Here is a 56,210-nt window from a genome sequence, read left to right as displayed (position 1 = left end):
ACTCTGAGGTTCCGTTGCTGGTCAGGGCCTCGTCGGCGAGGCTTTCGTGGTGTCTGATCACTTCAGCGATGATGAAGTTCAGGAACTTCTCGGCGAACGCGGGATCGAGCTTGGCGTTCTCGGCGAGGCGGCGCAGCCGGTCGATCTGCCGGGCCTCCCGGCCGGGGTCGGCGGGCGGCAGCTGGTGCAGCGCCTTGAGGCGGCCGACCTGCTGGGTGGCCTTGAAGCGCTCGGCGAGCATGTGGACGACGGCCGCGTCGATGTTGTCGATGCTGTCGCGCAGCCGTTCCAGTTCCTGACGGACCTCGGGGTCCACGGCACCGGTGCCGGTGTTGCTGGTGGTCATGGGGGTCAACCCTATGTGCTGGACCGGCCCGGCCCTACGGGGCGTCCGGGGAGTGGATCATCGGTGGGTCGCCGGGGTCCGGGACGCGGTCGCTCCAGCCGCCGGGGACGGCGCGGCCCTGCTGGGCGCGGAACCGTACGGGGGCGAGGCCGACGCGGCGGGTGAACAGCCGGGAGAAGTAGGCGGGGTCGTCGTAGCCGACGCGGCGGGCGACGGCCGCGACGGGCAGTTCGGTGGTGGCGAGGAGTTCCTTGGCGCGGCCGAGGCGGATGCCGAGCAGGTAGTCCTTGGGGCTGCATCCGGCGGCGCGGCGGACGGCGCCGCGCAGCTCGGCCGTGGTCATGCCGTGCCGGGCGGCGTGGTCGGCGACGCTCATCGGCGCGCAGGCGTCACGGGCCAGGGCCGCGAGGACCTGGTCGCCGTCGGGGGCGAGGTCGGCGCGGGCGCGGCGCAGGGCGACGAGGAGTTCGTGGACGGCGGCGCCGGTCTCCACCTCCAGCAGGGGGTTGCCGCGGCGGGCGGCGCGGGCGATGCGGGTGATGACGGCGCGGGGGCCGGAGGCGTCGGAGAGGGGGACGACGGGCCGGTCGGGTTCGATGTAGCCGAGTTCGCGGTAGGCCGTGGTGGCGGGTCCGGCGAAGTCGACGAAGCCCTCGTCCCAGCCGGTGTCCGGGTCGGGCGCGTAGTGGTGGGGCACGCCGGGGGTGAGCCACAGCAGGGCGGGCGCGGTGACGGTGGTACGGCGGCCGTCGGCGCCCCGGTACCAGCCGCCGCCCGAGCTGATCACCACGGCCACGTGGTGGTCGAGCGTGCGTGGGCCGACGGTGGGCAGCGCGCCGTGCTGCAGGCCGACGCCCAGACAGACCAGGCCGAGGCGGTGGTGGGCGGGGGCGGGGCTGAAGAACCGCATCCAGGTCCGGTACATCGGCGCTCCTCCCGGTGCCGGCGGGTCCCCGCGGATTCGGTGCCGGCGGGCTCCCGCGGATTCGGTGTCCGCGGACGCTCACGGACCGTGCCCGCGATTTCTCACGGACTCTCACGGGCCGTGCCCGCGGGCTCTCGGGGGCCGGGCCCGCGGACTTTTGTCCAAGCAGCGCCGATCTTCGTCCATGGCGCTGATCACCGGAAGGGATGAGGGTGGGCGGCATGAGCGAGTTCACGGTGGGGGAAGCGGACTTCCTGCTGGACGGGCGGCCGGTACGGCTGTTGTCCGGGGCGCTGCACTACTTCCGGGTGCACGAGGGCCATTGGCGGCACCGGCTGGCGATGCTGCGGGCGATGGGCCTGAACTGCGTGGAGACCTACGTGCCGTGGAACCTGCACCGGCCGGTGCCGGGCGCCCACCGGGACGTGCGGGCGCTCGGCCGGTTCCTGGACGCGGTGGGGGAGGCGGGCCTGTGGGCGATCGTGCGGCCGGGCCCCTACATCTGCGCCGAGTGGGAGAACGGCGGTCTGCCGCCCTGGGTGACGGGTGAGCCGGGCACGCGCGCGCGTACGCGGGACGAGCGTTATCTGTCCCATGTACGGCGCTGGTTCCGTCATCTGGCGCGGGAGATCGTGCCCCGGCAGATCGATCGGGACGGCCCGGTGATCCTGGTGCAGGTCGAGAACGAGTACGGCAGCTACGGCAGCGACACCGGCTATCTGGAGCGGCTGGCCGGTCTGCTGCGCGCCCAGGGCGTCACGGCCGCGCTGTTCACCTCGGACGGCCCCGAGGACCACATGCTGACCGGCGGCTCGCTGCCCGGCGTGCTCGCCACGGTGAACTTCGGCTCCCACGCGCGCGAGGCGTTCGCCACGCTGCGCCGGCACCGCCCCACGGGCCCGCTGATGTGCATGGAGTTCTGGTGCGGCTGGTTCGGCCACTGGGGCGGCGAGCACGCCGTGCGGGACCCCGGGGAGGCCGCGGGCGTGCTGCGGGAGATCCTGGAGTGCGGGGCGTCGGTGAACCTCTACATGGCGCACGGCGGCACGAGTTTCGACGGCTGGGCGGGCGCCAATCGGGGCGGCGCTCTGCACGAGGGTCCGCTGGAGCCGGACGTGACGTCGTACGACTACGACGCGCCCGTGGACGAGTACGGCCGCCCGACGGAGAAGTTCTGGCGCTTCCGCGAGGTGCTGGCGGAGTACCACGCCGGTCCCCTGCCCCAACCGCCGCAGCGGCCCGCGCCGCTGGGCCGGCCGGCGGAGGTGACCCTCGACGGCTGGTCCTCCCTCGGGGACGTCCTTCGGACGCTGGGCGGCGAGGAGACGGTGGCACCGGTGCCGCCCACCTTCGAGGAACTGAGCGTCACCCGGGGCCTGGTGCGCTACGAGGTGGACGTGCCTGGGCCCCGGCAGCCGTATCCGCTGACTGTGCGCGGGCTGCGGGACCTGGCGGTGGTGTACGTCGACGGCGAGCGGGCCGGGGTGCTCACCGAGGAGGAGCCCCGGCTGAAGGAGCCCGTCGCGGGTCCCGCGTGCGTGGAGCTGTGGGTGGAGTCCCTCGGAAGGGTGAACTACGGGCCGCGCTTCGGCGAGGCCAAGGGGATCACCGGCGGCATCCTGCACGAGCGGCAGTATCTGCACGGGGTACGCGCGCGTGGGCTGGACCTGGACGCCTTCGCCGGCGGTGTGGCGGCGGTGCCGTACGGCGCGCCGCCCGGGGAGGGCGTCGCGGGGCTGTACCGGGGCGGTGTCACGGTCCGCGGGGCCGGGGACGCGCGGCTGGAGCTGCCCGGCTGGACCCGTGGCTTCGTCTGGGTCAACGGGTTCGGCCTGGGCCGCTACTGGTCGGTGGGCCCGCAGCGGTCCCTGTACGTGCCCGGGCCGGTGCTGCGGGAGGGGGAGAACGAGGTGTGGGTGCTGGAGCTGCAGGGGGTGGATCCGGACCGGCCGGCGCCCCGGCTGCTGCCCGTGTGACCGGCGGCCCGCCGCGCCTACAGTGGAGGCCGGGCGGAGTTCCGGCGTCTTTGGGGGTGCCGAGGTGGCGAACGGCGGACCGGTCGAGCACGGGTACCCGCACCTGGAGACGGTGCGGGCCGCCGTCACCGCGTTGTACCGGCGTCTGTCCCGGGACACCATCGAGACGTTCTCGGCCAGCGTCGCCCCCGCCGACGTGGCCTTCTGCGACACCGATGACCTGCATCTGGGTGCGCAGCGCGTGGCCCGGGAGATCGTGCGGCACTTCCGGCTGCCGGACGCGCGGCTGATCGTCGGCTTCCGGGAGATGACCCACGCGGCGAACGTCGAACTGACGGCGGGCCCGGAGTACTTCGTGGAACTGAACGACCGTTTCCGCACCCATCGCGGGGACATCGGCGCAGCGCTCGCCCACGAGGTGGCGCACGTCTATCTGCACCGCCTGGGCCTGTCGTTCCCGACGACGGCGGAGAACGAGATCCTGACGGACACCACGACGGCCTACCTGGGCGCGGGCTGGCTGCTGCTGGACGCCTACCGGGAGGACGCGGTCTCCTCGCAGAAGCTCGGCTATCTCACCCCGGAGGAGTTCGGTTACGTCCTGGCCAAGCGGGCCCTGCTGCTGGGGGAGGACCCTTCCGTGTGGTTCACCAGCCCGCAGGCGTACACCGCCTACGTCAAGGGGCTGGCCCGGGCCCGCCAGGACGGGCAGCAGCCGCCGCTGACCGGGGCGGGCTGGGCGGGCCGCCGCCGCTACGCGCACGACCGCCGGCACGCCGCCACCGCCCCGTCGGCGGTCCCCTACGCGTTCACCCCGGATCCCGCCGGCCGGCTGCGGGTCTCGTTTCCCTGCCCGACCTGCCACCAGCGGATCAGGGTGCCGGTGCGGGGGCGGGTCAGGGCGCGGTGCGGGTTGTGCCGGACCGTACTGGAGTGCGACACGTAGTCCGCCGGACACGGGCGGGGCCGCACGGTCACCACCGGGGCCGCACGTCCACCCCCGGGGCCGTACGGTCACCTCGGGCCCGCTCGTGCGGATCATGTCGGCTCGCGGGCCCTGGCACCGCTCCCCCGCTGCCGGCTTCGCCCGAGGGGGACGTGCCCGCACCGCCGTGTCGTCGCCGGTCGTGGTGGCGCCGCGGTGGCGTCATGTGCCGTGGACCCGCCCCGGCGGCTCGGCCGCGGCGAGCAGTTCGCGGGTCGCCTCGCCCGCCTCGGCGGGTGTCCAGCGGGCGCCCTTGTCGGTGGTGGGGCCGGGGCGCCAGCCCTCCATGACGGTGATCCGGCCGCCGTCGGCCTCGAACACCCGGCCGGTCACCTCCGCGCTCCCGGCCGAGCCGAGCCAGACCACGAGCGGGGAGACGTTCTCCGGTGCCATGGCGTCGAAACCGGCGGCCGGGGCCGCCATGGCCGTGGCGAAGGCGCGCTCCGTCATGCGGGTCCGGGCGGCCGGTGCCACCGCGTTGACCTGGACGCCGTAGCGGGCCAGTTCGGCGGCCGCGACGAGCGTGAGGCCGACGATCCCGGCCTTGGCGGCGCTGTAGTTGCCCTGTCCGACCGAGCCCAGCAGGCCGGCTCCGCTGCTGGTGTTCACGACCCGGGCCACCGGGACGCGTCCCGCCTTGGCCTCGGCGCGCCAGTGCGCGGCGGCGTGCCGCATCGGCAGGAAGTGGCCCTTGAGATGGACCCGGATCACCGCGTCCCAGTCGTCCTCGCCGAGGTTGACCAGCATGCGGTCGCGCAGGAAACCGGCGTTGTTCACCAGGGTGTCGAGGCGGCCGTACGTGTCGAGGGCGGTCCGTATCAGGGAGGCGGCGCCGTCGGCCGTGGCGATGTCCCCGCCGTGCGCCACCGCCTCGCCGCCCGCGGCGCGGATCTCCGCCACGACGGCGTCCGCGGGGCTCGCTCCGGCCGGCGCCCCGTCCAGTGCGACGCCGAGATCGTTGACGACCAGCCGGGCGCCCTCGGCCGCGAAGGCGAGGGCGTGCGCGCGGCCGAGTCCGCGGCCGGCCCCGGTGACGACGACGACCCGGCCGGTGCAGATTCCGCTCATCTCAGCTCTCCTTGCCGGCGGTCGGGGTGTCCGGGACGTCGGGGCCGGCGGTCGCGGCGTCCAGGAAGGCGGGCCGTTCCCCGCCGCCGTGCACGTGCAGGCTCGCCCCGCTGATGTAGGCGGCGGCGTCGGAGGCGAGGAAGACGGCGGCGGCTCCGACGTCGGCGGGGAGGGCCAGCCGGCCCAGCGGGACGGTGCGGGAGACGGCGGCGACGCCGTCGGGGCCGCCGTAGTGGAGGTGGGACGAGTCGGTGTGGACCATGCCGGCCACGAGGGTGTTGACCCGGATCTCCGGCGCCCATTCCACGGCCATCGAGGAGGCCAGGCTGGCGAGTCCCGCCTTGGCCGCGCCATAGGCGGCCGAACCGGGCGAGGGGCGGCCGCCGCTGACGCTGCCGACCATCAGGATCGAGCCCCTGCTGCGCCTGAGGTGTTCGTAGGCGGCGAGGGACGCGGTCAGCGGGGTGATCAGGTTCAGTTCGATGACCTTGGCGTGCCGCTCGGCGCCCGCGTCGGCGAGGCGCCGGAAGGGGGTGCCGCCGGCGTTGTTGACGAGGACGTCCAGCCGGGGCAGTCCGGCGAAGAAGGCCCGGACGGCGGGCGGGTCGCGCAGGTCCAGCGGGGTGAACTCAACGCCGGCGAGCGGGTGTTCGGGGGGTCTGCGGGCGCAGGCGAGGACGCGGGCGCCCGCCTCGGCGAAGGCCCGGGCGATGCCGGCGCCCACTCCCCGGGTGCCTCCGGTGACCACGACGGTGCTGCCGCGCAGTGAGTTGTCCACAGGCCCTCCCGCTTGTCCGTGCCGACTGCTAGCTTCGAACCCTCGCACCTAACAAATGTTTGGTGGAAAGGTAGCTGATGCGCCCATGGGTGTCTCCCGTTCGTCCCCGGAAAAGGGGATTTCCGTGGTCACCGTCGACTATCCGCCGGTCAACGCGCTGCCGGTGCGCGGCTGGTTCGCCCTGGCCGACGCCGTGCGCGAGGCCGGCCGGGACCCGGAGGTGCGGTGCGTGGTGCTGGCCGCCGAGGGGCGGGGGTTCAACGCGGGCGTGGACATCAAGGAGATACAGGCAACCGGGCGGCAGGCCCTGATCGACGCCAACCAGGGCTGCGCGGAGGCCTTCGCCGCGGTCTACGAGTGCGAGACGCCCGTCGTCGCGGCCGTGCAGGGCTTCTGCCTGGGCGGCGGGATCGGCCTGGTGGGCAACGCGGACGCGGTGGTGGCGAGCGAGGACGCCGCCTTCGGGCTGCCCGAGCTGGACCGGGGCGCGCTGGGCGCCGCGACCCATCTGGCCCGGCTGGTCCCCCAGCACCTGATGCGCACCATGTACTACACGGGACGCACCGCGAGCGCCGCCGAGCTGCACGGGCACGGCTCGGTCTGGCGTATGGTGCCGCGCGCGCAGCTGCCGGGGGCGGCACGGGAGCTGGCCCGTGAGATCGCCGCCAAGGACGGCAGGCTGCTGCGCATGGCCAAGTCCGCCCTCAACGGCATCGATCCGGTCGATGTGCGCCGCAGCTACCGCTTCGAGCAGGGCTTCACCTTCGAGGCCAATCTGAGCGGACTGGCCGACCGGGTCCGCGACACGTTCGGGAAGGAGGAGGTGTAGATGGGCGACAAGACGATGACCGCCGAGGAGGTGGTCTCCCGGCTGGCCTCCGGCATGACCCTGGGCATCGGCGGCTGGGGCTCCCGCCGCAAGCCGATGGCGCTGGTCCGGGCGCTGCTGCGGTCCGGCATCGGCGATCTCACCGTCGTCTCGTACGGCGGTCCGGACGTCGGCATGCTGGCCGCCGCCGGCCGGATCCGCAAGCTGGTCACCGCCTTCGTCACCCTGGACTCCGTCCCGCTCGAACCGCACTACCGGGCGGCACGCGAGCGTGGCGGCTTCGAGCTGACGGAGGTCGACGAGGGGATGTTCCAGTGGGGGCTGCGCGCGGCGGCGCAGCGGCTGCCCTTCCTGCCGGTGCGGGCGGGGATCGGCTCGGACGTCATGCGGGTGAACCCGGAGCTGCGCACGGTGACGTCGCCGTACGCGGACGGGGAGACGTTCACGGCCATGCCCGCGCTGCGGCTGGACGCGGCGCTCGTGCACGTCAACCGGGCCGACCGGCTGGGCAACGGACAGTGTCTGGGTCCGGACCCGTACTTCGACGACCTGTTCTGCGAGGCGGCGGACGCGGCCTACGTCTCCTGCGAACGGATCGTGGACACCGCCGAGCTGACGAAGGCGGCCGCCCCGCAGTCGCTGCTGCTCAAGCGGCTCGCGGTGACCGGGGTGGTGGAGGCGCCGGAGGGCGCGCACTTCACGTCCTGCGCACCGGAGTACGGCAGGGACGAGGAGTTCCAGCGGCTGTACACGGCCACGCCCTGGCCGGAGTTCACCGGCCGCTTCCTCGGCGGGGACGAGGCGGGCTACCGGACGGCGGTCCGGGAATGGCGGAAGGGGCGGGAGCGATGAGGGCCGGTCGCGCCGAGTACTGCGTGATCGCCTGCGCCGAGGCCTGGCGCGGGGCGGGGGAGATCCTGGCCAGCCCGATGGGCCTCATCCCCTCGCTGGGCGCGCGGCTGGCCCGGCTCACCTTCGCGCCGGACCTGCTGCTGACGGACGGCGAGGCCCTGCTGGTCCGCCCGGACGGCACCCCGGAGGGCTGGCTGCCCTACCGGCAGCACCTGGAGCTGGTGGCGGGCGGGCGGCGGCACGTGATGATGGGCGCGAGCCAGCTCGACCGGTACGGCAACCAGAACATCTCCTGCATCGGCGACTGGGAGCGCCCCCGCAGACAGCTGCTCGGGGTCCGCGGGGCTCCGCTGAACACACTGAACAACCCGACGAGTTACTGGGTTCCGAGACACTCCCGGCGGGTGTTCGTGGAGCGGGTGGACCTGGTGTGCGGGGTGGGGTACGACCGGGCGGCCGGGCTGGGCGCCGCGGCGCGCTTCCACCGCATCGTCCGGGTCGTCACCGACCTCGGTGTGCTCGACTTCGCGACCCCGGACCACTCCATGCGGCTGGTCTCGGTGCATCCGGGGGTGAGCGTGGAGCAGGTGCGGGAGGCGACGGGGTTCCCGCTGGCCGTGCCGGACGAGGTGCCGTGCACCAGGGAGCCCGGGGCGGCGGAGCTGCGGCTGATCCGTGAGGTGCTGGACCCGGACGGGGCGCGCTCGCGCGAGGTGCCGGAGGGGGCAGGGGGATGATGGAGACCGCGCTGACCCGGCTGGTCGGGGTCCGCCATCCGGTCGTGCAGACGGGGATGGGGTGGGTGGCCGGACCGCGTCTGGTCTCGGCGGTGGCGGAGGCCGGCGCCCTCGGCATCCTGGCCTCGGCGACGATGACACGCGAGCGGCTGCGCGACGCGATACGGGAGGTGCGGTCCCGTACCGGGGCGCCGTTCGGGGTGAATCTCCGGGCCGACGCGGGCGATGCGGCGGACCGGGTGCGGATCCTGCTGGAGGAGGGCGTCCGGGTGGCCTCCTTCGCCCTGGCGCCTTCCCCCGAGCTGATCGCCGAACTGAAGGCCGGGGGCGTGGTGGTGATCCCGTCCGTCGGCGCCCGGCGGCATGCCGAGAAGGTGGCGGCCTGGGGCGCGGACGCGGTGATCGTGCAGGGCGGCGAGGGGGGCGGGCACACCGGTGAGGTGGCGACGAGCGTGCTGCTGCCGCAGGTGGTGGACGCGGTGCGGATACCGGTGGTGGCGGCGGGCGGCTTCTTCGACGGGCGGGGCCTGGTGGCGGCGCTGGCGTACGGGGCGGCCGGGGTGGCGATGGGCACGCGGTTCCTCCTCACCTCCGACTCGACGGTGCCGGACGCGGTGAAGGCCCGGTATCTGGCGGCAACGGTCCGGGACGTCACCGTGACGCGGGCGGTGGACGGGCTGCCGCACCGGATGCTGCGTTCGGAGCTGGTGGACGCGCTGGAGCGGTCGGGCCGCGTACGGGCGTTCGGCCGCGCGGTCCGGGAGGCGGCCCGCTTCCGGCGGCTGTCCGGGCTCGGCCGGCGGCAGCTGATCCGCGACGGCCTGGCCCTCAGACACGCCAAGGAGCTGTCCTGGAGTCAGGTGCTGCTCGCCGCGAACACGCCGATGCTGCTGAGGTCGGCGATGGTGGACGGGCGTACGGACCTCGGCGTGATGGCGGCCGGGCAGGTCGCCGGGGTGATCGACGACCTGCCGTCGTGCGCGGAGCTGGTGGAGCGGGTGATGGCGCAGGCCGGGGAGGTCATCGGTGCGCTGCGGGCGGGGGGTGCTCCGATGCGCTCCTGAGCCCCGGGGTTCGCGTCGGCGGTCCGGGCGGCCCCCTCGGCGCGCGGGTTCGGGGGCGGTGTCCCGGGCTGTCCTCAGAGCCGTTCGACGATGGTCACGTTGGCCTGGCCGCCGCCCTCGCACATCGTCTGGAGGCCGTACCGGCCGCCGGTGCGTTCCAGTTCGTGCAGCAGGGTCGTCATCAGCCGGGCGCCGGTCGCGCCGAGCGGGTGGCCGAGGGCGATCGCGCCGCCGTTGACGTTGACCTTGCCGGGGTCGGCGCCGGTCTCCTTCAGCCAGGCGAGGACGACCGGCGCGAAGGCCTCGTTGATCTCGACCAGGTCGATGGCGTCGAGGGTCAGGCCGGTCTTCCTCAGGGCGTGCGCGGTGGCCGGGATGGGGGCAGAGAGCATGCGGATGGGGTCCTCGCCGCGCGCGGAGAGGTGGTGGACGCGGGCGCGGGGGCGCAGCCCGTGGTCCCGTACCGCCCGCTCGGAGGCGAGCAGCAGGGCGGCGGCCCCGTCGGAGACCTGGGAGGAGCAGGCGGCGGTGACGGTGCCGCCGTCGAGGACGGGCTTGAGCGCGGCCATCTTCTCCGGGGAGGTGTCCCGGCGGGGGCCCTCGTCGACGGTGACCTTGCCGCAGGGGACGGTCTCGCGGTCGAAGCGGCCGGTGTCGATCGCCCGGATCGCCCGCCGGTGCGAGCGCAGTGCGAACTCCTCCTGTTCCTCGCGGCCGATGCCCCACCGGGCGGCGATCATCTCGGCGCCGGAGAACTGGTTGACGGGCTGGTCGCCGTAGCGGGCGCGCCAGCCGGTGCTGCCGAGGAAGGGGCCGTCGGTCAGGCCGAGGGGGACGGCGGCCTGCCGGGAGGCGAAGGCGATGGGGACCTGGGACATGTTCTGCACGCCGCCCGCGACCACCAGGTCCTGGGTGCCGGAGAGCACGGCCTGCGCGGCGAAGTGCACGGCCTGCTGGGAGGAGCCGCACTGGCGGTCGACGGTGACGCCGGGCACCTCCTCGGGGAGGCCCGCGGCCAGCCAGCAGGTGCGGGCGATGTCCCCGGCCTGCGGCCCCACCGTGTCCAGGCAGCCGAAGACCACGTCCTCCACGGCGGCCGGGTCGATCCCGGAGCGCTCCATCAGCTCTTTCAGCACGTGCGCGCCCAGGTCGGCCGGGTGGACCGCGCTGAGTCCTCCCCCGCGCCGTCCGACGGGCGTGCGGACCGCTTCGACGATGTAGGCCTCGGCCATGGCAACTCCCTCACAGGAAAGGGCTATGCGCGTACGGCGATCCCGTCCAGCACCATCGACAGGTACTGCCGGGCGATCTCCTCGGGGCTGTGCCGGCCGCCGGGCCGGTACCAGGAGGCGGCGACCCACACGGTGTCCCGTACGAACCGGTAGGTGAGCCGTATGTCCAGGTCCGCGCGGAAGACCCGGTCGGCGACCCCGCGTTCCAGTGTGCTGAGCCACGCCTCCTCGAACCGGCGCTGGGACTCGGCGAGGAAGGCGAACCGGTCCTGGGCGACGAGCTGTCTGCTCTCCTTCTGGTAGATCGCGACGGCGGCGCGGTGCCGGTCGATCTCCCGGAAGGACTCGGTGACCAGGGCCTCCAGCGTCTCGCGGGGCCCGAGTCCGGAGGCGAGGACGGTGTCGTAGCCGTCCCACAGCTCGTCGAGGAAGGTCCGCAGGATCTCCTCGAGCATCGACTCCTTGGAGTCGAAGTGGTAGTAGAGGCTGCCCGCGAGCATCCCGGCGTGGTCGGCGATCCTGCGGACGGTGGTGGCGTTGTAGCCATGCTCGGCGAAGACCTCGGCAGCGGTGCTGAGGAGCTCGCCGCGCCGGGCCGCTGCCGCGGTCACCTGGGGCTTCTTCTTGGTCGGCACGCACCCATTGTGGTCTGCTCCGGTCCTCACGGGTGCCGGCTGCTGACGGCGACGACCTCGCCGGTCATGTAGGAGGAGTAGCCGGAGGCGAGGAAGACGATCACGTTGGCCACCTCCCAGGGCAGCGCGGACCGCCCGAAGGCCTCCCGCTCGGTCAGCTCGGCGAGCAGGCCGGCGGAGGTGACCTTCTCCAGGTGGGGGTGGGTCACCAGGCTGGGGGCGACCGCGTTGATGCGTACGCCGAACGCGGCGGCCTCGATCGCCGCGCACCGGGTCAGCGCCATCACACCGGCCTTGGCGGCGGCGTAGTGGGCCTGTCCGGCCTGGGCGCGCCAGCCGACGACGGAGGCGTTGTTCACGATCACCCCGCCGCCGGTCCCGCGCATGGCGCGCAGGGCGGCCCGGGTGCAGCGGAAGGTGCCGTTCAGGGTGACGTCCAGGACGCGGGTCCACTGTTCGTCCGTCATGTCGACGAGGGTGGAAGTGCCGCCGAGGCCGGCGTTGTTGACGACGATGTCCAGCCGTCCGTGCGTGGCCGCGGCCGCGTCGAACAGCGCCCGCACCTGGGTCTCGTCGGTGACGTCGCACGGCACCGCGGTGACCGCGCCGGGGAACTCCCGCCCCAGTGCGGCCTCGTGCTCCTTCAGCCGGCGCGGGTGGGCGTCGCTGATCAGCACCCGTGCGCCCTCTTCCAGGAGGCGGCGCGCGGTGGCTCCGCCGATGCCGGTGCCGGCCGCCGCGGTGACGACGGCGGTGCGCCCGCGCAGCAGTCCGTGCCCGGGGACGTAGGCCGGGCTCTCGACGTCTGTCATGCGACCACGCTAACCTACCAAACACTTGTTAGGGAAGGACGGTGACGTCACCGTGGACCTGACCCACTCCCCGGCCGACGAGCAGTTCCGCACGCGGGCCCGGGCCTGGCTGGACGCGCATGTGCCGCGCACACCGCTGCCGTCCCTGGAGACGGCGGAGGGCTTCGCGGCCCACCGTGCGTGGGAGGCGGAACTGGCCGCGGACCGCTGGTCGGTGGTGTCCTGGCCGGAGCGGTACGGCGGCCGGGACGCGGGGCTCGTCGGCCGGCTGGTCTTCGAGGAGGAGTACTGGGCGGCGGGCGCGCCGGGCCGGGTCGGCCAGAACGGCGTCAGCCTGCTCGCGCCGACCCTCTTCGCGTACGGCACGCCGGAGCAACGCGCGCGCGTGCTGCCGCCGATGGCCACCGGCGAGGTGGTGTGGGCGCAGGCGTGGTCGGAGCCGGAGGCGGGCTCGGACCTCGCCGCGCTCTCCTCCCGGGCGGTGCGGACGGACGGCGGCTGGCTGCTCGACGGGCAGAAGACCTGGTCGTCCAGGGCAGCCTTCGCGGACCGCGCCTTCGGGCTGTTCCGCAGCGACCCCGGCGCCCCCAGGCCGCACCAGGGGCTCACGTACCTGATGTTCGACCTGCGGGCACCCGGTGTGACCGTCCGCCCGATCGGCCGGCTGGACGGCAAGCCGGCCTTCGCGGAGCTGTTCCTGGACGACGTGTTCGTCCCGGACGAGGACGTGATCGGCGAGCCGGGGCAGGGCTGGCGGATCGCGATGTCCACGGCGGCCGACGAACGCGGGCTGACCCTGCGCTCCCCGGGCCGCTTCCTGGCCTCGGCCGCGCGGCTGCGGGACCTGTGGCGGGACCGGGGATCACCGGGGCACGCCCGCGCCGGGGTGGCGGACGCCCTGATCGCGGCCCGCGCCTACCAGCTGTTCACCTATGCCGCCGCCGCCCGGGTGCAGGAGGGCGACCGGCTCGGCCCGGAGTCCAGCATGAACAAGGTGTTCTGGTCCGAGCTGGACCTCGCCCTGCACGAGACGGCGCTCGACCTGCTGGGCTTGGAGGGCGAACTGGCCGACGGCGCCTGGGCCGAGGGATACGTCTTCTCCCTCGCCGGGCCCATCTACGCGGGCACGAACGAGATCCAGCGCGACATCATCGCCGAGCGGCTGCTCGGCCTGCCGAAGGGACGCCGCTGATGCGCTTCCTCCTCGACGCCGACCAGCGCGCCTTCGCCGCCTCGCTGCACGCGATGCTGACCGCCGCGGACACCCCGGCGGTGGTCCGGGACTGGAGCCGCGGCGACCACACGAGCGGGCGCGCGCTGTGGTCGCGGATCGCCGAGGCCGGGGTGTTCGGCCTCGCGGTGCCGGAGGAGTACGGCGGGCTGGGGCCGCATCCGGTGGAACTGGCGGTGGCCTTCGTGGAGCTGGGGCGGCACGCGGTGCCCGGTCCGCTCGCGGAGACGGTCGGGGCGGCCGTGCTCCTCGGCGGTCCCCCGCTGGCGGGGCGCTTCCTGCCCGGCCTGGCGGCCGGGAAGGACGTGGCGACGGTGGCGGCGCCCGGCGGTCACGCCGTCGACGGCGACGCGGCCTCCCTGCGCCTGGCCCCGGCGCCCGACGGCCTGTACCTGTCCACGGCGGCCCCCGGACCGGTGCGCCGCTCGCTGGATCCCGCCCGCCGGCTGACCCCGCTCGCCCCCGGCGGCGAACTCCTCGCCCCGGCCGCGCCGTACGACCGGGCGCTCACCTGGATTCGGCTGGCCACCGCCGCCCAGGCCCTCGGCGTCGGACTGGCCCTGCTGGACCGCACCGTCGCCCACGTACGGCAGCGCACCCAGTTCGGGGTTCCCGTCGGCTCCTTCCAGGCGGTCAAGCACCGCCTGGCCGACGCGAAGACGGCCCTGGAGTTCGCCCGCCCGCTGCTCTTCGGAGCGGCGGTGTCCCTGCGCCCGGCGGAGGTGGCCGCGGCCAAGCTCACGGCGTGCGAGGCGGCGTACCGTACGGCCCGTACGGCACTGCACCTGCACGGCGCGATCGGGTACACGGCGGAGTACGGCCTGTCCCTGTGGCTGACCAGGGCACGGGCGCTGCACTCGGCGTGGGGGACGCCGGAGGAGTGCCGGGAGCTGGTGCTGACGGAGGGGCTCTAGGGGGCGGCCGGCACCGGGCCAGGGAGGCGACTCGCCCTCACCGGGGAACAGTTCGAGCGGCCGGCGGGCTGCACCCCGGCCGCACGGCCCGACCGCCGGGCCGGGGTCAGAAGGGCCGTACGATCCCCAGGGCCCGCGCGGCCGACAGCCACTTGGGGAACTCGCCGACGAGCCGGTCGTACAGTTCGGCGTCGGAGACCTGCCGGGGGTCCCGGCCCGCGTGGAAGAACCCCGCGTTGTCCACGGCCCGCTTGCCGGGCACCGCCAGCTCGTCCAGTTTCCGCAGGAACTCGAACTGCCGGCTGCCCGGATCTCCGAACCCGACGAACTGCCAGAACAGCGGCAGCCGGGCGGCCTTGCACAGATAGCGCTCGGCGGCGAGCTTGTTGATCGGGCCGCCGTCGGTCTGGAAGACGACCAGGGCGGGGGCGGTGGCCCCGCTGTCCAGGTAGTGGTCGATGACGGCGTCCATCGCCAGGTGGTAGCTGGTCCTGCCCATGTGGCCGAGACCCGCCGCGATCCGCTCGATCCGGCCCCGGTGCCCGGCGAGGGCGATGTCGGTGACCGCGTCGACGTCCGTGGAGAAGAACACCACGGGCACGCGCCCGTCGTCGTCCAGGTGCGCCGACAGCCCCAGGACCCGGTCGGCGAGGGCCTGCACGCTGCCGTCCTGGTAGTAGGGCTTCATCGAGCCCGAGTAGTCGACGACGAGGTAGACGGCGGCGCGCACTCCGTCCAGGCCGTGCTTGGTGAGCGACACCCCGGCCGACCGGTAGGCGCCGACGAGGGCGGGCGCGGTCTCCTCCACCTTGCGCAGACTGATCGCGGCCATGGCTCCCCCTCGGCGTGCGGACATGCGACGACGCCTGCCCGGGTCCGGTCGGGGACGGGGCAGGCGTCGTCAGTGTTCCGTACGCCGTTGTACGGGACGTTCTCGGGGTGCCGTCAGACCGCCAGGGCGCGGTCCGTGGGGCGGATCGGGGCCGGCAGATCGCTGGCACCGGTCAGGTGGCGGTCGACTCCGCGGGCGGCCGAGCGGCCCTCCGCGATCGCCCACACGATGAGGGACTGGCCGCGGCCGGCGTCACCGGCGACGAACACACCCGGCACGTTGGTCTGGAAGTCTGCGTCGCGGGCGATGTTACCGCGCTCGTCGAGGTCCAGACCAAACTGCTCCACCAGGCCGTTCTCCCGGTCGGTGCCGGTGAAGCCCATCGCGAGGGTCACCAGCTGCGCCGGGATCTTGCGCTCGGTGCCCGGCTTCGAGGTCAGCTTGCCGTCGACGAACTCCACCTCGGCCAGGTGCAGCCACTGGACGTTGCCGTCCTCGTCGCCCTCGAAGTGGGTGGTGGAGGCGGAGTAGATCCGCTCGCCGCCCTCCTCGTGGGCCGAGGTGACCTTGTAGAGGACCGGGAAGGTCGGCCAGGGCTGGCCGGTCGCGTGCCGCTCGTCGTTCGGGCGGGGCATGATCTCCAGCTGGGTGACGGAGGCCGCGCCCTGCCGGTGGGCGGTGCCCACGCAGTCGGCGCCGGTGTCGCCGCCGCCGATGACGACGACGTGCTTGCCCTCGGCCGAGATCGGCGTGGTGACGTAGTCGCCCTCCTGGACCTTGTTCGCCAGGGGCAGGTACTCCATCGCCTGGTAGACGCCCTTGAGCTCGCGGCCGGGCACCGGCAGGTCGCGGGCGGTCGTGGCGCCGGCGGCGATCACGATCGCGTCGTACCGCTTCTTCAGGTCGCGGGCGTTGAGGTCGCGGCCGATCTCCACACCGGTGCGGAAGCGGGTGCCCTCCGCGCGCATCTGCTCGATACGGCGGTTGATGTGCCGCTTCTCCATCTTGAACTCGGGGATGCCGTACCGGAGGAGGCCTCCGACGCGGTCCGCGCGCTCGTAGACGGCGACCGTGTGGCCGGCCCGGGTCAGCTGCTGGGCGGCGGCGAGGCCCGCCGGGCCCGAACCGATGACGGCGACGGTCTTGCCGGACAGGCGCTCGGGGATCTGCGGGGCGACGTCCCCGGTCTCCCACGCCTTGTCGATGATCGAGACCTCGACGTTCTTGATGGTGACCGGCGGCTGGTTGATGCCCAGCACGCACGCCGACTCGCAGGGGGCCGGGCAGAGGCGGCCGGTGAACTCCGGGAAGTTGTTGGTCGCGTGCAGGCGCTCCTGGGCCGCGGCCCAGTCCTCGCGGTAGGCGTAGTCGTTCCACTCGGGGATCAGGTTCCCCAGCGGACAGCCGTTGTGGCAGAACGGGATGCCGCAGTCCATGCAGCGGCTGGCCTGCTTGCTGATGATCGGCAGCAGGGAGCCGGGGACGTAGACCTCGTTCCAGTCCTTGACGCGCTCACCGACGGGACGGGTCTTGGCGACCTCACGGCCGTGGTTCAGGAAGCCCTTCGGGTCAGCCATTGATCGCCGCCTCCATCATCTTCTCGGTGATCTCGGTCTCGGTCAGACCGGCTCGCTCGGCGGCGTCCTTGGCGGCGAGCACTGCCTTGTACGTGCTGGGGATGATCTTGCTGAACCGCTCCGCGGCCGTGTCCCAGTCGGCGAGCAGCTTCTCGGCGACGGTCGAGCCGGTCTCCTCGGCGTGGCGGCGCACCACGTCGTGCAGCCACTGCCTGTCCGTGTCGTCCAGCGCCTCGACGGAGCCGGCGTTGCCGGCGTTGACGTTGTCGCGGTCGAGGTCGATGACGTAGGCGACGCCGCCGGACATGCCCGCCGCGAAGTTGCGGCCGGTCGGGCCGAGGACGACGGCGTGACCGCCGGTCATGTACTCGCAGCCGTGGTCGCCCACGCCCTCGGAGACGACCAGGGCACCCGAGTTGCGGACGCAGAACCGCTCGCCGGTACGGCCGCGCAGGAACATCTCGCCGCCGGTGGCGCCGTAGCCGATGGTGTTGCCCGCGATGGTCGAGTACTCGGCGAGGTGGTCGGCGGCCCGGTCCGGGCGGACGACGATCCGGCCGCCGGAGAGGCCTTTGCCGACGTAGTCGTTGGCGTCGCCCTCCAGGCGCAGCGTGACGCCGCGCGGCAGGAACGCGCCGAAGGACTGGCCGGCGGAGCCGGTGAAGGTGATGTCGACGGTGTCGTCGGGCAGGCCCGCGCCGCCGAACTTCTTCGTCACCTCGTGGCCGAGCATGGTGCCGACCGTGCGGTTGATGTTGCGGATGGCGACCTGGGCGCGCACCGGCTGGGCCTCGGTCGCGTCGTTCGCGGCGAGGGCGTCGGCGGCGAGCTTGATCAGCTCGTTGTCCAGGGCCTTCTCCAGGCCGTGGTCCTGCTCGACCAGCTGGTGGCGCACCGCGCCCTCCGGCAGCTCGGGCACGTGGAACAGCGGCGCCAGGTCCAGGCCCTGCGCCTTCCAGTGGTCGACCGCGCGCTCGACGTCCAGGGCCTCGGCGTGGCCGACGGCCTCCTCGATGGAGCGGAAGCCCAGCTCGGCGAGGATCTCGCGGACCTCTTCGGCGATGAACCGGAAGAAGTTCACGACGTACTCGGCCTGGCCGGCGAAGCGGTCGCGCAGGATCGGGTTCTGGGTGGCGATGCCGACCGGGCAGGTGTCCAGGTGGCAGACGCGCATCATGACGCAGCCGGAGACGACGAGCGGGGCGGTCGCGAAACCGAACTCCTCGGCGCCGAGCAGCGCGGCGATGACCACGTCACGGCCGGTCTTCAGCTGGCCGTCGGTCTGCACGACGATGCGGTCGCGCAGGCCGTTGAGCAGCAGGGTCTGCTGGGTCTCGGCGAGGCCCAGCTCCCAGGGTCCGCCCGCGTGCTTCAGCGAGGTCAGCGGGGAGGCGCCGGTGCCGCCGTCGTGGCCGGAGATGAGGACGACGTCCGCGTGTGCCTTGGACACACCGGCCGCGACCGTGCCGACGCCGACCTCGGAGACCAGCTTCACGTGAATCCGCGCCTGCGGGTTCGCGTTCTTCAGGTCGTGGATCAGCTGGGCCAGATCCTCGATGGAGTAGATGTCGTGGTGCGGCGGCGGGGAGATCAGGCCCACGCCCGGTGTCGAGTGACGCGTCTTGGCGACCCACGGGTAGACCTTGTGGCCGGGCAGCTGGCCGCCCTCGCCGGGCTTGGCGCCCTGGGCCATCTTGATCTGGATGTCGTCCGCGTTGACCAGGTACTCCGAGGTCACACCGAAGCGGCCGGAGGCGACCTGCTTGATGGCGGAGCGGCGCGCCGGGTCGTACAGGCGGTCCGGGTCCTCGCCGCCCTCACCGGTGTTGGACTTGCCGCCCAGCTGGTTCATGGCGATGGCGAGGGTCTCGTGCGCCTCCTTGGAGATGGAGCCGTACGACATGGCGCCGGTGGAGAAGCGCTTGACGATCTCGCTGACCGGCTCGACCTCGTCGACGGAGATCGGCTGCCGGTCGGACTTGAAGCCGAACAGGCCGCGCAGCGTCATCAGGCGCTCGGACTGCTCGTTCACGCGGTCCGTGTACTTCTTGAAGATGTCGAAGCGGCCGGTGCGCGTGGAGTGCTGGAGGCGGAAGACCGTCTCCGGGTCGAACAGGTGCGGCTCGCCCTCGCGGCGCCACTGGTACTCGCCGCCGATCTCCAGCGCGCGGTGCGCCGGGGCGATGCCGGAGGCCGGGTACGCCTTGGCGTGGCGGGCGGCGACCTCCTCGGCGATGACGTCGATGCCGACGCCGCCGATCTTGGTGGCGGTGCCGTTGAAGTACTTCTCCACGAAGGCCTCGTCCAGGCCGACGGCCTCGAAGACCTGGGCGCCGCGGTAGGAGGCGACGGTGGAGATGCCCATCTTGGACATGACCTTCAGGACGCCCTTGCCGAGGGCGTAGATCAGGTTGCGGATGGCCTGCTCGGCCTCGATGTCCGACAGGAAGGTGCCCGCGCGGACCAGGTCCTCGACGGACTCCATCGCCAGGTACGGGTTCACGGCCGCGGCGCCGAAGCCGATCAGCAGCGCGACGTGGTGGACCTCGCGGACGTCGCCGGCCTCGACCAGCAGGCCCACGTGGGTGCGCTGCTTGGTGCGGATGAGGTGGTGGTGGACGGCCGCGGTGAGCAGCAGCGACGGGATCGGCGCGTGCTCGGCGTCCGAGTGCCGGTCCGACAGGACGATCAGGCGGGCGCCGTTCTCGATGGCCGCGTCGGCCTCGGCGCAGATCTCCTCGATGCGCGCGGCGAGCGTGTCACCGCCGCCGGAGACCCGGTACAGGCCGGAGAGGGTCGCGGCCTTGAAGCCGGGCATGTCGCCGTCGGCGTTGATGTGGATGAGCTTGGCCAGCTCGTCGTTGTCGATGACCGGGAAGGGCAGGGTCACCGAGCGGCACGAGGCGGCCGTGGGCTCCAGCAGGTTGCCCTCCGGGCCCAGCGACGAGCGCAGGGAGGTGACCAGTTCCTCGCGGATCGCGTCCAGCGGCGGGTTGGTGACCTGTGCGAACAGCTGGGTGAAGTAGTCGAAGAGCAGCCGCGGGCGCTCGGACAGGGCCGCGATCGGGCTGTCGGTGCCCATGGAGCCGATCGGCTCGGCGGCGCTGCGGGCCATCGGCGCGAGGATGACGCGCAGCTCCTCCTCGGTGTAGCCGAAGGTCTGCTGGCGGCGGGTGACCGAGGCGTGGGTGTGGACGATGTGCTCGCGCTCGGGCAGGTCGCCCAGCTCGATCTCGCCGGCCTCCAGCCACTCGGCGTACGGCTGCTCGGCGGCGAGGGACGCCTTGATCTCGTCGTCCTCGATGATGCGGTGCTCGGCGGTGTCGACGAGGAACATCTTGCCGGGCTGCAGGCGGCCCTTGCGGACGACCTTGGCCGGGTCGATGTCCAGGACGCCGACCTCGGAGCCGAGGACCACGAGGCCTTCGTCGGTGACCCAGTAGCGGCCGGGGCGCAGACCGTTGCGGTCGAGCACGGCGCCGACCTGGGTGCCGTCGGTGAAGGTGACGCAGGCGGGGCCGTCCCAGGGCTCCATCATCGTGGAGTGGAACTGGTAGAAGGCGCGCCGGGCCGGGTCCATGGAGTCGTGGTTCTCCCACGCCTCCGGGATCATCATCAGCACCGAGTGCGGCAGCGAGCGGCCGCCCAGGTGCAGCAGCTCCAGCACCTCGTCGAAGGAGGCGGAGTCGGAGGCGTCCGGCGTACAGACCGGGAAGACGCGGTCCAGGTTCCGGTCGCCGAAGAGGTCGGAGACCAGCTGCGACTCACGGGCGCGCATCCAGTTGCGGTTGCCCTTGACGGTGTTGATCTCACCGTTGTGCGCGACGAAGCGGTAGGGGTGCGCGAGCGGCCACGACGGGAAGGTGTTCGTGGAGAAGCGCGAGTGGACGAGCGCGACGGCCGAGGCGAAGCGGCGGTCGGAGAGGTCCGGGAAGAAGGGCTCCAGCTGGCCGGTGGTCAGCATGCCCTTGTAGACGATCGTGCGCGCGGAGAGCGACGGGAAGTAGACACCGGCCTCGCGCTCGGCGCGCTTGCGCAGCGTGAACGCCTTGCGGTCCAGGGCGATGCCCTCGCTGGCGCCGTCGGCCACGAAGACCTGCCGGAAGACCGGCATGGTCGAGCGGGCGGTGGCACCCAGCAGCTCGGGGGCGACCGGGACCTCGCGCCAGCCGAGGACGGTCAGCCCCTCCTCGCCGGCGATCGTCTCGATACGTGAGACGGCGTCCTCGGTCCCGTCCCCCGGCAGGAACGCGATACCTACCGCGTAGGCACCGGCCGCGGGAAGGTCGAATCCGGCCACTTCACGGAGGAAGGCGTCCGGCACCTGGGAGAGGATTCCCGCGCCGTCGCCCGAGTCGGGCTCAGAGCCGGTGGCACCGCGGTGCTCCAGGTTGCGAAGAACGGTGAGCGCCTGTTCGACCAGGGTGTGGGACGCCTCGCCGGTAAGGGTGGCGACGAAACCGACGCCGCACGCGTCGTGTTCGTTGCGGGGGTCGTACATACCCTGTGCAGCAGGGCGAGCATCCATGAACGACCAGTTCTGGCCATTCGAGGAATGCTGGGACGGCTGGCGCGGCGTACGCATCGGCTCTCCCGTCGTCGTCATGAGGCATGTGGCAAGTGCCGAGGGACGACGTTGGCCCTCTGCGTGAGATCAAAATTTCGTGCAGATTACATGATGGGGCGGTTTCCGGGAACCGGATAGGCCGTTCCAACATGCGGACGCCGCGGTCGCGGCCGAGGTGCATGCGGACGCGGCGAGTGCCGTTCGGTTGCGGCAGTGTCGCCGTGCGGTTACGGCGGGGTGCCGTGCGGTGACGGCGGTGGTGCCGCCCGGTGGCGGCGGGGGTGCCGCGCGAGGGCGGCGGGTGCCGCGCGGGCGGCCAGACGTGTGCGGGGACCGGCGCGGACAGGATCGGTCGGATCGGCGTCCGGCGGCCCGAAGGGGCCGGGGAGGGCGTCATCGCCCACCCCGCAGGGGTGCAGCAGGCGTCATTGCCCACGGTGCTTACGGCTCATGCCCCGTGGTCGAGCACTCGAAACCAACGGGTAACGGGTACTTATGCGGCCCATCGCATAGGTACCGGTCGCCTATCCTACGGCCGTTCCGAACAGGCTGCCCAGGGCGTACGTCACACCGGCCGCCGCACCACCGAGCGCGAGCTGCCGCAGGCCGCTGAACCACCAGCTGCGCGCGGTCACCTTGGCCACCACGGCACCGCACCCGAAGAGCCCGGCGAGCGCGAGCAGCACGGCGGGCCACAGCACGGTCGCGCCGAGCAGGTACGGCAGCAGGGGCAGCAGGGCGCCGAGGGCGAAGGACCCGAAGGACGACACGGCCGCGACCAGGGGAGAGGGCAGGTCGCCGGGGTCTATGCCCAGCTCCTCGCGGGCGTGTATCTCCAGGGCCTGCTCAGGATCCTTCGACAGCTGCCGGGCGACCTGCCGGGCCAGATCCGGCTCGACCCCGCGGGCCACGTACAGCTCGGCCAGCTCGTTCTCCTCGTCCTGCGGGTGCTTGCGCAGCTCACGACGCTCGACGTCGAGTTCAGCCTCGACCAGCTCCCGCTGCGAGGCGACGGAGGTGTACTCGCCCGCGGCCATCGAGAAGGCACCGGCGGCCAGGCCGGCGAGACCGGTGATGACGATGGTCTGCTGGCTCACCGACCCGCCGGCCACGCCCGTCATCAGGGCGAGGTTGGAGACCAGGCCGTCCATCGCGCCGAAGACGGCGGGACGCAGCCAGCCGCCGTTGACGTCGCGGTGCGTGTGGTTGTCACGGTGCGCCACATGCAGCGCGGCCTCGGTCTCGATGATGGCCATGACGGGTCCCCCAGGGAAGCTTAGCCAAAGCTAACTTTGGACGAGTTCTACTTTTCGACAACACAGAACCTACTCGCGTGATTCCCTCTTCGCCAGCAAGGAAAGGCTGGGCTAACCTGCGCTTTTGCTGGTGAGTGCTCAGGTGTGCGAATGCTGGCTCAGATGCCGAGCGGGTGACAGAGACGCGCTCCCGGCTCGTCCGGACGCCACCCGTGGGACACATCCGCAAAGGGTCCCGTGCGACCCCGCCGAAGGAGGCCGTCCATGGCATCGATCGCCCGCACTCCCCCGGTCCCGGCGCCCGGGGACGCCGCCGGACCGCGCGAGCGGGCCCGCGGGGCGCTGCTCGGTCTGGCCGTGGGCGACGCGCTGGGAGCACCCGCGGAGAACCTCAGGCCCTCCGAGATCCGCGCCCGCTGGGGCCGCATCACGGGCTACGTCACCGACGAGCCGTGCGGCACGGACGACACCGAGTACGCGATCTTCTCCGGACTGCTGCTGGCCCGGCACGGCTCGGCGCTCACCCCGGCACATGTGGAGGCGGCCTGGCACGAGTGGATCGCCGACCGGGCCGAGGGCCCCTTCCGCGGGGCGGGCTTCAGTGAGCGCGGCACCCTGGAGAACCTGCGCCGGGGTCTTGCCGCCCCCATCTCGGCCCAGCACCGGCACGCCTGGAGCGACGGCCTGGCGATGCGGGCGGCCCCCTTCGGCGTCTTCGCCGCCGGGCGCCCGGCCGAGGCGGCCCGTCTGGTGGCCGTCGACGGCTCGGTCAGCCACGACGGCGAGGGCATCTACGGCGGTCAGGCCGTCGCGGCCGGGGTCGCGGCGGCGATGACCGGCGCCCCCGTTCCGGTGGTGATCGCCGCCGCCCTCGCCGTCGTCCCGGACGACTCCTGGACGGCCCGGTCGCTGCGGCGCGCGGTGGCGGTCGCCCATCACGGCGAGCGCGCGGTCCGCTCCGCCGTCGTCATCGGCGGCTACCCCTGGACCGATCTGGCGCCCGAGGCGGTGGCCCTCGCGTTCGGCGCGTACGCGGCGGCCGACGGCGACTTCCGGGAGGCGGTGCTGACGGCCGTCAACATGGGCCGCGACGCGGACACGACGGCGGCGGTGGCGGGCGCCCTGTCCGGCGCGACCCAGGGTCTCGCCGCGATCCCCACGGCCTGGGCGACGGCCATCGGTCCCGTACGGGGGCGATGCCTGCCCTCCATGGCGGGCCACCACGTCCTGGAGGTGGCGGACCTGCTGGTGAGCCGGGAGGCCGGGGAGCCGGCGGACGCGGGGCCGGCCAGCGGGGTGCGGGTGATCGTGGAAGCGAGGGTGATCGGGGAAGGGCCGGTGATCGGGGAAAGGAGAGTGGTGGAGGAGGCGGCGACCGTCGCGGAGGCTGTGGTGCTCCGAGCAGCGGGGAGTGCCGAGCGGGTACGAGCCGTTCCGGTGGCGCCTGCCGCGGAGATGGCCACGACGGCGTCGGCGGCGACCGTCGTCCAGGCAGAGTCCCACCCGATGGCGGAGACCGCCGCCGAAGCGGAGATCGTCCCCATGCCGGGGGCTGCCACCGAAGCAGAGGTCGTCCCCGTGCCAGGCACCGCCACCGAAGCAGAGTTCATCGCCACGCCAGGGGCTGCCATCGGGGCGGAGCCGATCCTCGCGGCAGGGAGTGTCGGCGAGGCACTCGCGCTGGAGGCGGACGTGGTGGTGCTGGCCGGAATGCTGCCGGATCCGGCACGGAACGCACCCCCGGCGGCAGCGCTCCAGCCGGCCGCTCCCCTCCCACCCCCGGCGGCAGCGCTCCAGCCGGCCGCTCCCCTCCCACCCCCGGCCGCAGCGCTCCAGCCGGCCGCTCCCCTCCCACCCCCACCGGCCGCCGCCCCGCCCGCCGAGCGGACCCCTCCCTCCGCCACCCGTGCCACCGGCCCGGTCCCCTTCCCACCGGCCCTCAGTCCGCCCCCCGAGCCCCCCGAGCCCGCCTCACCCCCTGCCCCGGCGGGCCGGACGCCCGAGCCGGACGGCGAGTGGGCGGGGGGCCCGGCGGAGCGCACCGACAGGAGCCGGAGTCCCTTGGTGGGAGCCGGGAATGCCGGGCAGGCGGACAGTGAGGGTCCGTCATGACGACGCGCCGTATCGAGGGCCTCCTCCTCGGCCTCGCCGCGGGAGACGCCGCCGGCTGGCCCGCCGCCCGGCACCGCGCCGCCCGCATGCCCGAGTGGACCCGCCGCCTCACCCGGGAACTGGACACCTTCGCCGAACAGAACGCCACCACCACCCTCCCGGTGCCGATCGCCCTCAACCAGCCCCCCGAGCCCCTCCGCCTCGGCCCCTCCGACGACGCCGAGTGGGCGGTGTTCGCCGCGGAGGCGGTCCTGCGGGCCGGCGACGCCGACGTCCTCGGTGACCTCAGCCGGGAGCGCCGTACCCGCGCCGCCATCGACCTCACCTGGACCGCCGTGGCCGCGGAGGTCGCCGCCGCGGCGGACCGCGCACCCGAGATCGAGTCCGCCGTCCTGCCTTTGCGCGCCCGTATCTCCGTCCGCGCCGGCCTCGGCAACCTCGCCACCGGCCTGCGCCCGCCCGCCACCGGCCACGACAATCCGCACTACTTCGACGACGCGGCCTGCGTCCGCGCCTGCGTGCTCGCCGTGGCCCACCCCGGCGATCCGCAACAGGCCGCCGCGCTCGCCGAGTTCGACGCCCGCTACACCCAGGACGGCGACGGGGTGCACGGCGCCCGCGCCATGGCGGCGGCCCTCTCGCTCGCCCTCGCCGGCGCGGACACGGACGCCTGCGTCACGGCCGCGCTGGCCGAACTCCCGGCGGACACGGAGATCGGCCGCAACACCCGCCACGCGCTCGCCCTGGCCGAGGACAGCGCGTCCGCGTTCGCCCTGATCCCCCTCCTCGAACACCAGATCGTCGACCACGTCTACAGCTACGGCATCGCCGCGGCCGAGACCGTCCCCGTCGCGCTCGCCCTGGCCACCGCCGCCCGGGGCCGAATCGCCGAGGCCGTACCGGCCGCCGCCTGTCTGTCCCGGGTCGCCGACTCCGCACCCGCCCTCGTGGGCGCGCTCACCGGCGCCCTCGGCGGCGGCCCCGCCATCCCGGACACCTGGCGGGAGGCCTGCCGCGTCCTGCCCGGCTGCACCCTGCCCCGTCTCACCGGCACCGACCTGGTGGAACTCGCCGGACTCCTGGAAGCCGCACAACCGGCCCGCCCGGGAGGATGATTCGGGGCATGACGCCCAAAGAAGAAGAAAGCAGCGGCCCGGGTCCGAGCGGCCTCGCCGACCGCGTCACCGGCGCCCTGGTCGGTGCCGCTGTCGGCGACGCCCTCGGCGGCCCGGTCGAGGGCTACTCCCCCGAGCAGATCGCCGAACGTCACGGCGGTCGCGTCAGCGGGATCGTCGGCCCCTGGCACGGCGAGGCGTGGCGCACCGCCCGCCCCATCGCGCCGTACCACAAGGGCGACGGCCATGTCACCGACGACACCCTGATGACGCACGCGCTGATCCGGGTCTACGACCGTGTCCGCGACCACCTCGACGCGTACGCGGTCGCCGAGCACCTGGTCCCGGACCTGATGACCACCCCGCGCTGGATCCCGGAGCTGGAGGCCGAGGCCCTGCCGCTGCACCGCCTCTTCCTCGCCGAGAAGTGGCTGGTGACCCGGCTGGCCTACGGTCACGCCGACCCCCGGGAGGCGGGCGTCGGCAACATCGTCAACTGCGGCGCCGCGATGTACATGACCCCGGTCGGCCTGGTCAACGCGGCCGACCCGGCCGCCGCCTACGCCGAGGCGCTGGACGTCGCCGGTGCGCACCAGTCGTCGTACGGCAGGGAGGCGGCCGGTGTCCTCGCCGCGGCGGTGGCCGCCGCGGCCGCCCCGGGGGCGACCCCGGACACGGTGGTGGCCGCCTGCCTGTCCCTGGCCAAGGACGGCACCCGCACCGCGATCGAGAAGGTCTGCGAAGTCGCCGCCCGCCACCGGGAGTTCGAGTCGGCGCTCGGCCCGCTGCGCGCGGCGGTGGCCCCCTACGACACGGTCGGCCCGGACTACCGCGCGCCCTCCCTGGCCGCCCGCCGCCCCTCCCGCCTCCACTCGATCGAGGAACTCCCGGTCGCTCTGGGCATGTTGCTGGTCTCCGGCGGCGACTACCGGCACGCCGTGCTCGGCTCGGTCAACTACGGACGCGACTGCGACTCGATCGCCACGATGGCCGGCGCCCTCGCGGGCGCGCTCGGCTCGCCCGTCCCCGAGGAGTGGGCGAAGACGGTCGCGGACGCCAGCCGTCTGGACCTGTGGGCGCCCGCCCGGACGCTCACCGAGGTCACGTGCGAGATCTTCGACCGGGACGTGGCCCGCCGGCGCGCTCATGAGCAGGCGTTCCGCGCGCTCGGAGGCCGGCCGTGCTCCGTCTGACCTGGGTCCAGCCGGAGGACCTGCTGGGCCACGAACTGCGCCAGGCCCGCCTGGACGGGCGCGAGCCGTCGGCGGTCGAGGCGCGCTGGCGGGCGGCGGGCGGCCCGGAGGCGCCGGAGCGGGCGGGCGCGTCAGCGCGCGGCGTCTCACGCTATCTGCGCCTGCTGGCGGAGGACCTGCTCGACGAACTGGCCGATCTGCCCAGCGCGCTGGCCGAGCACGAGCCGACGGACCTGGCCCGCATCAGGTCGCTGTGCCCGAACTGGCCGGCGCGGGCGGGCCGCGCGGAACCGGCGCCGGGTGGTCACGGGCAGCGGGCGGCCGGCCCGCGCCCCGAGTGCCCGGCCCCGTCCGGAGGGGCGGGCTCCTCCGTCGTGGCGGAGCCGCGCGTCCCCGCGGGGTTCCGTCCGGCGGCCCTGGAAGCCGCCTGGCTGGGCCGGGCCATCGGGTGCCTGCTCGGAAAGCCCGTGGAGAAACTCCCCCTCGACGGCATCCGCGCCCTCGCCGGGGCGACCGGGAACTGGCCCCTCGCCGGCTACTTCTCCGCGCGGGGAGTCCCGGCGGACCTCCTGGCCGCCCACCCCTGGAACCGCCGCTCGGCCGCCACCTCCCTCGCCGAGAACATCGACGGCATGCCCGAGGACGACGACCTGAACTATCCCCTGCTGAATCTGCTCCTCCTCCAGCGCCACGGGCGGAACTTCACCACCGACGACGTGGCCCGGCTCTGGCTGGAGGAGCTTCCGCCCGGCCGCACCTTCACCGCCGAGCGCCTCGCCCACCGCAATCTCCTGGCCGGCATCGAGCCCCCGCACACGGCCCGCCACCGCAACCCGTTCCGCGAGTGGATCGGCGCCCTGATCCGGGCCGACATGCACGGCTGGAGCAACCCCGGTGATCCGGCCGCCGCCGCCGAACAGGCACACCGCGACGCGGTCCTCACCCACACCGCCAACGGCGTCTACGCCGCGATGTTCGCCGCCGCCGCCATCGCCACGGCCGCCTCCGGCACGCACGGCGTGCACGCCTGTCTGCGCGCCGGCCGTGCGGTGGTCCCGGCCCGCTCCCGGCTGGCGGCGGCCCTCGACCACGCCGTCGGCCTCGCGGCCTCGGAGCGGGACTTCGACCGGGTGGTGGACGAACTCCACGCCGTCCACGGCCCCGGCCACCACTGGGTCCACGCCCTCCCCAACACCGCCCTGATCGCCGCCGCGCTCACCCACGCGGACGGCGACTTCACCGGCTCCGTCTGCCGTGCCGTGTCCGGCGGCTGGGACACGGACTCCAACGGCGCCACCGCCGGCAGCATCGCCGGTCTCCTCGCCGGGTCCCCCACGGCGCTCCCCGACCGCTGGCGGGCCCCGCTGAAGAACCGGCTCGCCACCACTGTCGGCGACTTCGACGGCACCGGCTTCGACACCCTCGCCCACCTCACCCACCTGGAGGCGACCCGCTCATGACCCATATCGTCGTCCTCGGCAGCACGAACATGGACCTCGTCACCTATGTCGCCACGGCCCCGCAGCGCGGGGAGACCGTGACGGGACGGGAGTTCCGCACCATCCCCGGCGGCAAGGGCTCCAACCAGGCCATCGCCGCGGCCCGTGCCGGCGCCACCGCCTCGATGATCGGCGCGGTCGGCAACGACGCCTACGGCCTGCGGCTGCGCGAGACCCTCGAACAATCCGGCGTGGACACCGACTTCCTGCGCACGGTGGAGGGGCCCTCCGGCACCGCGCACATCGTGGTGGACGACGAGGGCGGCAACGCGATCGTCGTCATCCCCGGCGCCAACGGCACCGTCGACCACCTCTCCCCCGGTGACGAGGGGCTGATCGCCACCGCCGACGCGCTGCTGCTGCAGCTGGAGATCCCGTTGGCGGCGGTCGTCGCGGGCGCGGAGGCGGCCCGCCGGCACGGCGTCCGCACGGTCCTCACCCCCTCCCCGGCGCAGCCGCTGCCGCCGGAACTCCTCGCCGTCACCGACCTGCTGGTGCCGAACGAGTACGAGGCGGTCCTCCTCACCGACCGCACCGACCCGCGCGAGGCGGCGGCCGCCCTGCTGGACCTGGTGCCGGAGGTCGTCGTCACCCTGGGCGCGACGGGCTGCCTGTACCTGCGCCGGGGCGCCGAACCCCTGGTGGTGCCCGCGCCCCACGTGACCGCCGTGGACTCCACGGGCGCGGGCGACACCTTCGCCGGGGCGCTCGCCGTGGCCCTCGCCGAGGAGAAACCGGTACGGGAGGCCCTGTCCTGGGCGGCCGCCGCCGCGGCGATCTCCGTCCAGCGGGAAGGGGCGTCGGTGTCCATGCCGTACCGCCCGGAGATCGAGAAGCAGTACGGCGCATGAGTACGGCGACACGGACGCTCCCGGCGCTGGACGGCCTGCGGGTACTGGACCTGGCGACCCTCTTCGCCGGGCCGATGGCCGCCACCCTGCTCGGTGACTTCGGCGCGGAGGTGATCAAGGTCGAGCATCCCCGGCGGCCCGACCCCTCCCGCGGCCACGGCCCCGCCAAGCACGGCGTGGGCCTGTGGTGGAAGGTGCTCGGCCGCAACAAGCGGACCGTCACGCTCGACCTGTCCACGCCGGGCGGCCGGGCCACCCTGCTGCGGCTCGCCGCCACCGCCGACGTGGTGATCGAGAACTTCCGCCCCGGCACCCTGGAGAAATGGGACCTCGGCTGGCCCGAGCTGTCGGCGGCCAACCCCCGGCTGGTCCTCACCCGGGTCACCGCCTTCGGCCAGTACGGACCGTACGCGCGCCGCCCCGGCTTCGGTACCCTCGCCGAGGCGATGAGCGGCTTCGCCGCGGTCACTGGCGAACCGGACGCGCCCCCGACGCTGCCGCCCTTCGGTCTCGCCGACTCGATCGCGGGCCTGGCGACCGCGTACGCCGTGCTGACGGCGCTGGCCGGGCGCGAACGCACCGGCGCCGGCCAGGTCGTCGACATGGCGATCATCGAACCGATCCTGTCCGTCCTCGGCCCGCACCCCACCTGGTACGACCAGCTCGGCTATGTCCAGGAGCGCACCGGGAACCGGTCGGCGAACAACGCCCCGCGCAACACCTACCGCACCGCCGACGGCGGCTGGGTCGCCGTCTCCACCTCCGCGCAGTCGGTCGCCGAACGGGTGCTGCGGCTGGTGGGGCGCCCGGAGCTGACCGAGGAGCCGTGGTTCGCCACGGGCGCGGACCGGGCCGCCCACGCCGATGTGCTGGACGAGGCGGTCGGCTCCTGGATCGCCGTCCGCACGCTCGCGGAGGTGCTCGCGGCCTTCGAGAAGGCGGAGGCCGCGGCGGCCCCCGTGCAGGACGTCCGGGACGTGCTGGCGGACCCCCAGTACCAGGCCCTGGACACCGTCACCACCGTCACCGACCCGGAGCTGGGCCCGCTGCGCATGCAGAACGTCCTCTTCCGGCTCTCCGCCACGCCCGGCGCGATCCGCTGGGCCGGCCGTCCGCACGGCGCCGACACGGACGCCGTGCTCACCGAGCTCGGCCTCACCGCGGCCGACATCGCGGCCCTGCGCTCGGAGGGCGCCCTGTGACCCGCTACCCGCTGACCTGGCTCTACGTGCCCGGCGACCGCCCGCACGTGGTGGCCAAGGCCCTGGTGGCCGGAGCCGACGTGGTGGTGATCGACCTGGAGGACGCGGTCGCCCCGGACCGCAAGGAGTACGCCCGCACGGCCACCGCGGAACTCCTGGCGCAGCCGCGGCCGGTGCCGGTGCATGTCCGCGTCAACGCCCTGGACGGGCCCTGGGCCGCCGCCGACCTGACCGCCCTGGCCGGTCTGCCGGGCCTGTCCGGGCTGCGGCTGCCGAAGGTGACCTCGCCGGACCAGGTGCGGCAGGCCGCGGTGACCACGCCGGTCCCCCTGTACGCGCTGCTGGAGTCGGCCCTCGGCATCGAGCACGCCTACGCCATCGCCACCGCCCACCCCGCGCTGCGGGGCATCTCGCTGGGCGAGGCGGATCTCCGGGCCGACCTCGGGGTGCGGGCCGACGCGGGTCTCGACTGGCCGCGCTCCCGGGTGGTCGTCGCCGCCCGCGCGGCGGGTCTCGCCCCACCGCCGCAGTCGGTGCACCCCGACATCCGCGACCTGGACGGCCTCGCCGCGTCCTGTGCCCACGGCCGCGCCCTAGGCTTCCTGGGGCGCGCCGCGATCCACCCCCGGCAGCTGCCGGTGATCGAGCGGGCGTACCTGCCGACGCCGGCGGAGATCGAACACGCGGAGACGATCACCAAGGCGGCCGCGTCCGACCAGGGCGCCCAGGCCCTCCCCGACGGCCGCTTCATCGACGCGGCAGTGGTGGCCATGGCCCAACGAACCCTGTCCCTGACCTACCGGACGTAACGCGACGCCGATCGGCGCTCCCCTTTCCACCGCGCCGACGACCGGCCACGGCGGCGGTGGCCGGCGGTGGCGAACCATCGGCGTCCGTGTCCCGCATGCACCGAGGGCGCCCGGGAGGTCCCGGGCGCCCTCGGTGTCGTAGCCGCGGCGGTCAGCTCTTCTTGGCCGACTCCGCCTCGTCCTTCACCGGTTCTCCGGCGTCCTCGGCGTCCTCCGCCCCGTCCGCGCCTGAGGCCACGGCTTGCGTGCCCTCGGCCGCGCTGTCGGGGGCGCCCTCCGAGACCCCGTCGGCCGCACCGCCGGAGGCGACCGCGGCCGGCTCGACCACGGTCTCCCGTCCCGGCCGCTTCTTCGCCGACACCACCATGTACACCACCGCCAGCAGGAACACGATCAGCGCGGTCCACACGTTGAGGCGGACGCCCAGGATGTGGTGGGCGTCGTCGACGCGCAGGTACTCGATCCAGCCGCGGCCCACGCAGTACGCGGCGACGTACAGCGCGAACGCCCGGCCGTGGCCCAGCGTGAAGCGGCGGTCCGCCCAGATCACCAGCAGGGCGACGCCGACGCACCACAAGGACTCGTAGAGGAAGGTCGGGTGGTAGTAGCCCGGCACCCGGCCGCCCTCGGAGGAGGTGATGTGCAGCGCCCAGGGGACGTGCGTCTCCCGGCCGTACAGTTCCTGGTTGAACCAGTTGCCCCAGCGGCCCATGGCCTGCGCGAGCGCGATGCCGGGCGCGACGGCGTCGGCGTAGGCGGGCATCGGGACACCCCGGCGCCGCGCGCCGATCCACGCGCCGAGCGCGCCGAGCGCGATCGCGCCCCAGATGCCGAGGCCGCCCTCCCACACCTTGAAGGCGTCCACCCAGTCACGGCCCTCGCTGAAGTACAGCTCGTAGTCCGTGATGACGTGGTAGAGCCGGCCGCCGACCAGGCCGAACGGTACGGCCCAGACGGCGATGTCGGCGACCGTGCCGGACTGCCCGCCGCGGGCGATCCAGCGCTTGTTGCCGAACCAGACGGCAATGAAGACGCCGATGATGATGCAGAAGGCGTAGCCGCGCAGCGGGATGGGGCCGAGATACAGCACCCCGTGCGACGGGCTGGGGATGTAGGCAAGGTTCATGGCAAGTCCGACGCTACCGTGCCGGGCCCCGGGGACCGCAAGCAGCCCGGCTACGGGTCCATAACGGGGGCGTAAGAAACGCTCACCCTCGGTGGGCCGATTCCACCAGCTGCTTGAGCTTGGCCGGGGTCATCGTCTGGTCCTGGTAGATGTTCTTGCCGTCGAGCAGCACCGTGGGCGTGCCGCTGAAGCCGCCGGTCCGGAACGCCTGGTTGGACTTCTCCACCCAGGCGTCGTGGGTGCCCTCCTTGACGCACTTGCGGAAGGCGGGCGTGTCCAGGCCCTTCACCTTGCCCGCCAGCGCGATCAGCTTGTCGTTGTCCGCGAAGGCGTCGTCGGTCTCCTTGGGCTGGTTCGCGTACAGCACGTCGTGGTAGTCGCGGAACTTCCCGGCGTCCTGGGCGCAGGCCGCGGCGTTGGCCGCGCGGAGCGAGCCGCTGCCGCCGAGGTTGCCGTCGATCAGCCGGACCAGGTGGTACTCGACCCTGAGCTTGCCGGCGTCGGACAGCTCGTGGAGTGTCGGCCGGTACGCGGCCTCGAAGGCCTGGCAGGCCGGGCAGCGGAAGTCCTCCCAGACGGTGAGCGTCGACTTGGCGCCGTCCTTTCCGACCGGGATGGCGAGACTGTCCTTGCCCTTCGCTCCCGAGGGGGCCACGGCCGGGCCCGCGCCGGTGCTCTTGTCCTTGCCGGCGTTGGCGGCGACCACGCCGATCACGGCCGCGAGGCCCAGGACGCAGACGACGCTCGCGCCCACGATCAGCGTGCGCCGTCGCTTCTCCGCGGCCTTCTGCTTCTCGCGCTCGACCGCCATCCGCTCGCGGGCGGTGCGCTTTCCGTCACGGTTCTTCTCGCTCACACCCCCAGAACGAACCGGGGAGGCGCAGCGCGCCTCCCCGGCCGGAGGTCCACTCGTTCGAGTGACCGAATCATCTGAAACGGGACATCACCTACGGTTACGCCCGTCCGCGCACGCCCTTGGCGAGCAGGCCGGCCAGCTCGCGGACCGCCGCGATGCCGGAGGCGTGGTCCGGGGCGTCCAGCATCCGCTTCACGAACGCCGAGCCCACGATGACCCCGTCGGCGAAGCCGGCGACCTCGGCGGCCTGGGTCGCGTTGGAGACGCCGAGCCCGACACAGACCGGCAGGCCGCTGCCCGTGCCGCGGGTCCGCCGGACCAGTTCCTCGGCCTGCGCGCCGACGGACTCGCGGGTGCCGGTGACGCCCATGAGGGAGGCCGCGTAGACGAAGCCGCTGCCCACCGCGGTGATCTCGGCGAGCCGCTCGTCCTTGCTGCTCGGTGCCACGACGAAGACCGTCGCGAGCCCGTGTTTCTCGGCGTGCTCCCGCCACAGCGCCGACTCCTGCACCGGCAGGTCGGGCAGGATGCAGCCGGCGCCGCCCGCCTCGGCCAGTTCGGCGGTGAAGCGCTCGACGCCGTAGCGGTCGATGGGGTTCCAGTACGTCATGACGAGCACCGGCTTCCCGGTGGCCCGGTGCGCCTCCCGGACCGTCCGCATGACGTCGGCGATCTTCACCCCGCCGCGCAGGGCGATGTCGTCGGCGGTCTGGATGACCGGGCCGTCGAGCACGGGGTCGCTGTGCGGCAGACCCACCTCGACGACGTCGGCGCCGCCGTCGAAGACCGCCTCGATCGCCTCGATGCCGCCGTCCACGGTCGGGAAGCCGGCCGGGAGGTAGGCGATGAGCGCGGCCCGGCCCTCCGCCTTGGCGGCGGCGAGGGTGTCCGTCAACAGCTGGTGGTTCCCGCTCACTTGGCATCCCCCTCGATCTCGGCGGTGTCGGCTTGGTCGGCGGCCACCTCGGCGTCGGTGTCGTAGAGGCCGAAGTAGCGCGCGGCGGTGTCCATGTCCTTGTCGCCGCGGCCGGACAGGTTGACGACGATCAGGCCGTCCTCGCCCAGTTCCCTGCCGACCTCCAGGGCACCGGCGAGCGCGTGGGCGCTCTCGATGGCCGGGATGATGCCCTCGGTGCGCGACAGCAGGCGCAGGGCCTGCATGGCCGCGTCGTCGGTGACCGCGCGGTACTCGCCGCGGCCGGAGTCCTTCAGGTAGGAGTGCTCGGGGCCGATGCCCGGGTAGTCCAGGCCGGCCGAGATCGAGTACGGCTCGGTGATCTGGCCCTCCTCGTCCTGCAGGACGTAGCTGCGTGAGCCGTGCAGGATGCCGGGCTCGCCCGCGGTCAGGGTGGCCGCGTGCTCACCGGTCTCGATGCCGTGCCCGGCGGGCTCGCAGCCGATCAGGCGGACGCCCTCGTCGGGGATGAAGGCGTGGAAGAGACCGATGGCGTTGGAGCCGCCGCCGACGCAGGCCACGGCCGCGTCCGGGAGGCGGCCCGCGCGCTCCAGGAGCTGACGCCGGGCCTCGACGCCGATGACCCGGTGGAAGTCACGGACCATGGCCGGGAAGGGGTGCGGGCCGGCGACCGTGCCGAACAGGTAGTGGGTGTGGTCGACGTTGGCGACCCAGTCCCGGAACGCCTCGTTGATGGCGTCCTTGAGGGTGCGGCTGCCGGACTTCACCGCGACGACCTCGGCGCCGAGCATGCGCATGCGGGCCACGTTCAGGGCCTGGCGCTGGGTGTCGATCTCGCCCATGTAGATGGTGCAGTCGAGGCCGAACAGCGCGCAGGCGGTGGCCGTGGCGACGCCGTGCTGGCCGGCGCCGGTCTCGGCGATCACCCGGGTCTTGCCCATGCGCCTGGTCAGCAGGGCCTGGCCGAGCACGTTGTTGATCTTGTGGGAGCCGGTGTGGTTGAGGTCTTCCCGCTTGAGGAAGATCCGGGCGCCGCCCGCCTCCGCGGCGAAGCGGGGGACCTCGGTGAGCGAGCTGGGCCGGCCGGTGTAGTTGACCAGCAGGTCGTTGAGTTCCCGGGCGAACTCGGGATCGTGCTTGGCCTTGTCGTACTCGACGGCGACCTCGTCCACGGCGGCGACGAGGGCCTCCGGGATGAACTTGCCGCCGAACGCGCCGAAGTAGCCCTCGGCGCTGGGCACCTGACCCGCGGGGTCAGGGAAGAAGAAATCGCTGGACATGCCAGAACCTCACGGTGAGTGCGTGTGAAGAGACACTGTTCGCCGTGGGGCGTCGGGGTGATCGGCCGACCGCGGGACCGTGGTGTCCGGTCGCGCCGCGCGACGGAGCCGCCCTGTCAGGCCCGACCCGCGCCCCTCTCGGGGCGCTGCCATCGCATGCCGTTGACCTGCCCGGGTTCGTCACCGATGACGTAGCGCACCCGGCGGCCGTGGACACGCCTCGCCGGGGCGCGGCAGCCCCTCGGGCGGCAGCCGCGCGCCAGGCGGGCGTACCGGTCCACGGTCGTCATGGTGAGAGTCATCGGTCCCAAGCTTAATGGGGGGTCAGCCGCGCCCGTGCCGCAGCGCCGGGTGCTCGCCCGCCGCCACCAGGTCGGCCACCGCCGCCTTCGGGTCACGGCCGGTGACCAGGGACTCGCCGACCAGGACCGCGTCGGCGCCGGCGTTGGCGTAGGCGATCAGGTCGTGCGGGCCGCGGACGCCGGACTCGGCGACCTTGACGAGGTGGTCGGGGATCTCCGGGGCGACCCGCTCGAAGGTGCCGCGGTCGACCTCCAGGGTCTTCAGGTTGCGCGCGTTGACGCCGATGATCTTGGCGCCCGCGTCCACCGCCCGCTCGACCTCCTCCTCGTCGTGCACCTCGACGAGGGGGGTCAGGCCGATGGACACCGCCCGCTCGATCAGCGACTCCAGGGCCGGCTGGTCGAGGGCGGCCACGATCAGCAGCGCGAGGTCGGCGCCGTACGCGCGGGCCTCCCACAGCTGGTACGAGGTGACGATGAAGTCCTTGCGCAGCACCGGGATGTCCACGCGCGCGCGGACGGCCTCCAGGTCGGCGAGCGAGCCGCCGAAGCGGCGCTGTTCGGTGAGGACGGAGATGACGGCCGCGCCACCCGCCTCGTAGTCCGCGGCGAGCCCGGCCGGGTCGGCGATCGCCGCCAGCGCGCCCTTGGAGGGGCTGGAGCGCTTGACCTCGCAGATCACCTTGACGCCGTCGCCCTTGAGCGCGGCCACCCCGTCCTTGGCGGCGTGGGCCTTGGCCGCGCGCTCCTTGAGCTCGTCGAGGCTCACACGTGCCTGCCGCTCCGCGAGGTCGGCACGGACTCCGTCGATGATCTCGTCGAGCACACTCACGCGAGCGGCCCCCTTCCAGACGGTGGTTCCTTCAGGTTCCGAAAACCTGTGGTCAATTGCGATGGTATCCGCACGAGCGCCGAGGCCTCGCATCCGGTGGACGCCGGTCCCACCACCTGGACGTTCACCGTCCGGTCAGGGACGCAGCCAGCCACCGGCCGGCAGGTTCCGGACGACGGTGAAGACCAGCAGCAACGCGCCCACGGTCCACAGGTGCGCCGGTCCGGGGACGGTCCGCGGCGGCCGGCCGCGCGCCGTGCGGACCGTTCGGAGGGCCCACAGCACGGCGAGGCCGAGGCAGGCCGCCACGCCCGCCGCGTTGTCGCGCAGCGCGGTGAGCAGGTCACCGTGGACGAGGGCGTGCGCGCTGCGCAGTCCGCCGCAGCCGGGGCAGTACAGGCCGGTGAGCCGGTACAGGGGGCAGACGGGGTAGTGGCCGGGTTCGTTCGGGTCGACGGCACCGACGTAGCCGAGGGCGCCGGCGGCGGCCGCGAACAGCCCCAGCGGGACGGCGAGCCGCCGCCGCGGAGGGGGCGGCGTAACCGGGCTCCCCTCGCTCCGGGGCGCCTGCGGCGGGACGGTGCGGCTGTCGGCGTTCACGCGGGAATTCTGCCGCGCCGCTCCGGCACGCGCGCGCGGAGCGGGTCCGGTCGGGGCGCGGTCCGGGGACGACGAGGGACGACGAAGGGCAGGGTCCGGGGACGGCGAAGGGCGCGGTCCGGGGACGGCGAAGGGCGGCCCGCACCTCGCCGGTGCCGGGCCGCCCTTCGGGGAAGCGCTGCGCTCAGCTCTCGGCGCCGGCCGGCTCGCGGGTCGCGGACGGGGCGGTGTGCGGGAGCGCGGCGGGCTGCTTCGGCATGCCGAGGCCCATGGACCGCATGATGCCGCCGACGACACCGCCGCCGGCCACGATCGCCATGCCGGCCCAGAAGCCGACGGGCTGGGCCATCACCATGAAGGCGCCCGCGACGCAGAACCCGATGAAGGCGATGGTGACACCGGTCCAGGCTGCCGGGGTGTGACCGTGGCTGCTGCCCGCCATGACTTGCTCCTCGTTGCTGTGTACGTGTCGTAGTAGGCGTCGTACGTGTCCGTACGGTTCCGGGCCCGCCGTCACTGTCCGAGCCGGACGCTCGTAGTTCATTGTCCCGTACCCGAGCGCGCGACGGACGCGGGGGTGGCGTCTGATGCGCCACATCGTTTCCTCGCGCCCGCCGGGCACGGGAGGCCTGTCCGGGGGGACGGCCGGCGGCTCAGGCGCCGGTCGGGTCCTCGCCCCGGTCGAGGGCCTTCCAGATCTCCTCGGGCCGCTCCGGGTCGGCGGGGCGGGCCGTGCGCCGGGGGCCCGCGGTGCCGCGCTCGTAGCGGCCGGACATCGCGGGCCACAGGCTGCCGTAGCGCAGGGCGAGCAGTCCGGCGAGCAGGATCAGCAGCCCGCCGACGGCCGCGACGTAGGGCCAGCCGGTGTGGCCGAGCGCGTGCACCGTGGCGGAGGTGTCGCCGCTGACCTTGGCGGCCTTGTCGTCCAGCGCGGAGCCGTCGGAGGCGGTCATGAGGGCCGCGGCGGCGATCCCGGCACCGGACAGCGCGAGGAGCCCGGAGACGACGAGGCGGCCGGCCCTGCGGACGGCGAAGACGGCGACGAGCGCGGCGAGGCCCACTATGGCGAGGGCCGCTGGGACGCCGGTGACGTCGCTGCCCTTGGCGGTCAGCGGGAACGCGCCGCCGGCCACGGTCGCGGTGCCCTCCGCCCAGCGCTGCCGGGTCGCGAGCAGCGTCACGGCCGCGCCGAGCGCACCGGACAGAAGGGCCACGGCGAGGCTCCGCCGGCCGGACCGGGCGGGTGCGGCGGCTTCGGAGCGGGGGTGAGGTACGGCAGTCACGTAGTCCACTATCGCCTGAACCCCGGGCGAAGCGTCACCCGGGGTTGCTATGAGAAGCGCCCTACCGCCCCAGGCGGTTCGCCGTGTGCACCGCCCGCAGCACCGCGGCCGCCTTGTTGCGGCACTCCTGGTCCTCCGCGACCGGGTCGGAGTCGGCGACGATGCCCGCTCCGGCCTGGACATGGGCCGTGCCGTCGCGGAGCAGGGCCGTACGGATGGCGATCGCGGTGTCGGAGTCGCCGGCGAAGTCCAGATAGCCGACGCAGCCGCCGTACAGGCCGCGCCGGGAGGGCTCCAGTTCGTCGATGATCTGCATCGCGCGGGGCTTGGGGGCGCCGGACAGGGTGCCCGCCGGGAAACAGGCGGTGAGCACGTCGAAGGCGGTGCGGCCGGCGGCCACCTTGCCGGTGACGGTCGAGACGATGTGCATCACGTGCGAGTAGCGCTCGATGGACATGAAGTCGACCACCTCGACCGAGCCGGGCTCGCAGACCCGGCCGAGGTCGTTGCGGCCGAGGTCGACCAGCATCAGGTGCTCGGCGCGCTCCTTGGGGTCGGCGAGCAGTTCCTCGGCGAGGGCCTGGTCCTCCTGCGGGGTGGTCCCGCGGTGCCGGGTGCCGGCGATGGGGTGGACCATCGCCCGCCCGTCCTCGACCTTCACCAGCGCCTCCGGGGAGGAGCCGACGACGTCGAACCCGTCGAAGCGGAAGAGGTACATGTACGGCGAGGGGTTGGTGGCGCGCAGGACCCGGTAGACGTCCAGGGCGCTCGCCGTGCACGGGGTCTCGAAGCGCTGGGAGGGCACGACCTGGAAGGCCTCGCCCGCGCGGATGCGCTCCTTGACGTCCTCGACGGCCCGCTGGAAGTCGGGGCCGCCCCAGCGGGCGGTGTACTCGGGCAGTTCGGACGGCGGCAGCACGGCCGGCGGCTGGGCGACCGCGCGGGTGAGGTCGGCCTCCATGGCGTCGAGCCGGGCCACGGCGTCCGCGTACGCCTCGTCGACGCCCGTGTCCAGGTCGTTGTGGTTGATCGCGTTGGCGATCAGCAGGACCGAGCCCTCCCAGTGGTCCATCACGGCGAGGTCGCTGGTCAGCAGCATGGTGAGCTCGGGGAGCCGGAGGTCGTCGCGCTCGCCGGGGCCGATCTTCTCCAGCCGGCGGACGATGTCGTAGCCCAGATAGCCGACCATGCCGCCGGTGAAGGGCGGCATGCCCTCCTGGTGGGGGGTGTGCAGGGCCTGGAGGGTGGCGCGCAGGGCCTTCAGGGGGTCGCCGTCCGTGGGGACGCCGACGGGCGGGGTGCCGAGCCAGTGGGCCTGTCCGTCCCGCGCGGTGAGCGTGGCGGCGCTGCGGACCCCGACGAAGGAGTACCGGGACCAGGACCGGCCGTTCTCCGCGGACTCCAGCAGGAAGGTGCCGGGGCGTTCGGCGGCGAGCTTGCGGTACAGCGCGACCGGGGTGTCTCCGTCGGCGAGGAGCTTGCGCGTGACCGGGATGACACGACGGTCGGTGGCCAGCTTGCGGAAGGTCTCGAGGTCCATGGCGGCTGACCTTACTGACCGGACGCCGGAACGGCGGAATCCGAGTCCTTGAGCAGAACGTCCTCGTCGAAGCAGGTGCGCGCGCCGGTGTGGCAGGCGGCGCCCAGCTGGTCGACCTTGACCAGCAGGGTGTCGGCGTCGCAGTCCAGCGCGACGGACTTCACCCACTGGAAGTGGCCGGAGGTGTCGCCCTTGACCCAGTATTCGCGGCGGCTGCGGGACCAGTAGGTGCAGCGGCCGGTGGTCAGCGTGCGGTGCAGCGCCTCGTCGTCCATCCAGCCGAGCATGAGCACCTCTCCGGTGTCGTACTGCTGGGCGATGGCGGGGACGAGCCCGTCGGCACTGCGCTTCAGCCGCGCGGCGATCTCCGGGGCGAGGCTGCTGGGCCGGGGGGTACCGGTCGTACTGGTCATGGATGCCATTGTGCCGCGCGGGACCGGCCGGGCCGGTGCCGCGTCCAGTGCGCGGACTCGTTACCTGGTCGTAGGCTGACAGCATGTCGACCTTCGCCAAGCGTGAACGGCTCCTGCTCGCCGACCTCTTGGAAACCGTCGGACCGGACGCCGAGACCCTCTGCGAGGGCTGGCGCACCCGGGACATGGCGGCACATGTGATCGTGCGCGAGCGCCGCCCGGACGCGGCCGGGGGCACGCTGATCAAACCGCTCGCGCCGCGCCTGGAGAAGGTGATGGCGGATTACACCGCGAAGCCGTACGAGGAGCTGATCCAGCTGATCCGTACCGGCCCGCCGCGCTTCTCGCCCTTCCAGCTGAAGCAGGTCGACGAGGCGGCCAACATCATCGAGTTCTACGTCCACACGGAGGACGTCCGCCGCGCGCAGCCGGACTGGACCCCGCGCGAGCTGGACCCGGTGTTCCAGGACGCGCTGTGGTCCCGGCTGGAGCGTGCCGCCCGGCTGATGGGCCGGAGCGTGCCGACGGGCCTGGTGCTGCGCCGTCCGGACGGCCAGACCGTGGTGGCGCACCGCGGCACCCCGGTGGTCACGGTGACCGGGGAGCCCTCGGAGCTGCTGATGTTCGCGTACGGCCGGCAGGACGTGGCCAGGGTGGATCTGGACGGGGACGCGGACGCGATCACCCGGCTGCACGAGTCCCGGCAGCTGGGCATCTGAGCGGCCGCGCCGTCGGCGGGGGCCGTCAGCCGGGGAGTTCGGCGCGGCGCAGGGCCGGCACGGCGAGGACGACGACCCCGCCGAGTGCGCAGACGGCGGCGCTGACGGCGTAGACCGGGCCGAGCCCGAAGGCGCCGATCGCGGCGGCCGCGAAGGGCATGCTCAGCGGGGTGAGGCCGAGGCTGACGAGGCTGGAGACGGCGGTGACGCGGCCCAGGTAGGCCGGGTCGGACTGGGTCTGCAGCAGGGCCCCGCACAGTGCGCCGCTGAGCCCGGCGAGCAGGCCGACGAGCAGGGCCGTGCCGACGGCGGCGGCCAGGCTCGGCACGAAGGCGAGGGCCCCGATGGCCACGGAGCCCACGGCGCACGCGCATCCGGTGACGAGCCCCGCCCGCGGCACCCGGCCCCGGACGGCCAGCAGCAGCGAGGCGGCTCCCGCGCCGACGCCGAACCCGGCGAGGATCCAGCCCATGCCGGAGGCGCCCCAGCCGCGCCGGTCGGCGAGCAGGGTCAGGCCGACGTTCAGCGGGCCGACGAAGCCCAGGTCGCCGAGGGCGATGGCCAGCATCAGCGGGGCGAGGACGCGGTGCCCGCGGATGTAGCGCAGGCCGGCCTTCAGGTCGTTCCACGCGGTGCCGCTCGTGGCCGCCCCCTGGTCGGCGGGCCGGTCGCCGATGCGGACGGAGATCAGCAGCGGCACGGAGACGGCGATGAGCAGGCCGGCCAGGGCGAAGGCCAGGGGGGCGCCGCCCATCGCCACGCCGAGGCCGCCGAGCGGGGCGCCGGCCACGCTGGAGAACCGGATGGCGAGGCCGCGCATGCCCTGGACGCGGGCGAGCTGGCCCTTGCCGGTGATCCGGGCCGGGAGGGCGCCCACGGCCGGCATGAACACGGCGTCGACGGTGCCGAAGACCAGTGCCAGCAGGGCGAGCGGCCACAGGCCGGGGCTGGTGAGGTAGAGCAGGGCGGCGACGGCGAGGACGGCGGCGCAGCGTACGGCGTCGCTGCCGATGACGACGCGGCGCGGGCCGAGCCGGTCGGCGATCACTCCGCCGCCGAGCAGCAGCACGGCTCTCGGCACCGCGCTGGCCGACATCACCAGGCCGGCCTGGGCGGGGCTGCCGGCCTGGACGGCGGCCCAGGACAGGGCGAGGTAGTAGACGCTGTCGCCGAGCATCGAGGAGGTGTAGGCGCCGAGCCAGCGCAGGACGTTGGGGTCACGGTGGGCGGGGCGGTCACCGGTGGTGGCGGCGGCGGGGGCCGTGGCGGTGGCGGTCATGGAGGGGCCTCTCGGACTCGGTCAGACGCGGAAGGGGAAGCCGTACGTGAACAGCGCGACGTTCTCGCGCTCCTCGGTCCCGCCCTCGGCTTCGGCGGCCCGGCCCTGCTCGTCGTACCGGCGCAGCAGCGCCAGCAGTTCTTCCTTCAGTGCGGTGAGCTCCGCCGGGGTCAGCCGCATCCAGGACTCGCTGTCCATCGCCGCGGTGTTCCACTCGGCGCTCCACGCGGGGCGTTCGTCCAGGTAGCGCCGGTAGCGGTCGGTGCGCTGGTCGTGGAAGAGGCGGGTGGCCGCGAGGTGGGCCGCGGCCTTCTCCGGCTCCTCCCGGAAGTCGGCGCTGCGGATGGTCACGCCGGCCGAGGCGGGCCGCCACCAGCGCTCCCGGGCGTCGCCGGTCTGCGGTTCCGCCTCTTCGATCAGCCCGTGCCCGGCGAGCTTGCGCAGGTGGTAGCTGACCAGGGACACGGCCTCGTCCACGTGCTCGGCGAGCTGGGACGCCGTGGCGACGCGCTCCACGCAGAGCAGGCGGTACAGGTTCGCGCGCAGGGGGTGGGCGAAGGCCTTCAGCGTGCCCACGTCCGTGATCGTGCGGTTCTCTTCGCTCGGCATGATCCGAGGCTAGATGCGAAAGAAAAGTTGCGCAATAAGTTTTGCGCAACTTCCCTTTCGTATCTGGGCACGAGAGAGCCCCGGCCCATTGGCCGGGGCTCTCCATGGCTGCTGCCCGGCTGCTATCTGACGGGGTGACCCGCCCCGCGCAGCGTCTCCTTCACCTCGCCGATCCGCAGGTCGCCGAAGTGGAACACCGACGCGGCCAGCACCGCGTCCGCGCCCGCCTCGACGGCCGGCGCGAAGTCGGCCAGCTTGCCGGCGCCGCCGGAGGCGATCACCGGGACGGTCACGTGCTTGCGCACCGCCGCGATCATCTCCAGGTCGTAGCCGTCCTTCGTGCCGTCGGCGTCCATCGAGTTCAGGAGGATCTCGCCGGCGCCCAGCTCGGCCGCCCGGTGCGCCCACTCCACGGCGTCGATGCCGGTACCGCGGCGACCGCCGTGGGTGGTCACCTCGAAGGAGCCCGACCCGGTGCGCCGCGCGTCCACCGAGAGGACCAGCACCTGACGCCCGAAGCGCTCGGCGATCTCCCGGATCAGGTCGGGACGGGCGATCGCGGCGGTGTTCACGCCCACCTTGTCGGCGCCCGCCCGCAGCAGCTTGTCCACGTCCTCGGCCGTGCGGACGCCGCCGCCGACCGTCAGTGGGATGAACACCTGCTCGGCGGTGCGGCGCACCACGTCGTAGGTCGTCTCCCGGTTGCCCGAGGACGCGGTGATGTCCAGGAACGTCAGCTCGTCGGCGCCCTCGGCGTCGTACACCTTCGCCATCTCGACGGGGTCGCCCGCGTCGCGCAGGTTCTGGAAGTTGACGCCCTTGACGACCCGGCCGTTGTCCACGTCCAGGCAGGGGATGACTCGGACCGCCAGGGTCATGACTGCTCAGGCTCCTCTGAATGCTTCGATTTCTGCTTCGACCAGGATGCGCGGATCCACGAACCCCTCCACGACCAGCAGGGTCGAGACCGGACGCACGGAGTCGAACAGCTCCTTGTGGGCCCGGCCGACGGCGTCCACGTCACGCACATGGGACAGGTACATGCGCGTACGGATCACGGACTCGACGCCGAGCCCGAACTCCGCGATCGCCTCCAGGGCGCTGGTGAAGGCCACCTTGGCCTGTTCGTACGGGTCGCCCTCCCCGTACAGCACGTTGCCCTTGAAGGACGTCGTACCGCCCACCAGCACCCGGTCACCCGCCGCGACGGCGCGTGCGAATCCGAAGCTCTCTTCCCAGGGACTTCCGCTCTGCACCCGCCGTACGGCTTCGGACGTCATGACACCGTGTCCTTTTTCAAGAGGTGGCCTCCAGTGCTTCTTCCAGGGTGAACGCCTTCGCGTACAGCGCCTTCCCGACGATGGCGCCCTCGACACCGAGGGGTACCAGCTCGGCGATGGCGCGCAGGTCGTCCAGGGACGACACGCCGCCGGAGGCCACGACCGGGCGGTCGGTGGCCGCGCAGACGTTCCTCAGCAGCTCCAGGTTCGGGCCCTGGAGGGTGCCGTCCTTGGCGATGTCGGTGACGACGTAGCGGGCGCAGCCCTCCTTGTCGAGGCGCGCCAGCGTCTCGTAGAGGTCGCCGCCGTCGCGGGTCCAGCCGCGGCCGCGCAGGGTCGTGCCGCGCACGTCCAGGCCGACGGCGATCTTGTCGCCGTGCTCGGCGATGACCTTGGCGACCCACTCGGGCGTCTCCAGGGCGGCGGTGCCGAGGTTGACCCGGGTGCAGCCGGTGGCGAGGGCGGCGGCGAGGGTGTCGTCGTCGCGGATGCCCCCGGACAGCTCCACCTTGATGTCCATCGCCTTGGCCACCTCGGCGATCAGCGCGCGGTTGTCACCGGTGCCGAACGCGGCGTCCAGGTCGACCAGGTGCAGCCACTCGGCGCCGGAGCGCTGCCAGGCGAGGGCGGCCTCCAGCGGCGAGCCGTAGGAGGTCTCGGTCCCGGACTCGCCGTGGACGAGGCGGACGGCCTGGCCGTCGCGGACGTCGACGGCGGGGAGGAGTTCGAGCGTGGCCATGGTCTACAGGGTTCCGATCCAGTTGGTGAGGAGCTGGGCGCCGGCGTCGCCGGACTTCTCGGGGTGGAACTGGGTGGCCCACAGGGCGCCGTTCTCCACGGCCGCCACGAACGGCTCGCCGTGCGTCGACCAGGTGACCTTGGGCGACTCGATCAACGGGTTGTGGGTCTCCAGCCGCCAGTCGCGGACGGCGTAGGAGTGCACGAAGTAGTAGCGGGCATCGGCGTCCAGGCCCGCGAACAGCTGCGAGCCGGCCGGGGCGTCGACGGTGTTCCAGCCCATGTGGGGCACGACGTCGGCCTGGAGCGGCTCGACCGTGCCGGGCCACTCGTCCAGCCCCTCGGCCTCCACACCGTGCTCGATGCCGCGCGCGAACAGGATCTGCATGCCGACGCAGATGCCCATGACCGGGCGCCCGCCGGACAGCCGGCGGTCCACCACCCAGTCGCCGCGGGCGTCGCGCAGGCCGCGCATACAGGCGGCGAAGGCGCCGACGCCCGGCACGAGCAGGCCGTCGGCGTTCATCGCCCGGTCGAAGTCACGGGTGATCTCGACGTCGGCGCCCACGCGCGCGAGGGCGCGTTCGGCGGAACGGACGTTGCCGAAGCCGTAGTCGAAGACCACGACCTTCTTGTCGCTCAATTCCACACCTCCAGCCGCAGGACGCCCGCGACCAGGCACATGCCCGCGCCGATGGAGAGCAGCACGATGAGGCTCGTGGGCATCTTCTGCTTCACGAAGGAGACGATGCCGCCGGCAAGGAAGAGGCCGACGACGATCAGGAGGGTCGACAGACCGTTCATGGGTTAGAGCGCGCCCTTCGTGGAGGGGAGGATGCCGGCCGCGCGCGGGTCGCGCTCGGAGGCGTAGCGGAGCGCCCGGGCCAGCGCCTTGAACTGGCACTCCACGATGTGGTGCGCGTTGCGCCCGTACGGCACGTGCACGTGCAGCGCGATCTGCGCCTGGGCGACGAAGGACTCCAGGATGTGCCGGGTCATCGTCGTGTCGTACTCGCCGATCATCGGCGCCATCTTCTCGGGCTCGGTGTGCACGAGGTACGGGCGGCCGGAGAGGTCGACGGTGACCTGGGCGAGGGACTCGTCCAGCGGGACCGTGCAGTTGCCGAAGCGGTAGATGCCCACCTTGTCGCCGAGCGCCTGCTTGAAGGCGGCGCCGAGCGCGAGGGCGGTGTCCTCGATGGTGTGGTGGGAGTCGATGTGCAGGTCGCCGTCGGTCTTCACGGTCAGGTCGAACAGACCGTGCCGGCCGAGCTGGTCGAGCATGTGGTCGTAGAAGCCGACGCCGGTGGCGATGTCGGTCTTCCCGGTGCCGTCGAGGTCTATCTCGACCAGGACCGAGGTCTCCTTGGTGGTGCGCTCGATTCGTCCGACGCGGACATCGCGAGTCATGCCTCAAGCTCCTTCTTCACATCGCGTACCGCGTCCAGGAACGCGTCGTTCTCGGCCGGGGTGCCCGCGGAGACCCGCAGCCACCCCGGTACGCCGTTGTCCCGGACCAGGACGCCCCGGTCGAGGATCTTCTGCCAGGCCGTGTGGGCGTCCGCGAACCGGCCGAACTGCACGAAGTTCGCGTCGGACGCGGTGACGTCGTAGCCGGTCGCGCGCAGCTCGGCGACCAGCCGGTCCCGCTCCGACTTCAGCTGCTCGACGTACCCGAGCAGCGTGTCGGTGTGCTCCAGCGCGGCCAGCGCGGTCGCCTGGGTGATCGCCGACAGGTGGTACGGCAGCCGGACGAGCTGTACGGCGTCCACCACCGCCGGGTCGGCGGCGAGGTAGCCGAGGCGCAGGCCGGCCGCACCGAACGCCTTGGACATGGTCCGGGAGACGACCAGGTGCGGACGGCCCGCCAGCAGCGGCAGCAGCGAGTCGCCGTGGCTGAACTCGACGTACGCCTCGTCCACGATCACCATGGACGGCTTGGCCGCCTGCGCCGCCTCGTACAGCGCGAGGACCGTCTCCGGCGGGACGGCGTTGCCGGTGGGGTTGTTGGGGGTGGTGATGAACACGACGTCGGGCTTGTGCTCGGCGATGGCCCGCCGGGCGGCGCCGAGGTCGATCGTGAAGTCCTCGCTGCGCGGACCGGAGATCCAGCCGGTGCCGGTGCCGCGCGCGATGAGCGCGTGCATCGAGTACGAGGGCTCGAAGCCGATCGCGGTGCGCCCGGGTCCGCCGAAGGTCTGCAGCAGCTGCTGGATGACCTCGTTGGAGCCGTTGGCGGCCCACACGTGCTCGGTGCCGAGCGGGTACTTGCCCGTCCTCGTCAGATAGCGGGCCAGCTCGGTGCGGAGCTGGACCGCGTCCCGGTCCGGGTAGCGGTTCAGGTCGCGGGCGGCCTCCCGCACCCGCTCCGCGATCCGCTCGACCAGCGGCTCGGGCAGCGGGTAGGGGTTCTCGTTGGTGTTCAGCCGTACGGGGACGTCCAGCTGGGGCGCGCCGTAGGGGGACTTGCCGCGCAGCTCGTCCCGTACGGGGAGATCGTCGATGCCGGTCACTTGCTCGTCGGTACCTTCCAGCCGAACCTCGCCTTGATCGCCGCGCCGTGCGCCGGGAGGTCCTCCGCCTCCGCCAGCGTCACCACGTGATGCGCGACCTCGGCCAGCGCGTCCCTCGTGTAGTCGACGATGTGGATGCCGCGCAGGAAGGACTGCACGGACAGGCCCGAGGAGTGGCAGGCGCAGCCGCCGGTGGGCAGGACGTGGTTGGACCCGGCCGCGTAGTCGCCGAGCGAGACGGGGGCCCAGGGGCCGATGAAGATCGCGCCGGCGTTCTTCACCCGGTCGGCCACCGCGGCCGCGTCCGCGGTCTGGATCTCCAGGTGCTCGGCGCCGTAGGCGTCGACCACCCTGAGGCCCTCCTCGACGCCGTCCACCAGGACGATCGCGGACTGCCTGCCCTTCAGCGCGGGCACGATCCGGTCGTCGATGTGCCTGGTGGCCGCGACCTGCGGCTCCAGCTCCTTCTCCACCGCCTCCGCCAGCTCGACGGAGTCGGTGACCAGGACGGCCGCCGCGAGCGGGTCGTGCTCGGCCTGGCTGATCAGGTCCGAGGCGACGTGCACGGGGTCGGCGGTGGAGTCCGCGAGGATCGCGATCTCGGTCGGGCCGGCCTCGGCGTCGATGCCGATCTTGCCGGTGAAGTAGCGCTTGGCGGCCGCGACCCAGATGTTGCCCGGGCCGGTGACCATGTTGGCGGGCGGGCAGGACTCGGTGCCGTGGGCGAACATCGCGACGGCCGTGGCGCCGCCGGCCGCGTACACCTCGTCCACGCCGAGCAGGGCGCAGGCGGCGAGGATGGTCGGGTGCGGCAGGCCGCCGAAGGCGGCCTGGGCCGGCGAGGCGAGCGCGATCGACTCGACCCCGGCCTCCTGCGCGGGCACCACGTTCATGACCACGGAGGACGGGTAGACCGAGCGGCCGCCGGGCGCGTACAGACCGACGCGCTCGACCGGCACCCACTTCTCGGTGACCGAGCCGCCGGGGACGACCTGGGTGGTGTGCGTGGCACGGCGCTGCGCGCGGTGGACCAGCCGGGCGCGGCGGATGGACTCCTCCAGGGCGGCGCGCACGGCCGGGTCGAGACCGGCGAGCGCGTCGGTGAGCGCCCGGGCCGGGACACGGACGGATTCCAGCCGTACTCCGTCGAATTTCTCGGCGAAGTCGATCAGCGCCGCGTCGCCACGATGATGCACGGCCTCGCAGATCGGACGCACCTTCTCCAGGGCGGCCGCAACGTCGAAGTCGGCTCGGGGCAGCAGGTCGCGCAGGGCGGGGCCCTCGGGAAGGGCGTCGCCGCGCAGATCGATTCGGGAAATCACAGTCCCAATTCTCTCAGACCGCCGTCGGGGGCCGTCCGCGCGTATCAATGGCTGATACAGAACGTGGGCCAATGACTGGTACATAGGCTGGCCGGAACTCGGAAGATCACCTTCACGTGTGGTGTTCCGGGGGTCACGCAGCGGGCATGAACGGCTGTACGAAAACCACCGAACGGAGAGAGGAGAGCGGTGACCGAGGGGGCCGGCATCCGCACGGGGGATCTGCCGGACGACCTGTCCGCGCCCGAGGCGGGCATGTGGCAGGCCTTCCGCAACGGCAGCGTGTACGACCTGAGCAGCGGGGACTTCACGGTGGACGATCCGCACGGCGGGCACCCCTGGGGTCCCGAGCGGACCGTGCGGGCCCGCATCGTGTGCTGGCTGCTGCTGGACGGCCCGCCGGCGCTGGCCGGCCGGGTGTCCGCGCTGAAGCTCGTCGGCGTGCGGATCACCGGCGCCCTGGACCTGGCGGGCGGCCAGGTCACCCCGTACCTGGAGCTGCGCGGCTGCCGCTTCGACGAGGAGGTCCGGCTGCCGGAGGCCCGGTTCACCACCGTCCGCATGGTGGACTGCTCGGTGCCACGCCTGGAGGCGGCCCGGGTGCACACGGAGGGTGACCTGCATCTGCCGCGCTGCCGGTTCCGCAGCGGGGTCCGGCTGACGGACGCGCACATCGGCACCGATCTGCTCCTCAACCAGGCCGTCGCGCACCGCGACCGCAGCGGCCGGTCGATCGCGGCGGACGGCATGACCGTCGGCCAGGACCTCCAGGCGGAGATGCTGGAGTCGCACGGCGAGATGAGCCTGCGCGGCGCCCAGATCGGCGTCTCGCTCAGCCTGCGCGGCGCGCGGCTCACCAACCCCTACTCCCGCTTCGCCCTGAACGCGCCCCAGATGACGGTCGAGCGCACCCTGTACCTGACCCCGGCGGGCGTGGGCAGCCCGCAGCTGAGCGGCACGACACCCGCGCGCGGGACGCGGATCCAGCGGTTCGAGTGCCGGGGCGGGGTGCGGCTGGACGACGGGCGGTTCGGGGACGCCGTCGACCTGGAGCGGGCCCGGTTCGTCTTCACCGACGACCAGGAGCTGTCCCTGCGCCGGGCGCAGACCCCGGAGCTGCGCTTCCTCGGGGACAAGCCGCAGCGCGGCAAGGTCGTGCTGTCGGGCGCCCGGATCACGACCCTGGTGGACCGCGCGAGCAGCTGGCCGGACGCCGGCAACCTGCACATGGGCGGGTTCACCTACGAGAACCTGGTGCCACAGGGCCCGTTCCCGCTGACCCGGCGCCTGGACTGGGTGGCGGCGGCCACCGCGGAGTACGCCCCGGAGCCGTACGAGCGGCTGGCCTCGGTACTGAGGGCCGCCGGGGAGGACGAGGACGCGCGCGAGGTGCTGCTCGCCAAGCAGCGCCGGCGGCGCGAGACCCTGCCGCCCGCCGCCAAGGTCTGGGGCTTCGTGCAGGACTGGACCGTCGCCTACGGCTACCGTCCGGGCCGCGCCGCGGTGTGGATGGCGGTGCTGTGGGCGGCGGGCACGCTGGCGTTCGCCCACGCCGGGCATCCGCCCATGAACCCCGGCGGTCACCCGGCCTGGAACCCGGCGCTCTTCACGCTGGACCTGCTGCTGCCGGTGATCGACCTGGGCCAGGTGGGCCAGTGGCAGCTGCGGGCCGGCTGGCAGTGGCTCGCGGCGGCGATGGTCCTGCTCGGCTGGGTCCTGGCGACGACGGTCGCGGCGGGCGCGACCCGGCTGCTGCGCCGGAGCTGACGGCCACGCCCGGGCCGGAGCCGGAGCGCACGGCCACGCCCGGCCGGAGCCGAGGGGTACGCCCCGGCCGGAGCCGCGGCCGGATCGCCGTCACCGGCGGAACACGCCCCTCACCGACACCACCCGCACACAATACGAACATTCACCCTTTACCGGCCCTTGACCGTACGCCGTACAACCTTCCATGACTTGCCACAACCCTCTGGCGCCGCCCCGACCTGCGGACTTTCAATGGTCGTCACCATGGCTCTGCTGCCCTCGTTCATCCGCCCCACCCGGATGACCAAACGCTTCGCGCGCCCGGCCGGCCGGCCACCGGCCAGGGACGAGGCCGTGCTCGACGCGCCCGACGAGCTCCTCTCGCCCGCGCTCGTCGCGGCCGGCCGGGGCGAGTACGCCACCGCGGCCGGCCTGCTCGCCGCCACCCGCGCCGCGGCCGAGTGGGAGTGGCGCGACCGGTACGTACGGCGCCTGGCCGCCTTCGCCCGCTCGCGCACCGAGTGGTACGAGGAGTGGCTCGGCGCCGCCCCGGACGACCCCGGGGCGCTGCTGGTCGGGACCCAGCTGGCGGTGGACCGGGCCTGGCCCTCGCCGGCCCGGGCCGAGCTGCTGGGCGAGGTGAGCCCGCTGATCACGGCCGCCGCCCGCGCCGACGGCCTCGACCCGGTGCCCTGGCGGATCGCGCTCGACCACGCGCGCGGCTCGCGGGCCGGGCACCGCTACTTCGAGGAGCTGTGGGAGGCGGCCGTCCGGCGGGCCCCGCACCACTACGGCTGCCATGTGGCCGCCCTGCGCTATCTGGCCGCCTCCTGGCACGGCTCCCACCGCGAGTGCTTCGACTTCGCCGACCGGGCCGCGCAGGACGCCCCGGCCGACTCGCTGGTCCAGGCCCTGCCCGCCCGGGCGGCCTTCGGCTACCTGACCGACGGCTGCGGCCCCGCCGTGCCGCGCGCCCGGCTGGACGCGGCGGCCGACCGCGCGATCGAGCTGTCCGGGCGCCTCCCGGCGGCCGACCCGGCTCCCGCCGAGGTGCGCAACAAGCTGCTGTACGTGCTGCTGCGGCTGGACCGCTGGGAGGACGCCCGCGTCCAGCTGCGCCTGATCGGCCCGTACGCCACCTCGTTCCCCTGGGGCCGGTTCTCCGACGACCCGCTGGGCCACTTCCTGCGCCTGCGGGAACACCTGGAGACGGCGGGCCCGGGAGCCGCTCCGGCGGGGCTGCTGACGGGGCCGCCGGAGTCCCTCGACGGCCGGCGCGGACACGCCCGCGCCGCCGACCATTAGGCTGGGGCGCCGTGACCACCGTCCGTCTCCCGCTCTTTCCGCTGAACTCGGTGCTGTTCCCGGGGCTCGTGCTGCCGCTGAACGTCTTCGAGGAGCGTTATCGCGCCATGATGCGCGACCTGATGAAGACCCCGGAGGACGAGCCGCGCCGGTTCGCGGTCGTCGCCATCCGCGACGGCTACGAGGTGGCGCCGAGCTCCTCGGGCATGCCGGATCCCACGGCACAGCCCGAACGGGGCCCGGCCGCCGGCTTCGGCCCCGACCCGCTCAAAGCCTTCCACGGGGTGGGCTGTATCGCGGACGCGGCGACCGTCCGGGAGCGGTCCGACGGCACGTTCGAGGTGCTGGCGACCGGCACGACCCGGGCGCGGCTGCTGTCCGTGGACGCGTCGGGACCGTTCCTGACCGCGGAGCTGGAGGAGCTGGCCGAGGAGCCCGGGGACGAGGCCGGCGCGCTGGCCGAGGGCGTCCTGCGCTCCTTCCGGCAGTACCAGAAGCGGCTGGCGGGCGCCCGGGAGCGCTCGCTGTCCACCAGTGCCGAACTGCCGGACGATCCGGGCGTGGTGTCGTACCTGGTGGCGGCGGCGATGGTGCACGACACGCCGACCAAGCAGCGGCTGCTCCAGGCGCCGGACACCGCGTCCCGGCTGCGGGACGAGCTGAAACTCCTTCGCGCGGAGACGGCGATCATCCGTAACCTGCCGTCGCTGCCCGCGTTCGAGCTGACGCGGGCGCCGACCAGCCTGAACTGAGGACCAGCGGGAAGACCGAGGCCGGGACACTCCGATGGCGAAGAAGCCGAAGAAGCAGCAGGAAAGCGGGGGCCGGGCGGGGACGCCCGCCACGGTCGCCCTGACGGCGGCGGGTGTGGACTTCACCGTCCACTCCTACGACCACGACCCGTCCCACCCCTCCTACGGCGAGGAGGCGGCGGAGGCGATGGGCGTCTCCCCCGACCGCGTCTTCAAGACCCTGGTGGCCGACGTGGACGGCTCCCTGGTGGTGGGCGTGGTCCCGGTGGCCGGCTCCCTGGACCTGAAGGCCCTGGCGGCGGCGGTGGGCGGCAAACGGGCGGCCATGGCCGACCCCGCCCTCGCCGAACGCACCACGGGTTACGTGCGCGGCGGCATCTCCCCGCTGGGCCAGCGCAAGCGGCTCCGCACGGTCCTGGACGACTCGGCCGGGGCCCACGCGACGATCTGCGTCTCGGCGGGCCGCAGGGGCCTGGAGGTCGAACTCTCCCCCACCGACCTGACCACCCTCACGAACGCGGTACTGGCCCCCATCGGCCGAGGCTGACACCCCCGGCGAGCCGACCGAGACAGGGACGGGGGGTCCCGGTGAGCCTGCCGTGACGGGGGCGCGGGGTTCCGGCCGGGCGGCCGGGGTCCCGGGTGCGTGCGCCTGTTCGGCGGGGTTCGGCCGGTGGACGGTGCCCTTGCTGCCGGCCGAGTCGGGTGGGCGGTCGGGAAAGCGGGAACGGGGTCCGGGTCGAAGCCCCGGCTACGGCTGCTGCGGGTACGGCGGCTCGGGGTCCCGGGGCCCGAACAGCGCGGTCAGCCCGAGATGCACCAGCACCCCGGCCAGCGGCCACGCCAGCAACGCCCCCTTCGCCGACAGCTTCAGCGGCGCCGAGAACGTCACCCCCTTGCCCACGGCCTGCGCATGCGCGAGCACGTCGGACCCGGGACCCAGCCAGACCCCCAGCCGCCACGCCACCAGCGACCCCAGCAGTCCGCCGAGGCCCAGTCCCACGACGAGCGGCACACCCCCGCGCCGCCGCCACAGCACCACCGCGACCGCGCTGACCAGCCCGAAGGCCAGGCCCAGCAGGGTGAACGTCCCGTCCACCCCGATCGCCTGCTCCCCCTCGGAGTCCTTCAGGTAGACGACCCAGTTCCGGTCGATCTCGTCGCCCACCAGCGGCACGTGCGGCGCCAGCCACCACCACAGCAGCCCGAGCAGCAGCCCGCCGACCGCCGACGCCACCGTGATCACGGCGCCCTCCAGCACTTCCGTCCGCATGCCGGGACCGTCCTGGCCGTACTCACCCCCGGCAAACGCCCCGGCGGACGGCGAGGCCGGCCGGACCTGGTGCGGGGAGTCGTCGTGCGGTGGCGGCGAGGGAGTCAACGGTGCGGTCACCCTGCCATCGTGCCAGGTCGTCCTGTGCGCCGCGTCACCGGACGGCGGCCCTGCGGTAGGCCCAGGTCGCCACGGCCAGCGACACCACTCCGACACCCGCGCACACCCCCAGGTCAGCGAGGACGACGGCCCAGTCCGGGTGGGCCCCGAAGGTCCGCGCGTAGGCCTCCACGCCGTAGGTCGAGGGCAGCAGATCACGGGCCAGCCGTACGGCCTCCGGCATCCGGTCGGCCGGCAGCACACCCAGCAGCAGCGCCGCCGACATGCCCAGCTGCCCGAGCAGCGTGGCCAGCTCCGGCCGGGGCGCGAGCAGCCCGCAGGCGGCGCCGAGCCCGGCCAGCGCGGCCCCGGCGAGCGGGATCACGGCCACCAGGATCCACAGGTTGGACAGCGGCAGCCCGAACAGCGCACAGCCGAAGAGGGCGGTCACCAGGGTCCCCGGCACGGTGAAGGAGGCGTAGGCCGCCGCCGCTCCCAGCACCACGGCCGCCGGCGGCACCGGCAGCGTGGCGTAGTGATCGAGTCCGCCGCTGGCCCGCAGCTGCCCGAAGTACTGCGAGAGCAGGTTCAGCGCCACGTACGCGACGACGAGCACGGACGACCCGGCCACCACGGACTGGGCCTCGGGGCCGCTGTCGACGACACCGCGCATCATCACGGCGATGCCGACGGACTGGAAGGTCGCCACGAACAGCAGCGGGATGCGCGCCACCCGGGCCCGGGACAGCTGCGCCCGGTAGACGGCCGCCAGCGACGGCCACAGCCGCGCGGGCGGGCCGAGCTCGGCCGCGCGGGGCGCCGGCTCCGGTACGGCCCGGGCGCCGCCCGGCAGGACCTCGGCGGGTACGACACTCACGACGAGCTGCTCCTCTTCCCTACGGCAGTCGCGCAGACCCATACGCATTCCGCGGCCCGCTCGCTCACGCTCTCACCAGGCCCTGCCGCGCTTCGCCGCCCAGCGCCAGGTAGACGTCCTCCAGGCTGGGCGTGGCGAGCGTGAAGTCGTCCAGGGCGGCGAAGGCGGCCCCGCCGGTCACGGTGGCCACGACGGCGCGGGCCTCCTCGGGCGCGAGCCGGAGCGTCCAGCGCCGGCCGGACACCACGGCCCGTGCGCGCAGGACGGCCACCTCGGGCACCTCCAGGGGCGCCCGCTCCCGCCACACCAGCTCCACCCGCACCTCGCCGGCGACCTGTGCCTTGAGCCCGGCGGGGCTGTCGCAGGCGATGACCCGGCCCTGGTCGAGGACGGCGACCCGGTCCAGGACCGTCTCGGCCTCGATGACGTTGTGGGTGACCAGCACCACGGTCGTACCGTGCTCGGCCCGCCGCCGGTCCACGGCCGCCCAGACGGCCCGCCGGGCCACCGGGTCCATGCCGGTGGTCGGCTCGTCCAGCACCAGCAGGTCCCGGCGCCCGACGAGGGCGGCGGCGAAGCAGGCGAGCCGCCGCTGCCCGCCGGACAGCTTCTTCAGCGCCCGCCCGGCGATCGGGGTGAGCCCCAGCTCCTCCAGTACGGCGTCCCGCTCGGCCCGCGCCCGCCGGGCGTCCAGGCCGCGCAGGCGTCCGGTGGTCTCGGCGGCGAGGGAGACGGTCAGCTCGTCCAGGGCCGTGGACTCCTGGCCCAGGTAGGCGAGGATCCGGGCGGCCCGCTCGGGGTGCTTCACGATGTCGTGGCCGAGGATCTCGACGCTGCCCGTGTCCGGCCGCAGCAACCCGGTCAGCTGCCGTACGAGGGTGGACTTGCCGGCGCCGTTCGGGCCGAGCAGCCCGAAGACCTCCCCGCGCCGCACGTCCAGCTCCACCCCGTCGGTGGCCCGGACCTCCGGGGTGCCGGGCGTGCCCCGCCGGCCTTTCACGGCCGGGTAGGTCTTGCCGAGCCCGCGCACGCGTACGACGACGTCGTCGTACCGAAGTGCCTGTGCCGCGCGCGTCATCACAAGGGACGAGCCTACGGGGTCGGGGGCCCTTGCTCGCCTTCGGGGGCGGCCACCGGGACTCAGTCGGCGGTC

The 56,210-nt window shown here is 73.6% G+C and carries 56 protein-coding genes (1 of these 56 only partly in view); 20 read left to right on the top strand and 36 right to left on the bottom strand.

Annotation, left to right across the window (positions count from 1 at the left end; all coding sequences use genetic code 11):
- Together FHS34_RS36315 and FHS34_RS36310 are read right to left on the bottom strand one after the other, a co-directional pair.
- Positions 1–346, bottom strand: a 346-nt coding sequence (locus tag FHS34_RS36315) for a chorismate mutase (RefSeq protein ID WP_184973646.1), incomplete at its 3' end; no start/stop codon positions are given.
- Between the two features lie 34 nt (positions 347–380).
- A complete protein-coding gene (locus tag FHS34_RS36310) occupies positions 381–1,271 on the bottom strand; it encodes a helix-turn-helix domain-containing protein (RefSeq protein ID WP_184973644.1) in 891 nt (296 codons plus the stop codon).
- Between the two features lie 221 nt (positions 1,272–1,492).
- Here FHS34_RS36310 and FHS34_RS36305 point away from each other — a divergent pair, with 221 nt between their 5' ends.
- Complete coding sequence (locus tag FHS34_RS36305; RefSeq protein WP_184973642.1) at positions 1,493–3,247, top strand: glycoside hydrolase family 35 protein; 1,755 nt, start codon at positions 1,493–1,495, stop codon at positions 3,245–3,247.
- A 64-nt stretch (positions 3,248–3,311) separates the two neighbouring features.
- Positions 3,312–4,193: a hypothetical protein gene (locus FHS34_RS36300; RefSeq protein WP_184973640.1), complete on the top strand. Its 882-nt coding sequence runs from the start codon at positions 3,312–3,314 to the stop codon at positions 4,191–4,193.
- 201 nt (positions 4,194–4,394) lie between these two features.
- On the opposite strand, the gene FHS34_RS36295 is transcribed toward FHS34_RS36300, so the two are convergent.
- Entirely contained in the window at positions 4,395–5,300 is a 906-nt protein-coding gene (locus FHS34_RS36295) for an SDR family oxidoreductase (protein WP_184973638.1), read from the bottom strand.
- A 1-nt stretch (position 5,301) separates the two neighbouring features.
- Positions 5,302–6,078, bottom strand: a complete 777-nt coding sequence (locus FHS34_RS36290) for an SDR family oxidoreductase (RefSeq protein ID WP_225817739.1) — start codon at positions 6,076–6,078, stop codon at positions 5,302–5,304.
- An 85-nt stretch (positions 6,079–6,163) separates the two neighbouring features.
- Between FHS34_RS36290 and FHS34_RS36285 the strand changes: the two genes are divergently transcribed.
- Genes FHS34_RS36285 through FHS34_RS36270 form a run of 4 tightly spaced genes read left to right on the top strand, consistent with a single transcriptional unit; the run spans position 6,164 to position 9,560 of the window.
- Entirely contained in the window at positions 6,164–6,907 is a 744-nt protein-coding gene (locus FHS34_RS36285) for an enoyl-CoA hydratase family protein (protein WP_184973636.1), read from the top strand.
- On the top strand, positions 6,908–7,759 hold the full coding sequence (locus tag FHS34_RS36280) for a CoA transferase subunit A (RefSeq protein ID WP_184973634.1): 852 nt from the start codon (positions 6,908–6,910) through the stop codon (positions 7,757–7,759).
- Positions 7,756–8,496 (top strand): CoA-transferase subunit beta, encoded by a 741-nt coding sequence (locus FHS34_RS36275; RefSeq protein ID WP_184973632.1) that lies wholly within the window; start codon positions 7,756–7,758, stop codon positions 8,494–8,496. The genes FHS34_RS36280 and FHS34_RS36275 overlap by 4 nt, the downstream gene beginning before the upstream one ends.
- Positions 8,496–9,560 carry an NAD(P)H-dependent flavin oxidoreductase gene (locus FHS34_RS36270; RefSeq protein ID WP_184973659.1) on the top strand — a complete coding sequence of 355 codons (1,065 nt, stop codon included), beginning with the start codon at positions 8,496–8,498 and terminating at the stop codon, positions 9,558–9,560. The genes FHS34_RS36275 and FHS34_RS36270 overlap by 1 nt, the downstream gene beginning before the upstream one ends.
- Before the next feature lie 74 nt (positions 9,561–9,634).
- Here FHS34_RS36270 and FHS34_RS36265 read toward each other — a convergent pair whose 3' ends face one another.
- From FHS34_RS36265 to FHS34_RS36255, 3 genes are read right to left on the bottom strand one after another with little or no spacing between them, the layout of a single operon-like run.
- Entirely contained in the window at positions 9,635–10,792 is a 1,158-nt protein-coding gene (locus FHS34_RS36265) for an acetyl-CoA C-acetyltransferase (protein WP_184973629.1), read from the bottom strand.
- A gap of 23 nt (positions 10,793–10,815) precedes the next feature.
- Positions 10,816–11,427, bottom strand: a complete 612-nt coding sequence (locus FHS34_RS36260) for a TetR/AcrR family transcriptional regulator (protein ID WP_184973627.1) — start codon at positions 11,425–11,427, stop codon at positions 10,816–10,818.
- A 26-nt stretch (positions 11,428–11,453) separates the two neighbouring features.
- Positions 11,454–12,239: an SDR family oxidoreductase gene (locus FHS34_RS36255; RefSeq protein ID WP_184973625.1), complete on the bottom strand. Its 786-nt coding sequence runs from the start codon at positions 12,237–12,239 to the stop codon at positions 11,454–11,456.
- 52 nt (positions 12,240–12,291) lie between these two features.
- Here FHS34_RS36255 and FHS34_RS36250 point away from each other — a divergent pair, with 52 nt between their 5' ends.
- Positions 12,292–13,431, top strand: a complete 1,140-nt coding sequence (locus FHS34_RS36250; RefSeq protein WP_184973657.1) for an acyl-CoA dehydrogenase family protein — start codon at positions 12,292–12,294, stop codon at positions 13,429–13,431.
- A complete protein-coding gene (locus FHS34_RS36245; protein ID WP_184973624.1) occupies positions 13,431–14,384 on the top strand; it encodes an acyl-CoA dehydrogenase family protein in 954 nt (317 codons plus the stop codon). Before FHS34_RS36250 ends, FHS34_RS36245 begins: the two co-directional genes overlap by 1 nt.
- Positions 14,385–14,490: 106 nt before the next feature.
- Here the strand turns inward: FHS34_RS36245 and FHS34_RS36240 are convergent, their stop codons facing one another.
- The 4 genes from FHS34_RS36240 to FHS34_RS36225 all read right to left on the bottom strand — a co-directional run bounded on the left by FHS34_RS36240 (position 14,491) and on the right by FHS34_RS36225 (position 22,616).
- Complete coding sequence (locus tag FHS34_RS36240) at positions 14,491–15,216, bottom strand: VWA domain-containing protein (RefSeq protein WP_184973621.1); 726 nt, start codon at positions 15,214–15,216, stop codon at positions 14,491–14,493.
- Positions 15,217–15,329: 113 nt separating this feature from the next.
- Positions 15,330–16,793, bottom strand: coding sequence for a glutamate synthase subunit beta (locus tag FHS34_RS36235; RefSeq protein ID WP_184973619.1), 1,464 nt, complete (start codon positions 16,791–16,793; stop codon positions 15,330–15,332).
- Entirely contained in the window at positions 16,786–21,378 is a 4,593-nt protein-coding gene (gltB, locus tag FHS34_RS36230) for a glutamate synthase large subunit (protein ID WP_184973617.1), read from the bottom strand. Before gltB ends, FHS34_RS36235 begins: the two co-directional genes overlap by 8 nt.
- 506 nt (positions 21,379–21,884) lie before the next feature.
- Complete coding sequence (locus FHS34_RS36225; protein ID WP_184973615.1) at positions 21,885–22,616, bottom strand: VIT1/CCC1 transporter family protein; 732 nt, start codon at positions 22,614–22,616, stop codon at positions 21,885–21,887.
- Positions 22,617–22,880: 264 nt separating this feature from the next.
- Here FHS34_RS36225 and FHS34_RS36220 point away from each other — a divergent pair, with 264 nt between their 5' ends.
- Genes FHS34_RS36220 through FHS34_RS36190 form a run of 7 tightly spaced genes read left to right on the top strand, consistent with a single transcriptional unit; the run spans position 22,881 to position 31,397 of the window.
- Positions 22,881–24,728: an ADP-ribosylglycohydrolase family protein gene (locus tag FHS34_RS36220; protein WP_184973612.1), complete on the top strand. Its 1,848-nt coding sequence runs from the start codon at positions 22,881–22,883 to the stop codon at positions 24,726–24,728.
- Positions 24,725–25,843, top strand: a complete 1,119-nt coding sequence (locus FHS34_RS36215; RefSeq protein ID WP_184973610.1) for an ADP-ribosylglycohydrolase family protein — start codon at positions 24,725–24,727, stop codon at positions 25,841–25,843. Before FHS34_RS36220 ends, FHS34_RS36215 begins: the two co-directional genes overlap by 4 nt.
- 8 nt (positions 25,844–25,851) lie before the next feature.
- Complete coding sequence (locus tag FHS34_RS36210; protein WP_184973608.1) at positions 25,852–27,036, top strand: ADP-ribosylglycohydrolase family protein; 1,185 nt, start codon at positions 25,852–25,854, stop codon at positions 27,034–27,036.
- On the top strand, positions 27,024–28,496 hold the full coding sequence (locus tag FHS34_RS36205; protein WP_184973606.1) for an ADP-ribosylglycohydrolase family protein: 1,473 nt from the start codon (positions 27,024–27,026) through the stop codon (positions 28,494–28,496). The genes FHS34_RS36210 and FHS34_RS36205 overlap by 13 nt, the downstream gene beginning before the upstream one ends.
- On the top strand, positions 28,493–29,386 hold the full coding sequence (gene rbsK / locus FHS34_RS36200) for a ribokinase (RefSeq protein ID WP_184973604.1): 894 nt from the start codon (positions 28,493–28,495) through the stop codon (positions 29,384–29,386). The genes FHS34_RS36205 and rbsK overlap by 4 nt, the downstream gene beginning before the upstream one ends.
- Complete coding sequence (locus tag FHS34_RS36195; protein ID WP_184973602.1) at positions 29,383–30,588, top strand: CaiB/BaiF CoA transferase family protein; 1,206 nt, start codon at positions 29,383–29,385, stop codon at positions 30,586–30,588. The genes rbsK and FHS34_RS36195 overlap by 4 nt, the downstream gene beginning before the upstream one ends.
- Complete coding sequence (locus FHS34_RS36190) at positions 30,585–31,397, top strand: HpcH/HpaI aldolase/citrate lyase family protein (RefSeq protein ID WP_184973600.1); 813 nt, start codon at positions 30,585–30,587, stop codon at positions 31,395–31,397. Before FHS34_RS36195 ends, FHS34_RS36190 begins: the two co-directional genes overlap by 4 nt.
- Before the next feature lie 151 nt (positions 31,398–31,548).
- On the opposite strand, the gene lgt is transcribed toward FHS34_RS36190, so the two are convergent.
- From lgt to hisI, 11 genes are all read right to left on the bottom strand, one after another.
- A complete protein-coding gene (gene lgt / locus FHS34_RS36185) occupies positions 31,549–32,523 on the bottom strand; it encodes a prolipoprotein diacylglyceryl transferase (protein WP_184973597.1) in 975 nt (324 codons plus the stop codon).
- Positions 32,524–32,605: 82 nt separating this feature from the next.
- Positions 32,606–33,379 carry a DsbA family protein gene (locus FHS34_RS36180; protein WP_184973595.1) on the bottom strand — a complete coding sequence of 258 codons (774 nt, stop codon included), beginning with the start codon at positions 33,377–33,379 and terminating at the stop codon, positions 32,606–32,608.
- 97 nt (positions 33,380–33,476) lie between these two features.
- Entirely contained in the window at positions 33,477–34,295 is an 819-nt protein-coding gene (gene trpA / locus FHS34_RS36175) for a tryptophan synthase subunit alpha (protein ID WP_184973592.1), read from the bottom strand.
- Entirely contained in the window at positions 34,292–35,575 is a 1,284-nt protein-coding gene (gene trpB / locus FHS34_RS36170; protein ID WP_184973590.1) for a tryptophan synthase subunit beta, read from the bottom strand. The genes trpA and trpB overlap by 4 nt, the downstream gene beginning before the upstream one ends.
- Before the next feature lie 116 nt (positions 35,576–35,691).
- Positions 35,692–35,877, bottom strand: a complete 186-nt coding sequence (gene trpM / locus FHS34_RS36165; protein ID WP_184973588.1) for a tryptophan biosynthesis modulator TrpM — start codon at positions 35,875–35,877, stop codon at positions 35,692–35,694.
- Between the two features lie 22 nt (positions 35,878–35,899).
- Complete coding sequence (trpC, locus tag FHS34_RS36160; protein WP_184973585.1) at positions 35,900–36,709, bottom strand: indole-3-glycerol phosphate synthase TrpC; 810 nt, start codon at positions 36,707–36,709, stop codon at positions 35,900–35,902.
- Between the two features lie 135 nt (positions 36,710–36,844).
- Positions 36,845–37,309, bottom strand: coding sequence for a DUF2752 domain-containing protein (locus FHS34_RS36155; protein WP_184973584.1), 465 nt, complete (start codon positions 37,307–37,309; stop codon positions 36,845–36,847).
- A 184-nt stretch (positions 37,310–37,493) separates the two neighbouring features.
- Positions 37,494–37,751, bottom strand: a complete 258-nt coding sequence (locus FHS34_RS36150) for an HGxxPAAW family protein (RefSeq protein ID WP_184973582.1) — start codon at positions 37,749–37,751, stop codon at positions 37,494–37,496.
- Positions 37,752–37,962: 211 nt separating this feature from the next.
- Positions 37,963–38,601: a TIGR02234 family membrane protein gene (locus FHS34_RS36145; RefSeq protein ID WP_184973580.1), complete on the bottom strand. Its 639-nt coding sequence runs from the start codon at positions 38,599–38,601 to the stop codon at positions 37,963–37,965.
- 52 nt (positions 38,602–38,653) lie between these two features.
- On the bottom strand, positions 38,654–40,132 hold the full coding sequence (locus FHS34_RS36140; protein WP_184973578.1) for an anthranilate synthase component I: 1,479 nt from the start codon (positions 40,130–40,132) through the stop codon (positions 38,654–38,656).
- Between the two features lie 11 nt (positions 40,133–40,143).
- The gene (hisI, locus tag FHS34_RS36135; protein ID WP_184973575.1) at positions 40,144–40,545 is read right to left on the bottom strand and encodes a phosphoribosyl-AMP cyclohydrolase; all 402 of its coding nucleotides are present in this window, start codon (positions 40,543–40,545) and stop codon (positions 40,144–40,146) included.
- A gap of 83 nt (positions 40,546–40,628) precedes the next feature.
- Between hisI and FHS34_RS36130 the strand changes: the two genes are divergently transcribed.
- The gene (locus tag FHS34_RS36130) at positions 40,629–41,264 is read left to right on the top strand and encodes a TIGR03085 family metal-binding protein (protein ID WP_184973573.1); all 636 of its coding nucleotides are present in this window, start codon (positions 40,629–40,631) and stop codon (positions 41,262–41,264) included.
- 25 nt (positions 41,265–41,289) lie between these two features.
- On the opposite strand, the gene FHS34_RS36125 is transcribed toward FHS34_RS36130, so the two are convergent.
- The 10 genes from FHS34_RS36125 to hisD form a co-directional block, all read right to left on the bottom strand.
- Positions 41,290–42,543, bottom strand: coding sequence for an MFS transporter (locus FHS34_RS36125; RefSeq protein ID WP_184973571.1), 1,254 nt, complete (start codon positions 42,541–42,543; stop codon positions 41,290–41,292).
- A gap of 21 nt (positions 42,544–42,564) precedes the next feature.
- Positions 42,565–43,152 carry a helix-turn-helix domain-containing protein gene (locus FHS34_RS36120; protein ID WP_184973569.1) on the bottom strand — a complete coding sequence of 196 codons (588 nt, stop codon included), beginning with the start codon at positions 43,150–43,152 and terminating at the stop codon, positions 42,565–42,567.
- Between the two features lie 122 nt (positions 43,153–43,274).
- Positions 43,275–44,030, bottom strand: coding sequence for an imidazole glycerol phosphate synthase subunit HisF (hisF, locus tag FHS34_RS36115; RefSeq protein WP_184973566.1), 756 nt, complete (start codon positions 44,028–44,030; stop codon positions 43,275–43,277).
- Positions 44,031–44,036: 6 nt separating this feature from the next.
- Entirely contained in the window at positions 44,037–44,432 is a 396-nt protein-coding gene (locus FHS34_RS36110) for a RidA family protein (RefSeq protein ID WP_184973564.1), read from the bottom strand.
- Positions 44,433–44,448: 16 nt separating this feature from the next.
- Positions 44,449–45,171 carry a bifunctional 1-(5-phosphoribosyl)-5-((5-phosphoribosylamino)methylideneamino)imidazole-4-carboxamide isomerase/phosphoribosylanthranilate isomerase PriA gene (priA, locus tag FHS34_RS36105; protein WP_184973562.1) on the bottom strand — a complete coding sequence of 241 codons (723 nt, stop codon included), beginning with the start codon at positions 45,169–45,171 and terminating at the stop codon, positions 44,449–44,451.
- A 3-nt stretch (positions 45,172–45,174) separates the two neighbouring features.
- Positions 45,175–45,819, bottom strand: a complete 645-nt coding sequence (gene hisH / locus FHS34_RS36100; RefSeq protein WP_184973560.1) for an imidazole glycerol phosphate synthase subunit HisH — start codon at positions 45,817–45,819, stop codon at positions 45,175–45,177.
- Complete coding sequence (locus FHS34_RS36095) at positions 45,810–45,974, bottom strand: CG2302 family histidine operon protein (RefSeq protein WP_184973558.1); 165 nt, start codon at positions 45,972–45,974, stop codon at positions 45,810–45,812. The genes hisH and FHS34_RS36095 overlap by 10 nt, the downstream gene beginning before the upstream one ends.
- A 3-nt stretch (positions 45,975–45,977) precedes the next feature.
- Complete coding sequence (gene hisB, locus FHS34_RS36090) at positions 45,978–46,580, bottom strand: imidazoleglycerol-phosphate dehydratase HisB (protein ID WP_184973556.1); 603 nt, start codon at positions 46,578–46,580, stop codon at positions 45,978–45,980.
- Positions 46,577–47,683, bottom strand: a complete 1,107-nt coding sequence (locus FHS34_RS36085; protein ID WP_184973554.1) for a histidinol-phosphate transaminase — start codon at positions 47,681–47,683, stop codon at positions 46,577–46,579. The genes hisB and FHS34_RS36085 overlap by 4 nt, the downstream gene beginning before the upstream one ends.
- The gene (gene hisD, locus FHS34_RS36080; protein WP_184973552.1) at positions 47,680–49,005 is read right to left on the bottom strand and encodes a histidinol dehydrogenase; all 1,326 of its coding nucleotides are present in this window, start codon (positions 49,003–49,005) and stop codon (positions 47,680–47,682) included. The genes FHS34_RS36085 and hisD overlap by 4 nt, the downstream gene beginning before the upstream one ends.
- A 189-nt stretch (positions 49,006–49,194) precedes the next feature.
- Between hisD and FHS34_RS36075 the strand changes: the two genes are divergently transcribed.
- The 4 genes from FHS34_RS36075 (at position 49,195) to ybaK (ending at position 53,355) form a co-directional block, all read left to right on the top strand.
- A complete protein-coding gene (locus FHS34_RS36075) occupies positions 49,195–50,772 on the top strand; it encodes an oxidoreductase (protein WP_184973550.1) in 1,578 nt (525 codons plus the stop codon).
- A gap of 243 nt (positions 50,773–51,015) precedes the next feature.
- Positions 51,016–52,056, top strand: coding sequence for a hypothetical protein (locus FHS34_RS36070; protein WP_372478618.1), 1,041 nt, complete (start codon positions 51,016–51,018; stop codon positions 52,054–52,056).
- An 11-nt stretch (positions 52,057–52,067) separates the two neighbouring features.
- Entirely contained in the window at positions 52,068–52,808 is a 741-nt protein-coding gene (locus FHS34_RS36065; RefSeq protein WP_184973545.1) for an LON peptidase substrate-binding domain-containing protein, read from the top strand.
- A 34-nt stretch (positions 52,809–52,842) separates the two neighbouring features.
- Positions 52,843–53,355, top strand: coding sequence for a Cys-tRNA(Pro) deacylase (gene ybaK, locus FHS34_RS36060; RefSeq protein ID WP_184973542.1), 513 nt, complete (start codon positions 52,843–52,845; stop codon positions 53,353–53,355).
- Between the two features lie 204 nt (positions 53,356–53,559).
- Here the strand turns inward: ybaK and FHS34_RS36055 are convergent, their stop codons facing one another.
- The 4 genes from FHS34_RS36055 to FHS34_RS36040 form a co-directional block, all read right to left on the bottom strand.
- Positions 53,560–54,201 (bottom strand): AAA family ATPase, encoded by a 642-nt coding sequence (locus FHS34_RS36055; protein ID WP_184973540.1) that lies wholly within the window; start codon positions 54,199–54,201, stop codon positions 53,560–53,562.
- Positions 54,202–54,235: 34 nt separating this feature from the next.
- Positions 54,236–55,057, bottom strand: a complete 822-nt coding sequence (locus tag FHS34_RS36050; protein WP_184973538.1) for an ABC transporter permease — start codon at positions 55,055–55,057, stop codon at positions 54,236–54,238.
- A gap of 64 nt (positions 55,058–55,121) precedes the next feature.
- Entirely contained in the window at positions 55,122–56,138 is a 1,017-nt protein-coding gene (locus FHS34_RS36045) for an ABC transporter ATP-binding protein (protein WP_184973535.1), read from the bottom strand.
- A 59-nt stretch (positions 56,139–56,197) separates the two neighbouring features.
- Positions 56,198–56,210 carry the 3' end of an NYN domain-containing protein gene (locus FHS34_RS36040; protein WP_184973533.1) on the bottom strand. The gene runs 1,211 nt beyond the window's last position, so only the last 13 of its 1,224 coding nucleotides appear in the window; the start codon falls outside the window, past its right edge — the gene reads right to left on this strand; the stop codon is at positions 56,198–56,200.

This window comes from Streptomyces echinatus, assembly GCF_014203595.1.
In the GTDB taxonomy this organism is placed as follows: Bacteria; Actinomycetota; Actinomycetes; order Streptomycetales; family Streptomycetaceae; genus Streptomyces; species Streptomyces echinatus.
This window is presented reverse-complemented; position numbering and strand designations above follow the sequence as displayed.

Bases quoted from the DNA above. Each gene is read 5' to 3' on its own strand.
- FHS34_RS36310 (WP_184973644.1), bottom strand. From the start codon at position 1,271: ATGTACCGGACCTGGATGCGGTTCTTCAGCCCCGCCCCCGCCCACCAC.
- FHS34_RS36305 (WP_184973642.1), top strand. From the start codon at position 1,493: ATGAGCGAGTTCACGGTGGGGGAAGCGGACTTCCTGCTGGACGGGCGG.
- FHS34_RS36295 (WP_184973638.1), bottom strand. From the start codon at position 5,300: ATGAGCGGAATCTGCACCGGCCGGGTCGTCGTCGTCACCGGGGCCGGC.
- FHS34_RS36285 (WP_184973636.1), top strand. From the start codon at position 6,164: ATGGGTGTCTCCCGTTCGTCCCCGGAAAAGGGGATTTCCGTGGTCACC.
- FHS34_RS36280 (WP_184973634.1), top strand. From the start codon at position 6,908: ATGGGCGACAAGACGATGACCGCCGAGGAGGTGGTCTCCCGGCTGGCC.
- FHS34_RS36275 (WP_184973632.1), top strand. From the start codon at position 7,756: ATGAGGGCCGGTCGCGCCGAGTACTGCGTGATCGCCTGCGCCGAGGCC.
- FHS34_RS36270 (WP_184973659.1), top strand. From the start codon at position 8,496: ATGGAGACCGCGCTGACCCGGCTGGTCGGGGTCCGCCATCCGGTCGTG.
- FHS34_RS36265 (WP_184973629.1), bottom strand. From the start codon at position 10,792: ATGGCCGAGGCCTACATCGTCGAAGCGGTCCGCACGCCCGTCGGACGG.
- FHS34_RS36255 (WP_184973625.1), bottom strand. From the start codon at position 12,239: ATGACAGACGTCGAGAGCCCGGCCTACGTCCCCGGGCACGGACTGCTG.
- FHS34_RS36245 (WP_184973624.1), top strand. From the start codon at position 13,431: ATGCGCTTCCTCCTCGACGCCGACCAGCGCGCCTTCGCCGCCTCGCTG.
- FHS34_RS36240 (WP_184973621.1), bottom strand. From the start codon at position 15,216: ATGGCCGCGATCAGTCTGCGCAAGGTGGAGGAGACCGCGCCCGCCCTC.
- FHS34_RS36235 (WP_184973619.1), bottom strand. From the start codon at position 16,793: ATGGCTGACCCGAAGGGCTTCCTGAACCACGGCCGTGAGGTCGCCAAG.
- gltB (WP_184973617.1), bottom strand. From the start codon at position 21,378: ATGCGTACGCCGCGCCAGCCGTCCCAGCATTCCTCGAATGGCCAGAAC.
- FHS34_RS36225 (WP_184973615.1), bottom strand. From the start codon at position 22,616: ATGGCCATCATCGAGACCGAGGCCGCGCTGCATGTGGCGCACCGTGAC.
- FHS34_RS36220 (WP_184973612.1), top strand. From the start codon at position 22,881: ATGGCATCGATCGCCCGCACTCCCCCGGTCCCGGCGCCCGGGGACGCC.
- FHS34_RS36215 (WP_184973610.1), top strand. From the start codon at position 24,725: ATGACGACGCGCCGTATCGAGGGCCTCCTCCTCGGCCTCGCCGCGGGA.
- FHS34_RS36210 (WP_184973608.1), top strand. From the start codon at position 25,852: ATGACGCCCAAAGAAGAAGAAAGCAGCGGCCCGGGTCCGAGCGGCCTC.
- rbsK (WP_184973604.1), top strand. From the start codon at position 28,493: ATGACCCATATCGTCGTCCTCGGCAGCACGAACATGGACCTCGTCACC.
- FHS34_RS36195 (WP_184973602.1), top strand. From the start codon at position 29,383: ATGAGTACGGCGACACGGACGCTCCCGGCGCTGGACGGCCTGCGGGTA.
- lgt (WP_184973597.1), bottom strand. From the start codon at position 32,523: ATGAACCTTGCCTACATCCCCAGCCCGTCGCACGGGGTGCTGTATCTC.
- trpB (WP_184973590.1), bottom strand. From the start codon at position 35,575: ATGTCCAGCGATTTCTTCTTCCCTGACCCCGCGGGTCAGGTGCCCAGC.
- trpM (WP_184973588.1), bottom strand. From the start codon at position 35,877: ATGACTCTCACCATGACGACCGTGGACCGGTACGCCCGCCTGGCGCGC.
- FHS34_RS36150 (WP_184973582.1), bottom strand. From the start codon at position 37,751: ATGGCGGGCAGCAGCCACGGTCACACCCCGGCAGCCTGGACCGGTGTC.
- FHS34_RS36140 (WP_184973578.1), bottom strand. From the start codon at position 40,132: ATGGACCTCGAGACCTTCCGCAAGCTGGCCACCGACCGTCGTGTCATC.
- hisI (WP_184973575.1), bottom strand. From the start codon at position 40,545: ATGACCAGTACGACCGGTACCCCCCGGCCCAGCAGCCTCGCCCCGGAG.
- FHS34_RS36130 (WP_184973573.1), top strand. From the start codon at position 40,629: ATGTCGACCTTCGCCAAGCGTGAACGGCTCCTGCTCGCCGACCTCTTG.
- FHS34_RS36125 (WP_184973571.1), bottom strand. From the start codon at position 42,543: ATGACCGCCACCGCCACGGCCCCCGCCGCCGCCACCACCGGTGACCGC.
- FHS34_RS36120 (WP_184973569.1), bottom strand. From the start codon at position 43,152: ATGCCGAGCGAAGAGAACCGCACGATCACGGACGTGGGCACGCTGAAG.
- hisF (WP_184973566.1), bottom strand. From the start codon at position 44,030: ATGACCCTGGCGGTCCGAGTCATCCCCTGCCTGGACGTGGACAACGGC.
- FHS34_RS36110 (WP_184973564.1), bottom strand. From the start codon at position 44,432: ATGACGTCCGAAGCCGTACGGCGGGTGCAGAGCGGAAGTCCCTGGGAA.
- priA (WP_184973562.1), bottom strand. From the start codon at position 45,171: ATGGCCACGCTCGAACTCCTCCCCGCCGTCGACGTCCGCGACGGCCAG.
- FHS34_RS36095 (WP_184973558.1), bottom strand. From the start codon at position 45,974: ATGAACGGTCTGTCGACCCTCCTGATCGTCGTCGGCCTCTTCCTTGCC.
- hisB (WP_184973556.1), bottom strand. From the start codon at position 46,580: ATGACTCGCGATGTCCGCGTCGGACGAATCGAGCGCACCACCAAGGAG.
- FHS34_RS36070 (WP_372478618.1), top strand. From the start codon at position 51,016: ATGGCTCTGCTGCCCTCGTTCATCCGCCCCACCCGGATGACCAAACGC.
- ybaK (WP_184973542.1), top strand. From the start codon at position 52,843: ATGGCGAAGAAGCCGAAGAAGCAGCAGGAAAGCGGGGGCCGGGCGGGG.